At 50.8% G+C, this 55,432-nt stretch carries 66 protein-coding genes and 2 pseudogenes (1 of these 68 cut by a window edge); 1 reads left to right on the top strand and 67 read right to left on the bottom strand.

The annotated features are described in order from the left end of the window. The 44 genes and pseudogenes from FGQ85_RS05890 to FGQ85_RS05680 all read right to left on the bottom strand — a co-directional run. A protein-coding gene (locus tag FGQ85_RS05890) for a hypothetical protein (RefSeq protein WP_138372909.1) crosses the window boundary here: on the bottom strand, positions 1–137 show its 5' end (the start). Its footprint begins 514 nt before the window's first position; 137 of the gene's 651 nt are visible here — the first part of the coding sequence; it begins with the start codon at positions 135–137; the stop codon falls past the left edge of the window. Continuing rightward, the gene (locus FGQ85_RS05885) at positions 134–3,124 is read right to left on the bottom strand and encodes a phage tail tape measure protein (RefSeq protein ID WP_138372908.1); all 2,991 of its coding nucleotides are present in this window, start codon (positions 3,122–3,124) and stop codon (positions 134–136) included. Before FGQ85_RS05885 ends, FGQ85_RS05890 begins: the two co-directional genes overlap by 4 nt. 89 nt (positions 3,125–3,213) lie before the next feature. Beyond that, positions 3,214–3,378, bottom strand: a complete 165-nt coding sequence (locus FGQ85_RS18305; RefSeq protein ID WP_171027895.1) for a hypothetical protein — start codon at positions 3,376–3,378, stop codon at positions 3,214–3,216. Beyond that, positions 3,375–3,749, bottom strand: a complete 375-nt coding sequence (locus FGQ85_RS05880) for a hypothetical protein (protein ID WP_138372907.1) — start codon at positions 3,747–3,749, stop codon at positions 3,375–3,377. The genes FGQ85_RS18305 and FGQ85_RS05880 overlap by 4 nt, the downstream gene beginning before the upstream one ends. Further along, positions 3,746–4,354, bottom strand: a complete 609-nt coding sequence (locus FGQ85_RS05875) for a major tail protein (RefSeq protein ID WP_022335811.1) — start codon at positions 4,352–4,354, stop codon at positions 3,746–3,748. Before FGQ85_RS05875 ends, FGQ85_RS05880 begins: the two co-directional genes overlap by 4 nt. Positions 4,355–4,359: 5 nt before the next feature. After that, positions 4,360–4,677 carry a hypothetical protein gene (locus tag FGQ85_RS05870; protein ID WP_022335812.1) on the bottom strand — a complete coding sequence of 106 codons (318 nt, stop codon included), beginning with the start codon at positions 4,675–4,677 and terminating at the stop codon, positions 4,360–4,362. Further along, on the bottom strand, positions 4,670–5,053 hold the full coding sequence (locus tag FGQ85_RS05865; protein ID WP_138372906.1) for an HK97 gp10 family phage protein: 384 nt from the start codon (positions 5,051–5,053) through the stop codon (positions 4,670–4,672). Before FGQ85_RS05865 ends, FGQ85_RS05870 begins: the two co-directional genes overlap by 8 nt. 2 nt (positions 5,054–5,055) lie before the next feature. Continuing rightward, positions 5,056–5,388 carry a phage head closure protein gene (locus FGQ85_RS05860; RefSeq protein WP_138372905.1) on the bottom strand — a complete coding sequence of 111 codons (333 nt, stop codon included), beginning with the start codon at positions 5,386–5,388 and terminating at the stop codon, positions 5,056–5,058. After that, complete coding sequence (locus FGQ85_RS05855; RefSeq protein WP_330394118.1) at positions 5,388–5,666, bottom strand: head-tail connector protein; 279 nt, start codon at positions 5,664–5,666, stop codon at positions 5,388–5,390. Before FGQ85_RS05855 ends, FGQ85_RS05860 begins: the two co-directional genes overlap by 1 nt. Before the next feature lie 67 nt (positions 5,667–5,733). Next, positions 5,734–6,942 (bottom strand): phage major capsid protein, encoded by a 1,209-nt coding sequence (locus tag FGQ85_RS05850; protein WP_138372904.1) that lies wholly within the window; start codon positions 6,940–6,942, stop codon positions 5,734–5,736. A 13-nt stretch (positions 6,943–6,955) separates the two neighbouring features. Continuing rightward, positions 6,956–7,675 (bottom strand): head maturation protease, ClpP-related, encoded by a 720-nt coding sequence (locus FGQ85_RS05845; protein WP_138372903.1) that lies wholly within the window; start codon positions 7,673–7,675, stop codon positions 6,956–6,958. Beyond that, entirely contained in the window at positions 7,593–8,930 is a 1,338-nt protein-coding gene (locus FGQ85_RS05840; RefSeq protein ID WP_138372902.1) for a phage portal protein, read from the bottom strand. Before FGQ85_RS05840 ends, FGQ85_RS05845 begins: the two co-directional genes overlap by 83 nt. Positions 8,931–8,947: 17 nt before the next feature. Further along, positions 8,948–10,549 (bottom strand): terminase TerL endonuclease subunit, encoded by a 1,602-nt coding sequence (locus FGQ85_RS05835; protein WP_171027894.1) that lies wholly within the window; start codon positions 10,547–10,549, stop codon positions 8,948–8,950. Positions 10,550–10,655: 106 nt separating this feature from the next. Continuing rightward, complete coding sequence (locus FGQ85_RS05830) at positions 10,656–10,943, bottom strand: hypothetical protein (RefSeq protein WP_087314869.1); 288 nt, start codon at positions 10,941–10,943, stop codon at positions 10,656–10,658. Between the two features lie 30 nt (positions 10,944–10,973). Then, positions 10,974–11,165, bottom strand: coding sequence for a hypothetical protein (locus FGQ85_RS05825; RefSeq protein ID WP_087314867.1), 192 nt, complete (start codon positions 11,163–11,165; stop codon positions 10,974–10,976). Positions 11,166–11,288: 123 nt separating this feature from the next. After that, the gene (locus tag FGQ85_RS05820; RefSeq protein WP_087314865.1) at positions 11,289–11,489 is read right to left on the bottom strand and encodes a hypothetical protein; all 201 of its coding nucleotides are present in this window, start codon (positions 11,487–11,489) and stop codon (positions 11,289–11,291) included. After that, positions 11,479–11,949: a gamma-glutamylcyclotransferase family protein gene (locus FGQ85_RS05815; protein WP_087314863.1), complete on the bottom strand. Its 471-nt coding sequence runs from the start codon at positions 11,947–11,949 to the stop codon at positions 11,479–11,481. The genes FGQ85_RS05820 and FGQ85_RS05815 overlap by 11 nt, the downstream gene beginning before the upstream one ends. A 3-nt stretch (positions 11,950–11,952) precedes the next feature. Further along, on the bottom strand, positions 11,953–12,141 hold the full coding sequence (locus tag FGQ85_RS05810; protein WP_087314861.1) for a hypothetical protein: 189 nt from the start codon (positions 12,139–12,141) through the stop codon (positions 11,953–11,955). A gap of 98 nt (positions 12,142–12,239) precedes the next feature. After that, entirely contained in the window at positions 12,240–13,190 is a 951-nt protein-coding gene (locus tag FGQ85_RS05805) for an amidoligase family protein (protein WP_087314859.1), read from the bottom strand. Between the two features lie 139 nt (positions 13,191–13,329). Continuing rightward, entirely contained in the window at positions 13,330–13,611 is a 282-nt protein-coding gene (locus FGQ85_RS05800; protein ID WP_087314857.1) for a DUF6809 family protein, read from the bottom strand. A gap of 180 nt (positions 13,612–13,791) precedes the next feature. Then, a pseudogene (locus FGQ85_RS19125) lies at positions 13,792–14,007 on the bottom strand (DUF4314 domain-containing protein); the annotation flags it as partial. After that, positions 13,991–14,713: a virulence protein gene (locus tag FGQ85_RS05790; RefSeq protein ID WP_138372901.1), complete on the bottom strand. Its 723-nt coding sequence runs from the start codon at positions 14,711–14,713 to the stop codon at positions 13,991–13,993. The pseudogene FGQ85_RS19125 and the gene FGQ85_RS05790, both read right to left, overlap by 17 nt. An 81-nt stretch (positions 14,714–14,794) precedes the next feature. Further along, the gene (gene dcm / locus FGQ85_RS05785; protein WP_138372900.1) at positions 14,795–16,738 is read right to left on the bottom strand and encodes a DNA (cytosine-5-)-methyltransferase; all 1,944 of its coding nucleotides are present in this window, start codon (positions 16,736–16,738) and stop codon (positions 14,795–14,797) included. Further along, entirely contained in the window at positions 16,728–17,345 is a 618-nt protein-coding gene (locus FGQ85_RS05780; protein ID WP_087314849.1) for an HNH endonuclease, read from the bottom strand. Before FGQ85_RS05780 ends, dcm begins: the two co-directional genes overlap by 11 nt. After that, positions 17,338–18,612 (bottom strand): DNA methyltransferase, encoded by a 1,275-nt coding sequence (locus FGQ85_RS05775; protein ID WP_087314847.1) that lies wholly within the window; start codon positions 18,610–18,612, stop codon positions 17,338–17,340. Before FGQ85_RS05775 ends, FGQ85_RS05780 begins: the two co-directional genes overlap by 8 nt. Continuing rightward, entirely contained in the window at positions 18,602–19,216 is a 615-nt protein-coding gene (locus FGQ85_RS05770) for an HNH endonuclease (protein ID WP_087314845.1), read from the bottom strand. The genes FGQ85_RS05775 and FGQ85_RS05770 overlap by 11 nt, the downstream gene beginning before the upstream one ends. Beyond that, positions 19,213–19,998, bottom strand: a complete 786-nt coding sequence (locus FGQ85_RS05765; protein WP_087314843.1) for an S-adenosylmethionine synthetase N-terminal domain-containing protein — start codon at positions 19,996–19,998, stop codon at positions 19,213–19,215. Before FGQ85_RS05765 ends, FGQ85_RS05770 begins: the two co-directional genes overlap by 4 nt. A gap of 5 nt (positions 19,999–20,003) precedes the next feature. Then, a complete protein-coding gene (locus tag FGQ85_RS05760) occupies positions 20,004–20,552 on the bottom strand; it encodes a P27 family phage terminase small subunit (RefSeq protein ID WP_009269271.1) in 549 nt (182 codons plus the stop codon). A gap of 144 nt (positions 20,553–20,696) precedes the next feature. Then, positions 20,697–21,056, bottom strand: a complete 360-nt coding sequence (locus FGQ85_RS05755; protein WP_138372899.1) for an HNH endonuclease — start codon at positions 21,054–21,056, stop codon at positions 20,697–20,699. 144 nt (positions 21,057–21,200) lie between these two features. After that, positions 21,201–21,611 (bottom strand): sigma factor-like helix-turn-helix DNA-binding protein, encoded by a 411-nt coding sequence (locus FGQ85_RS05750; protein WP_138372898.1) that lies wholly within the window; start codon positions 21,609–21,611, stop codon positions 21,201–21,203. Next, positions 21,608–22,051 (bottom strand): hypothetical protein, encoded by a 444-nt coding sequence (locus FGQ85_RS18560; RefSeq protein WP_177675111.1) that lies wholly within the window; start codon positions 22,049–22,051, stop codon positions 21,608–21,610. Before FGQ85_RS18560 ends, FGQ85_RS05750 begins: the two co-directional genes overlap by 4 nt. Positions 22,052–22,113: 62 nt before the next feature. Then, on the bottom strand, positions 22,114–23,478 hold the full coding sequence (locus tag FGQ85_RS05740) for a DEAD/DEAH box helicase (RefSeq protein ID WP_138372897.1): 1,365 nt from the start codon (positions 23,476–23,478) through the stop codon (positions 22,114–22,116). Beyond that, positions 23,459–23,740, bottom strand: coding sequence for a VRR-NUC domain-containing protein (locus FGQ85_RS05735; RefSeq protein WP_138372896.1), 282 nt, complete (start codon positions 23,738–23,740; stop codon positions 23,459–23,461). The genes FGQ85_RS05740 and FGQ85_RS05735 overlap by 20 nt, the downstream gene beginning before the upstream one ends. Continuing rightward, positions 23,721–24,239, bottom strand: coding sequence for a YozE family protein (locus tag FGQ85_RS05730; RefSeq protein WP_138372895.1), 519 nt, complete (start codon positions 24,237–24,239; stop codon positions 23,721–23,723). The genes FGQ85_RS05735 and FGQ85_RS05730 overlap by 20 nt, the downstream gene beginning before the upstream one ends. 296 nt (positions 24,240–24,535) lie before the next feature. Continuing rightward, complete coding sequence (locus tag FGQ85_RS05725) at positions 24,536–26,878, bottom strand: virulence-associated E family protein (protein WP_138372894.1); 2,343 nt, start codon at positions 26,876–26,878, stop codon at positions 24,536–24,538. Then, positions 26,866–27,300: a DUF4406 domain-containing protein gene (locus FGQ85_RS05720; RefSeq protein WP_087314829.1), complete on the bottom strand. Its 435-nt coding sequence runs from the start codon at positions 27,298–27,300 to the stop codon at positions 26,866–26,868. The genes FGQ85_RS05725 and FGQ85_RS05720 overlap by 13 nt, the downstream gene beginning before the upstream one ends. A gap of 15 nt (positions 27,301–27,315) precedes the next feature. After that, on the bottom strand, positions 27,316–29,256 hold the full coding sequence (locus FGQ85_RS05715; RefSeq protein ID WP_347563058.1) for a DNA polymerase: 1,941 nt from the start codon (positions 29,254–29,256) through the stop codon (positions 27,316–27,318). Positions 29,257–29,331: 75 nt separating this feature from the next. Next, positions 29,332–29,895, bottom strand: a complete 564-nt coding sequence (locus FGQ85_RS05710) for a DUF2815 family protein (protein WP_171027893.1) — start codon at positions 29,893–29,895, stop codon at positions 29,332–29,334. Positions 29,896–29,908: 13 nt separating this feature from the next. Continuing rightward, entirely contained in the window at positions 29,909–31,027 is a 1,119-nt protein-coding gene (locus FGQ85_RS05705) for a DUF2800 domain-containing protein (RefSeq protein WP_138372891.1), read from the bottom strand. After that, positions 31,027–31,389, bottom strand: coding sequence for an rRNA biogenesis protein rrp5 (locus tag FGQ85_RS05700; protein ID WP_087314823.1), 363 nt, complete (start codon positions 31,387–31,389; stop codon positions 31,027–31,029). The genes FGQ85_RS05705 and FGQ85_RS05700 overlap by 1 nt, the downstream gene beginning before the upstream one ends. Next, complete coding sequence (locus FGQ85_RS05695; RefSeq protein ID WP_087371588.1) at positions 31,382–31,582, bottom strand: hypothetical protein; 201 nt, start codon at positions 31,580–31,582, stop codon at positions 31,382–31,384. Before FGQ85_RS05695 ends, FGQ85_RS05700 begins: the two co-directional genes overlap by 8 nt. Before the next feature lie 82 nt (positions 31,583–31,664). Then, positions 31,665–32,165, bottom strand: a complete 501-nt coding sequence (locus tag FGQ85_RS05690; protein WP_243128491.1) for a hypothetical protein — start codon at positions 32,163–32,165, stop codon at positions 31,665–31,667. 206 nt (positions 32,166–32,371) lie between these two features. After that, positions 32,372–32,575 carry a hypothetical protein gene (locus FGQ85_RS05685; protein WP_138372890.1) on the bottom strand — a complete coding sequence of 68 codons (204 nt, stop codon included), beginning with the start codon at positions 32,573–32,575 and terminating at the stop codon, positions 32,372–32,374. 73 nt (positions 32,576–32,648) lie between these two features. Further along, entirely contained in the window at positions 32,649–33,458 is an 810-nt protein-coding gene (locus FGQ85_RS05680) for a DUF3825 domain-containing protein (protein WP_087314817.1), read from the bottom strand. A gap of 426 nt (positions 33,459–33,884) precedes the next feature. On the opposite strand from FGQ85_RS05680, the gene FGQ85_RS05675 reads away from it, so the two are divergent. Beyond that, entirely contained in the window at positions 33,885–34,229 is a 345-nt protein-coding gene (locus FGQ85_RS05675; protein ID WP_005947561.1) for a helix-turn-helix transcriptional regulator, read from the top strand. A gap of 102 nt (positions 34,230–34,331) precedes the next feature. On the opposite strand, the gene FGQ85_RS05670 is transcribed toward FGQ85_RS05675, so the two are convergent. The 23 genes and pseudogenes from FGQ85_RS05670 to FGQ85_RS18755 all read right to left on the bottom strand — a co-directional run. Beyond that, positions 34,332–34,667, bottom strand: coding sequence for a hypothetical protein (locus FGQ85_RS05670; protein WP_087314815.1), 336 nt, complete (start codon positions 34,665–34,667; stop codon positions 34,332–34,334). Positions 34,668–34,790: 123 nt separating this feature from the next. Next, complete coding sequence (locus tag FGQ85_RS05665; RefSeq protein ID WP_237966220.1) at positions 34,791–35,219, bottom strand: winged helix-turn-helix domain-containing protein; 429 nt, start codon at positions 35,217–35,219, stop codon at positions 34,791–34,793. A 205-nt stretch (positions 35,220–35,424) separates the two neighbouring features. Continuing rightward, the gene (locus FGQ85_RS18760) at positions 35,425–35,511 is read right to left on the bottom strand and encodes a hypothetical protein (protein ID WP_242963639.1); all 87 of its coding nucleotides are present in this window, start codon (positions 35,509–35,511) and stop codon (positions 35,425–35,427) included. A 157-nt stretch (positions 35,512–35,668) separates the two neighbouring features. Further along, entirely contained in the window at positions 35,669–36,412 is a 744-nt protein-coding gene (locus tag FGQ85_RS05655; RefSeq protein WP_087314811.1) for an ABC transporter permease, read from the bottom strand. Continuing rightward, positions 36,405–37,133: an ABC transporter ATP-binding protein gene (locus FGQ85_RS05650; protein WP_087314809.1), complete on the bottom strand. Its 729-nt coding sequence runs from the start codon at positions 37,131–37,133 to the stop codon at positions 36,405–36,407. The genes FGQ85_RS05655 and FGQ85_RS05650 overlap by 8 nt, the downstream gene beginning before the upstream one ends. A 76-nt stretch (positions 37,134–37,209) precedes the next feature. Further along, a complete protein-coding gene (locus FGQ85_RS05645; protein WP_087314807.1) occupies positions 37,210–37,962 on the bottom strand; it encodes a MerR family transcriptional regulator in 753 nt (250 codons plus the stop codon). 108 nt (positions 37,963–38,070) lie between these two features. Next, positions 38,071–38,670, bottom strand: coding sequence for a hypothetical protein (locus FGQ85_RS19120; RefSeq protein ID WP_347563054.1), 600 nt, complete (start codon positions 38,668–38,670; stop codon positions 38,071–38,073). Between the two features lie 10 nt (positions 38,671–38,680). Then, positions 38,681–39,043, bottom strand: coding sequence for a serine hydrolase (locus FGQ85_RS19115; RefSeq protein ID WP_347563053.1), 363 nt, complete (start codon positions 39,041–39,043; stop codon positions 38,681–38,683). Between the two features lie 46 nt (positions 39,044–39,089). Continuing rightward, positions 39,090–39,920, bottom strand: coding sequence for a MerR family transcriptional regulator (locus tag FGQ85_RS05635; RefSeq protein WP_087314803.1), 831 nt, complete (start codon positions 39,918–39,920; stop codon positions 39,090–39,092). 339 nt (positions 39,921–40,259) lie between these two features. Further along, the gene (locus FGQ85_RS05630) at positions 40,260–41,945 is read right to left on the bottom strand and encodes a recombinase family protein (RefSeq protein ID WP_138372889.1); all 1,686 of its coding nucleotides are present in this window, start codon (positions 41,943–41,945) and stop codon (positions 40,260–40,262) included. Beyond that, on the bottom strand, positions 41,942–43,858 hold the full coding sequence (locus FGQ85_RS05625; protein ID WP_138372888.1) for a recombinase family protein: 1,917 nt from the start codon (positions 43,856–43,858) through the stop codon (positions 41,942–41,944). Before FGQ85_RS05625 ends, FGQ85_RS05630 begins: the two co-directional genes overlap by 4 nt. A 146-nt stretch (positions 43,859–44,004) precedes the next feature. Further along, positions 44,005–44,190, bottom strand: a complete 186-nt coding sequence (locus FGQ85_RS05620) for a hypothetical protein (RefSeq protein WP_138372887.1) — start codon at positions 44,188–44,190, stop codon at positions 44,005–44,007. A 163-nt stretch (positions 44,191–44,353) separates the two neighbouring features. Then, positions 44,354–45,325 (bottom strand): peptidoglycan recognition family protein, encoded by a 972-nt coding sequence (locus FGQ85_RS05615; RefSeq protein ID WP_138372886.1) that lies wholly within the window; start codon positions 45,323–45,325, stop codon positions 44,354–44,356. A 1-nt stretch (position 45,326) separates the two neighbouring features. Beyond that, positions 45,327–45,749: a phage holin family protein gene (locus tag FGQ85_RS05610; protein WP_138372953.1), complete on the bottom strand. Its 423-nt coding sequence runs from the start codon at positions 45,747–45,749 to the stop codon at positions 45,327–45,329. A 108-nt stretch (positions 45,750–45,857) separates the two neighbouring features. After that, positions 45,858–47,264: a hypothetical protein gene (locus FGQ85_RS05605; protein WP_138372885.1), complete on the bottom strand. Its 1,407-nt coding sequence runs from the start codon at positions 47,262–47,264 to the stop codon at positions 45,858–45,860. Between the two features lie 20 nt (positions 47,265–47,284). After that, positions 47,285–49,153 carry a hypothetical protein gene (locus FGQ85_RS05600; protein WP_138372884.1) on the bottom strand — a complete coding sequence of 623 codons (1,869 nt, stop codon included), beginning with the start codon at positions 49,151–49,153 and terminating at the stop codon, positions 47,285–47,287. A gap of 142 nt (positions 49,154–49,295) precedes the next feature. Further along, positions 49,296–50,114: an alpha/beta hydrolase gene (locus FGQ85_RS05595; protein WP_087169088.1), complete on the bottom strand. Its 819-nt coding sequence runs from the start codon at positions 50,112–50,114 to the stop codon at positions 49,296–49,298. 72 nt (positions 50,115–50,186) lie between these two features. Beyond that, a complete protein-coding gene (locus tag FGQ85_RS05590; protein WP_087169089.1) occupies positions 50,187–50,549 on the bottom strand; it encodes a hypothetical protein in 363 nt (120 codons plus the stop codon). 3 nt (positions 50,550–50,552) lie between these two features. Then, a complete protein-coding gene (locus tag FGQ85_RS05585) occupies positions 50,553–53,711 on the bottom strand; it encodes a phage tail tape measure protein (protein WP_138372883.1) in 3,159 nt (1,052 codons plus the stop codon). 106 nt (positions 53,712–53,817) lie between these two features. Further along, positions 53,818–54,600 (bottom strand): hypothetical protein, encoded by a 783-nt coding sequence (locus FGQ85_RS05580; RefSeq protein ID WP_138372882.1) that lies wholly within the window; start codon positions 54,598–54,600, stop codon positions 53,818–53,820. Between the two features lie 96 nt (positions 54,601–54,696). Then, positions 54,697–54,861: a hypothetical protein gene (locus tag FGQ85_RS18300; RefSeq protein ID WP_166430228.1), complete on the bottom strand. Its 165-nt coding sequence runs from the start codon at positions 54,859–54,861 to the stop codon at positions 54,697–54,699. Next, complete coding sequence (locus tag FGQ85_RS05575; RefSeq protein ID WP_138372881.1) at positions 54,858–55,235, bottom strand: hypothetical protein; 378 nt, start codon at positions 55,233–55,235, stop codon at positions 54,858–54,860. Before FGQ85_RS05575 ends, FGQ85_RS18300 begins: the two co-directional genes overlap by 4 nt. Next, positions 55,232–55,432: pseudogene (locus FGQ85_RS18755) on the bottom strand (hypothetical protein); the annotation flags it as partial. The pseudogene FGQ85_RS18755 and the gene FGQ85_RS05575, both read right to left, overlap by 4 nt.

Below are 55,432 nucleotides of genomic sequence, written 5' to 3'. Positions count from 1 at the left end.
GTAAAGCGGATCGGAGCATTGCGCCCCGGTACCACAACCGTGTTGGTCTGCGACTGCGGCGTGGGAAAGTCAATCTCCTCCCGGAGCCAGCCCATCGCATACATCCAACGGTCGTTGATTTTTACGTCTGCCCTCATAGGCTCAGCCTCCTTTGCAGTTTCTGTGTTTTCCCAAGGCCGCTGTCAATGGCGGGGAGCAGATGCCCCACCAGCGTCCCGTCATCCAGATACAGCCCCTTGCTGCTGTTCTCCGCAATGATCGCCAGATATTTCTCCAAAGCACTGGTATTCAGATAGCTGGAGATCATCTGATCCAGCTGCTGGTAAAAGCCTTTGAGCGGAAGAACCGCTTCCCGGCCAGCCTCACCACCCGCCATCAGGCTGCTGCCATTCATGCCAAAGATGGTCGGTTTCGTCATGATACCGCCTTCCTTATACCAGTCAATCGACAGGTGGGGAACACTCGGCGGAGCAAGAGATAACTTACCCGTGATCTTGAAATGCGGCAGTTTGATCTTCGGCAGCTCCAGCTTCATGCCGGAGAAGAAGCCGCTGATCTTATCCACGATCCCTTTGATCGTATTCTTTGCCGCTTCAATCGGCTTCGTGATGGCGGTCTTAATCCCATTCCACACTGTGGTGGCGGTACTTTTGATTCCGTTGAATACGGAAGTCACGGTACTCTTTACCGCATTAAACACACTGGAAACCTTGCTCTTAATTCCATCAACCACGGTTGAAATGACCGACTTGACGCCATTCCAAACCGAAGAAGCTACGGACTTAATGGCATTAAAGACAGAGGTCACTGTATTTTTGATGGCGTTCACCACTGCGGATACCTTGCTGCTGATGGCGTCCCAGATCGAACTGATGACGTTACGGATCGCTCCCATGATGCTGGAGATCACACCGGAGATGGCCGACAGCACGGAACTGACCGTATTTTTAATACTGTCCCATACAGAAACAACGATGTCTTTGCAGTTCTCCCAGATAAACCGGAAAGGCAGCGTGATGATGTCCACGGCTCCCTGAATGATGGAGCCAAGCAGCATCACTGCGGTCTGCACCACGTTGCAGATGCCGTTCCAGACATTCTGCAGGTGTGTCCAGAGGTTTGAAAACCACGTTTTCACACTCTCGATCATGGTGCCGATCCCTGTGCAGATGGTATTCCACAGGTTTCCAAACCACTCCGTGATGGCACCCCAGTTCTGGATGATGGCGATAATCCCGGCAATGGCTGCCGCTACCGCCGCAATCACGGCAATGATCGGTAGGAGGGAGATATTCAATGCACCTACCGACACCGCCAAGGCCGCAATCACCGGAGTCAATGCCGTAAAGGCTGCCAGCAAAGCGCCAAGAATGACGATAAAGTTCTGCACCGGCCCCGGCAGCTGCGCAAACCATCCGCTCGCCGTCTGGATCACACTGACCAGTGGCGGCAGGATCGTATTGGCGATCTCCGCCAGCTTTTCTCCCAGAGGGACAAGGGACTGCTGCAGCTTTCGGGTGTTGGACTCCATCTCCTGCATGGGCGTGGTCGTTGCATCAAACAGGCCCTGTGCGGAACCCTTCACGCTATCATAGGTACTTCCTACCGAGGTCAGGGACGTGATGAATTTCAGGTTCCCGTCCTCGGCCATCGTACCAAAGGCCAGCGCCGCAAGGTTTAAGGCTTCCTGCTGATTCGTACACCCGGCGATATCCGCCACAATGGAGTCAATGACCTGTTTCTGGGTAGCACCGCCATTTTGCCAAGAGGTAAACAGCTCCTGTGTTTTCGTGGAGAACATGCCGATGGACTCCCCAATGGTGCCGTCCACCAGACGGGTGGTGACCTCATTGATGGCATCGTTGACCTTGTCAAGGTTGTAAGCGCCGTTCTTCAGACCATTGTCCAGCAGCTGGAAATACTCCGAGGCAGAATACCCGGCCTGTGCGAATTTACCCGCATACTCGGAAAGGTTATCCCCCAGTTCATTGGTCTTATCCAGACCGTTCTGGGTACCCACCACGATGTAGTCCATCGCCTGCTGAGCGGTCAGACCGTACTGCTGCATGAGGGAATTGACGCCTCGAAGGGTCTCATTCATGTCAATGCCGTACAGTTCCTCTAAAGTGATCGCCTGCTGGGTCAGGTTGGTCAGATCGGTTTCACTCAAATCCCCAAGGTTCTTTTTGACCATCAGAACCGCATTGGCCACAGCGTCCATACTTTCGCCCACACCGGCAGAGTACACGTTTTTAATGACATTTGCGGACTGCTCCGCTGCCTGTCCCGTCTCTCCAAAGTAAGCATTCACCTTGGTCACGGCGTTCTCGGTATCGGTATAGGCATCCAGTGCCTTATCCCCGATTTCCTGTATCTTATCGCCCACGGCAGACAGCTGATCCGCTGCCTGCATCAGCGCAGCGCCTTTCGTGTTTTCAGCAATCTGGCCCACATCGTCCGCTGTATTTTCCGCAGCGTCTCCGGCCTCTCTTAACTGCTGGATCAGGTTTTGGATCGCCTGCCCGTCATCCACCGTGTCCAGAGCGTCCGTCAGCTGGCGGATATCGGCTTTCCCTCCTGTGGCAGACTTTCCGATCTTCTCAAGGGCCGTCCGCAGCTGGTCAGAATTCGCCGTACCATTTTTAATCGCAGAGGTCAGCCGACTGCCAAGGACATCCGCATAGTCATCGACTTCCGTTCCCGTAGCAGCAAACAGTTTTTCCAGCCGTGCGGTATTCTGGGAAAGGGCATCCTGCTCTGTCTGCAAATCGGAAAGGTCAGCCTTATATTTGTTCAGCTTTCCACGGGTTTCCTCAATCTCCCGCTGGAACGCCTGATACTTATCCGCCCCAATATCCCCACGGGCAAAGGCTGCGGCCACCTGCTCCTGTGCGGCTTCCAGAGCCGACAGTTTTTCTTCCGTCTGGCTTATCGCCTGAGCCAGCAGTTCCTGCTTCTGCGCCACCAGCACCGTATTGGAAGGATCGAGTTTTAGCAGACGGTTTACATCATTTAAGGCAGACTGTGTTTTCGTGATAGAAGAATTGACGCTCTTCAGCGCCTTATCAAGCCCTGTGGTATCGCCACCGATCTCAACTGTGATACCCTTAATCCGGTTCGCCACAACCCTCACCTCCTTAAAAATGGGCATGAAAAAAGCCCGGATTGCTCCGAGCATGAAAAAAGCACCGATTATTTCTAACCGATGCTGCCTCAGAACTTATCGAAGTCCTCCTGAGTGGCAAGCCGCTTATATTTCACGCCGTCATTGGATTTTTCCGTCCACATATCCAGAACCAGCCCAATCGTAAGCAAATCCAGATCCCGGATGGAAATCCCCAGTTCCACGCTTCGCAGAAGGAACAGCGGCGTGGTCATTTCCCGCTCACTTCTGCCAATCTTTTTTTTGACGTCACATCCGTCACAAGGTTCTCGCCCCACAGTTCCAGAATCTGCGGCAGCACCTCATAAATGGAGAACATATCGAACTGATCCAGCCAGTCCTCTATGTTCGCCGGTATGCTGTTGTCCGCATGGTAGGCCATCACATAGGCCACGTTCTCAAAAATCTCCAGGTCCTCGATCTGCAGCTCCTCACCGTTTTCCGTCTTTCCCCTATAGGATTTTTCCAGCTTGGACAGATCCTTGAAAATATCCCTCTTAAACTTCGCCCGATACAGGCGGGGGATCGTGGCAGAGGAACGGAACGGCACCTTCTTCCCGCTGATTTCTATCTCACGCTTGATCATACGCTACCTCCCTGACCAGTTGTTTCTTCCGGTTCATCTTCAGTCGGTGTGTACACTGCCTTATACCAATTCGCATAAGTACCGGCATCTGTTGTATCGCCGGTTCTGGCTTTGACCAGCCCATCGGAACGGGGATCGGCGGTAATGGACAGTGTCTCTGTACCCGGTTCAATCGTATCTTCCTTCGTTTCCGACTCGATAGACGGGCGGGAGGCAGAACAGTTATATAGCACATGGCGGATAGCGTTCACATCCCCGTCAAATTCAAAAAGCAGGGCAAATTTCACACTCTCGCCGACTCCACTGTTTTCGACCAGCACCCCTTTTGCATCCAGCTTCTCCTGAAGGATCTCCGTGCGGAACCACTCCGGGATCAGGGCAATCTCCAAATCGCCGCTGTAACCGTTATTGGTCACACTACGGAAGTAAACAATACCATCCGCATAGAATGGGCTGGTTTCACCCTCTGCATCCAAGCTGATACTCACTGCGCCGGGGATTGCCTTCGGCTCCGCATACGAAAAGGTGGTCGTGCCATCGGAATCCGTCTCGGTCAGCTTTGCAGCGTGGACATTTTTCAAGTTATACTTGACCTTGTTTCCCATAAAAATCAAACCTCCATTTCAAACGAGTAGAGGACTTCATAGAGTTTCTCGCTCTCGATCCAGACCTCTGTTTTGTCATAAAATATACCGTGCGTATCCAACACGGCTTCCAGTTTCTGTTCGACAGACAAATCTTTGCTGTCTGTGTACAGTTCGATATTCACACTGCTGACCTTCAGATAAACCTTCCCGTCTGCGGAAAAGTTATCGCTCTGGGGCAGAAGGTAGCAGATGAACGGAGGATCGGGGGATTCCCCTTCCGCAAAGTGGTCATAGGCAAAAGGGATGCCCGTTTCCTCCAAAAGTTTCACCAAATCATCCATTTGTCAGGCTCCTCTCAATCTCACGCTCCAGCTGCTCAATTCCAGCCTCTTCCGCAGCAGCAATGTGGGGCCTTGCAGCTACCCGGCCACCGCCACGCTTCGCATGGCCATACTCCAGCAGATGAGCAAGCTGATACCGGTTCCGTGAATGCACGGTTACCTGTAGGGCATTGGAACTTTCCTTTGTGGTTTTCACAGCCCAGCTTTTTGCGTAGTCCCCGGTATTCCTTGGTGCGCTGGCTTCAATATCCTTCCGGACAGCCGTACCTGCCTTTTTCACCGCGTCCTTCATATCCTCCGTGGCCAATTCTGCGTACTCGTTCAGCTGCTCCATTACAGCAGCGGAAAGCTGGCTGATAGAAATTTTCCTTCCCATCGCTACCGCCTCACTTTCTCACAGGACAGCTTGATACTCTTGCGCCTGTAGTTCATATGATCCACAGCGGCGATGTTGTAAAGCTCCCCATTGAATTCCACCCGGAAATGGGTACTATCAATTTCAGCCGCCTTTTTGCACCAGCGGATCGTAAAATCAATATTGGAGTCATCCACCACCATCCCTGCGTCAGTCTGTTCTTTCCCGGCCTCGCCGCTGACCGTCGCATAACAGGTATAGAAAGGCTGCCATTCATTCCGGCGGTTTCCGATGGCATCGGTGACCACCGTACTCTTTGATATGAAAATCCTGACATTCAGCAGTTCAATTTTCATCAGAAAGCCTCCTTCCTTGAGCCAAACAGAAGGGAGCGGATTGTCAGAGCCAAATCATGATGGTCCGCTTCCTCCCGGTGTTCATAGAAATATGCGGCTGCATACATGACAGCAATTTTTACGGTCCCATCCTTTTCCAAATCCGTTGTTTCATCAGCCCGGAGGACATCCCGGCAAAGCTGCTCCGCCGATGCTATAAAACCCGTAATCAACTGGTCATCATCTTCATAATCAACCCGAAGATACTGTTTCATCTCTTCCAGCGTTACCACCATCATCCTCACCTCCAACAGGGTGGAAGGGCATGGCCGCTATCCTCACGCCCTTCCATAGTTATCTGTATCCTTAACCCGCAGATCCGGCTTTCTGTACCAGCACCTTAACAGCCTCTGGAAGGATCATCTTGCCGTCCACTCTCTGGGAACCAAGGAAGCCCACCTGACCGTTTGCCGCATACAGTTCGTTCAGGCGTTTAAAGGAACGCCCCTGGCGGTCTGCGATCCAATAATAAGAGAAATCACCAAAAGCGATGGTCTTCGCCCCGGCCGCAATGGCAGGCATATAAGCGGAGGTTTTCACCGGCCGGCCAAGCATCGTATCCGGCGTACCGGCTACCAGGGACGGCTGCCACAGGTACTGGCCGTTGTTATCCTTCAGCTTGCGGATAGCCTTGATGGTGGAGTCGTTCAAAACCCATACCGCATTTTTACGGTACGGGGATTTCAGAGAGTAGAACAGATCTATCAGTTCATCCGCTGTCACCGCAGTAGCGGATGCCGCCGTCACACCGGTTTCCGCACCGCCAGAGGCAGCCAGGATTCCCAGAGGCTTTCCGATACCGTCCCCGGTAAAGAAGGCTTCCTCTTCTTTGGTTCCGATCCTTCTCGCAAACTCCCTGGCAATATAGGACTCCAGGTCAAATACACTGTCATTTAACAGTTCCTCGGAAACCTTGATCATCGTTCCCAGCTTGTAGGCTCCAATGGATACCTGCGCAAAGGAGTCATCGCTTTCCGTGTAGGCTCCCTCCTCATCGATCCAGGAGGCAGTTCCCTTGGATGCCACCACCGGGATCTTCCGGTCGCCGCTGGATGTCTGGATCACCTTTGCAAGCTGGCGGAAGATATTTTCTTCCTCCAGCGCCTCCACCAGAGTACGCTCATATTCATCCGGCACCAGATAGCCGCCTTCGGAATCCGTCCCGATCTGCAGCGCATTCACTACAGAAGGCATCGGTGCTTTGGAACGCATCATGTTCCAGAAGTTCTGGCGGTACTCATCCGCCGCACGGCCAGTTTTAGCCTTCTCCTTGCCGTTCATAGGCTTACCCGTCAAGGGCTTGTTCACCGGGCGGTTCAGTTCTGCATCCAGTGCCTCCTGGCGTTCCAGGCGGGCAATCTCCTTGCCCAGGTCGGTGATCTCCTGCTCCATGCGGGTGTAGGCGGCATCATCCTCGGCAGATAGGATGCCTTTATCGTTTCTATGGGAATCCAAAAATGCCTTTGCGGCTTCCCAGGCTTTGGCTCGCTTCTCGCGCAGTTCAAGAATCGTCATTGTGGTATCCTCCTTAATTTTTCAAAAGATTGAGCCGCTCGTAGAGACTGTCTACGGAGCGGCCCTTGGGTTTGGAATCTTCAATTTTCTTAGGGTTGGTCCTGCACTTGGCTGCAATCTTATCCATGAGGGAGTTAACCACAGCCGCTTTGGAATAGAGCATGGACACCGCAGGCGGCTCCATGTCCTCCGGTACATCGGAGCGTTTGAGAATATCATCGGCAAAGCCAAGCTCCACCGCCTTGTTCGCGTCCATCCAGGTCTCAGCGTCCATCAGATGGGACAACTTGGCGCGGGACAGCCCGGTCTTGATTTCATAGGCGTTGATGATGGAATCCTTCACGCTGCCAAGCATCTCGATGGCTTTCTGCATCTCTGCGGTATCACCCATGGCCACAGTCATGGGATTGTGGATCATCATCATGGACACCGGCGATACCAGCACCTTCGTGCCAGCCATCGCAATAACCGAGGCGGCGCTGGCTGCGATACCATCGATCTTCACAGTCACGTTGTGCGGATAGTCCATCAGCATGTTATAGATCTGGGCAGCCGCTACACAGTCCCCGCCTGGCGAGTTAATCCAGACTGTGATGTCTCCGCTTCCGCCCATCAGTTCCTCTTTAAAAAGCTGCGGCGTGACGTCATCGTCAAACCAGCTTTCCTCGGCGATGGTGCCGTTCAGGAACAGCGTCCGTTCCGCCTGGTTCTTCCACTTCCAGAACTTCTTCATCGGGGTTTTCCTCCTTTCCCGTTTGTGTATCTGCAAAAGCGCCCGCATTCCCCAGCGGGAGCATATTGCCATTGATCAGGTACAGGTCTCCGCCTTCCTCGGCAGGGATGCGGTCCATGTTCTCCAGTTCCCGGATATCGTTGGCGCTCATCCAGCCGTTCTGCCTTGCCGTAGCGTAGCCGGTCATCCTGCTGGCATAATCGCCCCGGAGCAGCCCCTCCACGTTGAACTTGGCAAAATAACTCTTCTTTTCCTCCGGGGAAAGCAGTATCCTCTGAATGGACTGCTCCCATCGCACCAGCCAGGGTTCCAGCGTGTATTTCACGAACTCCAGAGACTGCTGCTCAATATTAGAAAAGCTCGACTTCTCCAGGTCGCCCACCATGTGGGGCGGCACCCGGAAAATCCGGGCGATCTCATTGATCTGAAATTTTCTGGTTTCCAGAAACTGCGCCTGTTCCGGCGAGATGCCGATGGGCGTATATTTCATGCCTTCCTCTAAGACAGCGATCTTATTGGCATTGCCGCTGCCTCCAAAGGTGGACTGCCAGCTTTCCCGGACACGCTGCGGGTCTTTGATGGTACCCGGATGCTCCAGGACGCCGCCAGGGGCCGCACCGTTTGCAAAGAACTTCGCCCCGTATTCCTCACAGGCAATCGCCATGCCGATGGCGTTCTTTGCCATAGCGATAGGGGAATACCCCACCAGCCCGTCAAAGCCAAGCCCTGGGATATGCAGCACATCGGAGGGTTGCAGCCGGACAAGGCTGCCTTTAACTGTGGGCGCGTCATCCATGCTGACGGTGTATTCGTAATAAAGCTGTCCATTGCTGTCACGATTTACTGTCATCCGGTCCGGCATCAGCGGGTAGAGGGCAATCACCTCTCCTTTACCGTTACGGATGATCTGTGCGTAAGCATTGCCCCACAGCAAAAGGTGGGTCATGAGCGTTTCCCGGAACACGAAGGAACTCATCTCCGGGTTTGGCTCGTCATGCAAAAGCAAGTACAGCGGATGGTCGATGGCTTTCTCTTTACCGCCGTCCTCCTTGTATCGGTAGAGGTGCAGCGGCAGGCCTGCCACTGCCTCTGCCAGAATACGGACACAGGAATACACTGCCGTCATCTGCATGGCAGACCGTTCATTGACACGCTTGCCAGCAGAACTTCCTCCAAAGAAAAAGCTGTATGCACTGCCTGTAGTGCGGTTCTGGGGCTTATCCCTGGAACGGAAAAGCCCGGAAAAGATACCCATATCAAATCACCGTCCTTTCAGATAAACAAAAGGCCCCGGCTGTCATAAACCGAAGCTCCCGTATCATTCCCACAGCGGATCGCCCGGTCAAGCCCCATAATAGTGGCAATCGCACCGTCAATCTTCTCTGTGGATTTTTCCTTGTCCGCCTTGATGTTGCCGGCTGGGTCGGTACGGATGAAGATGTTGTCCATCATCCACCGCAGCACCGGGTGTCCGCCGTGGGCGATTTTCTCCTCCAGCACCAGCTTCATCAGTTCCTTGGTCGGCGGGGACATATCCTTAAAGCCCTGCCCGAAGGGGACTACCGTAAAGCCCATGCCCTCCAGGTTCTGCACCATCTGCACAGCGCCCCAGCGGTCAAAGGCAATTTCCCGGATATTGAACCGCTCGCCCAACTGTTCGATGAATTTCTCAATGTAACCGTAATGCACCACGTTCCCTTCTGTAGTCATCAGCGTCCCCTGGCGCTCCCACAGGTCGTAGGGAACATGATCTCTGCGGACACGGAGGTCAAGCGTTTCCTCCGGTATCCAGAAGTATGGCAGGATGTAGTATTTATCCTCCTCATCCAGCGGCGGGAACACCAGCACAAAAGCCGTGATGTCCGTAGTGGATGAAAGATCCAGACCGCCGTAGCAGATGCGCCCTTCCAGGTCATCCTCGGAAACCGGAAAGGCGCAGGCGTCCCACTTGTCCAGCGGCATCCAGCGGACGGACTGCTTCACCCACTGGTTGAGCCTTAACTGCCGGAAAGCGTTCTCCTCGCCGGGATTCTGCTGGGCGGATTCACAAGCGGCTTTCACCTTATCAATGCCCACCGTGATGCCAAGGGAAGGATTGGCCTTTTTCCACGCCTTGGGGTCTGTCCAATCCTCATCCTCTGCCGCTCCGTAAATGACAGAATAGAAAGTAGGATCGACCTTCCTGCCTTCCGCAATGTCGATGGCCTTTTGATGCACCTCATAGCAGATGGAGTTGGTGTCGTTTCCGGCAGTAGTGATCAGGAAATACAGCGGCTGCATCCTGGCGTCCCCGGAGCCTTGGAGCATGACGTCAAAGAGCTTTCGGTTGGGCTGGGTATGCAGCTCATCAAAAATCACACCGTGTGTATTGAAACCATGTTTGTTGGCTACATCTGCCGACAGCACCTGATAGGAGGAATTGGTGGGCAGATAGGTGATCTTCTTCTGGGATTCCAGGATCTTTACCCGCTTGGAAAGCGCTGGGCAGAACCGCACCATATCCACAGCCACATCAAACACAATCTTTGCCTGGTTACGGTCGGCGGCACACCCATACACCTCGGCCCGTTCCTCGCCGTCCCCACACAGGAGCAGGAGCGCCACAGCGGCGGCAAGTTCCGACTTGCCCTGTTTCTTGGGGATCTCGATATACGCTGTATTGAACTGACGGTAGCCATTAGGCTTTAACACGCCGAACAGGTCACGGATGATCTGTTCCTGCCAGTCGATCAGTTCAAAGGGCTTTCCCGCCCAGGTACCCTTTGTATGACAGAGAGACTCGATGAACATCACCGCATAATCGGCGGCGTCTTTATCGTAGTGCGAGGTCTTCGCCATGAACTTTGTGGGCTTGTATTTCTTCAGCTTTCGCATAGACACCACCTCCCGAATGGCATAAAAATAAGCCGCATTGCTGCGACTTTCAAAATGGTTCTGTACGAGAGAAAGAGCCATGCGGCTCGTTCTCTGTTGGTTTTCTTTACTGCTGCATCGCCCAGGCGATGGCGTGGCCGTCATCCTCGAACTCAACCCCGCTGGCTGCTCTCAGCCCGATCATCCCTTCGCAGGTGTGATCATCGGTAAGGAACTCGTATGCTGCGCCGAAGTAGCAGGGCTTGTTTCTCCCGTTGTAGTAGTATCCGGCAAGAAGAACCTTGTCTCCAAAATTCAGCGTTTTGCCGTCCATGCCTGAGAACCGCATCTCCAAATCCTCGGTTGTTGTGGGGTTCGGCAGTCTGTACTTTTTCATCGCTTCGTTGATCGTCATGATTTTACCCTCCGTGTCCTGCGCCGTTTTTTAAATGCCCTTGCCCCAAGAAAAGCCTTTTTCGGCTCTCTTGGAAATCATCATCTTCCGGAGCTCCATGAACTGCTCGTAGCTGATGCGGTAGGCGCTGTATGCGCGGCAAATGCTAATGTGGGCATCTTTGAGGTCCTTCTCAGTCTTGATGTTCTCAACCTGTGTTCTAAAGGCGTTGTAGGCTTTCATGTTGGCGTCCTCCGTTTTCTTTGTTTTCCCTTTCGGTGTGTACATATTCGCTCTAAAAGCACATATTATCAAGTCAATTCTGAGCATAATCTGCACAAAGATGGGAGGAACAAATTGTGTATATCACTCCTGTGTATGACGGTGGATCGTCTCGATGATCTGTTCCTGTTCAGATGGCTCCACACCGATGGACTGGAGCGCCTGCCGGGTGCCGCAGTCTGGGCAGATGAACGTTTTGTTGTCCTCCCGTGAAAGCGCCGGAACGCCATGGTAGGTTCTGCCACACAGTGGGCAAACCGCTATCCGGATCACATTATCCTTCATATCCGCATACCTCCCTGCATTTGTCGTAAGCGTCAACCAGAATGTTTTTGTCGAAGCAGAAGGTATCATACCCTTCCAAGCAAGTCCTCATGTAGAAATTACTCGGAATGCCAATCGGCCTGTCCTCATGCATGATGTAGGCAAAGGCCGTCACCGTCCTGCGCTTCCCCGTGCGGATGCCTTTGTACTGAAGTTTAATGTCCCGCTTGTAATAGAAATTGGGGAATCCCTCGTAGCGGTCGAGGGCGGCTTCATCGGTCGCCGTCACCTCCCAGATCACCACAGGGACCGTACCGCCTTCGCTTTTCTCGATGGTCAGGTAGGAGCCGGTCTTACTCCCCTTAAAAAGCAGTTCCCAGCCCTTAAGATTTGCCGTACCGAGGATTGTGGCGTGCGGGCAGCGCATCCGCATCTGACCAACATTGAGGTTACTTCCATAAGCAATGTAATATCTCTTCATCTTTCAAGCACCCCTTTCTGCCCAAGCCACCAGCCTTGAACCCTCTTCTTCCGCATTTGCGGTAAATCTGTCCATTTCTGCCTTGTCCATGAAATACTTTAGGAACGGGATGCCTTTCGCCGTTTCGTACATCGCCTTAACGGTATATCCCATTCTCCTCATTTTCGCAGTATCCTTAATTGTCAAATGCATATCCGCATCTCCTTTCCGAAGGGATCACCCTTCTACCACCTTAAGACCGCCGAGGCGGTCAAGGGTAAGGTGGCAGGAGGCTAACTCCTGCGTGTCCTTCAAGCGGCTGCTCTACCGTGCCGGAAGGCTGTGTCCCCAGAAAGATTGCGGGTCAGAAAATCTCTGGCCGTTGCGAACTCCTCGCCGATGAAGCCCAGGCGGAGGAGCCAGGTGCGCATGGCGTATTTGGGGTTCTCGTTCTGCTGGGGCTTAGGGCTTGCCGTCCGCACATCCTTTGCCATTTGGCTTAAGGCCAGGCAAAGCTGGATGTAGCTTTTAAGCTGCCCCGCGTGGATGCCGCCCCTGCGCTCGGCTGTCGGCTCATCAAACTGGAAGAGCCGGAACTCGACCGTGCCTTTGGTAAAGGTGGCGTGGAGGTTGAGCATATGGTAGCGGCTGTCGTTGTAATGGTGGTTTCTTCCGTAGCTTGCGCCGTTGCTGTTGTACCAGATGTCTGCAAGCTGTGACATTGTGCGGGGCTTCCTGCGATTGACCTGCTCCAAAAACTGTGGGTCTACCGTGCGGCAGTAACGGTTCATGCGGCCCCGGTCAAGTTTCAGTGCCTCGGCGATCAGGCTTTCATGGCTCGCCATAATATTGGCAAGGTTCCGAAGGCTCTGCGGCGTGTGCCCCTGCGCTCCGATGTGGATGTGAACTCCACAGCCACGGCTGGCGTCGCTTTTCGCTCCGGCATGTCTGAGCTGCCTGCAAAGCTCCTGCAGGGTTTCGATGTCGCCGTAGGTCAGGATCGGGGTGACCAGTTCGCATTCCTGTTCTTCCGGTCCTGCGATGGAAACGTCCTTCTGGAATTTCCACTCGCGTCCCTGACTGTCCCATGCGCTCCAAGTGCTGTACCCGTTGCGGCCGGCAGTGTTCTCATATCTGCCTGTGCCGAAGTAGGTGGCGGCAACCTTCGCAGCCTTCTGCCGGGTGATATTGTTCATTTCCACCTCAACCCCGATAGTCTGCGTTTTCATCTCTGCAATCTGCCTTGCTGTTTTCTCATTCATTCTGAAATCCTCCGTTTTTTCTGCCCTGCGGCTGTGTGTTTTCCCTTTCGGTGTACACATATTCGCTCTAAAAGAGGATAATAGCAAGTTAATTCCGCACTATATATTACACAATGATTCCGGGCAGAATTTGTGTGTTTTACAGCTTATTTTTATTTCCAAAACCTGCTGCCGTAAGCTGAACCCCCAGCCGGAACCCATCCTTAAAGCCCTCCAGGATCTGATGGCTTTCCAGTTCAGAACGGTTATCCATGAGCCGCTCAAGGATCTTTTTCCCGTCCTCATCCAGTAGCTGTGTCAAATGCTCTGTATCCCGATAAACCTGCTCACTGCATTGTTCCATCTCAGGAGTCTTATCATTCCGGTTCTCCCATGGCACAATCCTGCCAAAATAGAGCTGCTCCAAAATATCCTGTTCCATTGCTCATTCCTCCTCATCCGTACAGAATGCTTTCCCCAATTTCAATTCCGTATATATTTTCATGTACCGATTTTGCTCACTGCCTTCGGAGTTCATCATTGCGTGAAAGAAAAACTGCTCTGCCTCCGCACGGCTGTACCATTCTTTGGTTCTGCCATAACAAACTGTTTTGACCACAGGAATTTTCCGGACAATATCCTCCCCATAGACCACGTTCAGGCCACTGCCATTATCCCAGCGCATAAGGAGGAAACCGGTGTCATCCACACCTTTGACGGTGCCTTTTGTACCGGCAGGCGGAGCCTGCACATCATCCATCTGCACCAATTCCACACGGGTGCCGGCGGGATATTCCCGGCGGATGCTTTCCACAATCTCTCTACTTGGAAACTTCATGGTTCACACCCCCATCCTTGAAAGCCGAGGACCCGGTCAGATTCTTCAGCAGGATCTTGCGCTCCGCTTTATATTCGCTGCCGATAAATCCCAACCGCAGCAGAAAACAGCGGAATGCGTATTTCTCATTCTCCACCGGTTTCTCAGTCGCTGTTACCCGCTTGGCATTCCTGCTCATCTCGCAGAGTGCGGAAATGAAGTGGGTGTAGGCTTTAGCAGCATCGGAATCGGGCAGTTCCTCGAACCAAGGAAACGCCACCCGGTCCTCCATGATTTCAAAGGAAAGCTCGCTGATCCCCAAAGCTTTCCGTATCAGTTTGCCCTTGGCTTCCAGCAGCTTAGTAAGATTGCCCAACGATACCTTATCAAGCGGGATTTCCACCGTAAGCCCCACGTTTGCCTCCTGTGGCTCGGTTTTACTTGCCTTGGATAATTCCTCTGCCCTTGCGTTAAGCCATGCCTGTGCCATTTCTGCGGGTGCTGCAACGATCCCCCGGTCAGCAAGCTGCTCCAGCAGGTTTTCCACCTCCCCGCTGTCGGCCCGGTCATCAAATTCCAGCGTACCTTCTTTCGTTACTGTAAAGTAGCCGATTTCGTAAGCGGCGCTCGGCATTCCTTTGTACTGCGGCCTGACCTCCAGGATTTCCCCGATGGCTGTTACCAGCGCCTTCCTTTCCGCGCCTGTTCTGTGAAATTCAATTCGCATTCCCTGTACCTCCTTGTTTTTCGGTACTACATTAATCACTCTAAGCAGCGGAAATAGCAAGCGAATCCGGCACAAAATATGTCACAACAAAAAGTCCGGGAATTGTGAGTAGTACACAATGCCGGAAAGCACGAAATAGACGTTGGGGAGCGCCACGCCGTTGCCCCACATTTTATATTCTGCGCTGTCGGAGTGGGGATTTTTCAGCCACTTGATGATCTGGTTCCGGCTCTTGGGTCTGGAGGACTTCCCCATGACGGAGCGGTGTATCTCAAACACCTCTGTCCAGAACTCGATCTCCTCCTCAGACGGCTCATCGGTTTCAAGCCCGGTGCACCACCAGTCCGGGAACCCCTGCAGCCTTGCGCACTCGGTGGGCGTCAGCCTGCGTACAATGTATTCTGGCTCTGTCTCGTTCACTACAGGCGGGTCTTTATAGTCCCTTGCCATCAAGGTCGGGGACTGTTCCTTAAGCATCTGGGTGTAAGTGCCGGTGGTCATGCAGTAGGCTACGGCGTGACGATCAGCAGCATCCAGCGTAAAGGATACATCCTCATTCACGCCGCTGCCCTGGGGACCGTTCTTTTCCGCCCTGCCAATCATGGAACCCTGCAGGGCCACCACGGCCATGCCTCCCTGATTGCAGGTAGGATTTCCGCCGTTCGCATCCAGGCATCTGGAAGTTTCCGCTTCGTAGAAGCCGCTCTTGGGATTCTCGGATTTCATGGCGTTGCTGTCTTTAGAGCAGATGCCATATACTTTGACCGCCAGTTCATTACACCGGGTCTCGCCCACATCGCAGGTATTCAGTGTGTTCGCCACATCGGAGGCTTTCCACTGCGGTTCTTCATCGGGAGAGTGGGGCCGGGTACCTTTCACAAACGGCACGAATACCGTCTGGTCGTTGTTGCAGCCAAGCGTAGCGGATTTGTTATCCTGGATCAGTGCACCTTTGCCGCCGCCCTCACAGCCAGAGCGGATCTTCAGCGTCTTGGGTGTCTCCACCACAAAGGGCTGGTTGTTTCCGCCTGTGCCATAGGTAGACATGACCGTGGGGGCTGTCTCCAGCGGGCCGGTGTATCTGGTGTCCTGGCTATGGTTTTCATAAACCGCCGCCGGCACCGTACCGGTACGGAGAGTAGGCGAGGTCTCCTCCTCATACCCGATGCCCCTGGCCTGTGCGGAATGCTCGGTACAGAAACCGGCTGCCCCCATCACGCAGGGAGGATGCCCGTGGTTTTCTGCCCGGAGCGTTGCCGCAACGTCCTCCGTCACATCCATGCGGCTGCCGCCCTGGTCGTTTAAGCAGACGCAGCCTGACGCTCCAGCGCCTTCCGCAAAAGTTCCGGCAGTTCCTTGCCACGGGCGGAAGCCCTGCGGAGTATACCCAGACACGCCTTCGGACTCAAATAGTATTTTTCCGGCACTCCCGCCTGCAAAATCTGCGACAAGGTAGATACGTTTTCTGCGCTGGGGAACTCCCCAGTACTGCGCATCAAATACCCGCCATGCGAGACTGAAATCGTCTGCCACGATTTCCCCGGCGTTTGCCCATCTCTCAGGTCGAGGAGTATGAATTTCGTATCCTTTGACCGAGCAGATTTCTTCGAGGACGGACTGGAAGTCCGCGCCCTTGTTGGAACTGAACGCGCCAGGGACGTTCTCCCAGACGATATACCTCGGATATTTTCCATCGGTTGCACACCTCATTTCTTTTACAATCCGTATTGCCTCATAAAAGAGGTTACTCCGTGAGCCGCCAAGCCCGGCTCTTTTCCCGGCAATGCTCATATCCTGGCAGGGCGAGCCGAAGGTGATGATGTCCACCGGCTCTACCTCTGCGCCGTCCATCCGGGAGACATCGCCGTAATGCTTCATAAAAGGCAGCCGCTTTGTGGTCACCCGGATGGGGAACGGCTCAATCTCCGATGCCCAAACGGGGGTAATGCCGGAGAGCAAGCCGCCCAGGGGGAAGCCGCCGGAGCCGTCAAAGAGGCTGCCGAGGGTCAGTTTGTCATGGATCATTGACAACACCCCCATCCCAGAAATCAAAAAATGCGCTGTTCTGCGAGAGTTCCGCATAACGCGCACATTTTCCAGCGACTTTTCTTTCAATCCAATCCGGTGCTTTTCCAGTATCGTTATATCTCCCATACTGTCCAAACATACAAAGCATTCCAATATTCCGCGCTTTTACTGCATCTTCAAAGGTATCAAAATAGCCAAGGTGTATCTCTTGCTGGCAGATTTTTATTCTTGCCCGGAATTTGCGCCTTGGCGGATAATAACTCACGCCACTGACACCGGAAGTATTATTTTTCTGCAGCGGCTGGTTCATCTGGTTCTGCTGATGTGTACAATAACGGATATTGCACCTGCGATTGTCAAATGTGTCCAGATTTATATGGTCTATTTCATAGCCTGGCCTGTGTTCAAACAGATAATCATGGAGGGTTCGTCCCTTACAGTCAATCACATAATATTGGCTGCCATTTCCTTTGCTGCCCAGATAAAATTTAACTGTACGAATCTTTTCGACCATATCGGCATCTATCACAAAAATCTGACCGCTTGCCAGTTCCCCATAGGCTACAAGGCCGTCTTCAGAAAACCGATATTTTACATTACTCATCTGCAATTACCTCCGCCATATCAAGTGCCTGTTCGTAGGTATGTTCCTTTCCATCCCGGATCAACAGCACACCATCCGCACTGTTGCCATGCTGGTTCATGTAACGCATAACTGCCACATCTACAAACTTTGGTTCCAGTTCCACCCCATAACAGATCCGCCCGATCTGGTCACAGGCAATCAGCGTGGATGCTGAACCCAGAAACCCATCCAGTACGATTCCATTTACCTGTGTGCTTTGCTGTATCAGATACGCAATGAGAGGAACAGGTTTACTGGAAGGATGACCATGTCCGTCCTCTTTTGAATTCTTGATTCCATCAAATTCAAAGACGGCTTTCTGTTTCTGGTCTCCATACCACTTGTGCTTTCCATCCTTTCTCCAGCCAAAGATGATCGGTTCCATGTTGAACTTCCAGTCTGTCCGCATCAGCGGAGCCCTGGGCTTTTTCCAGATGAGTCCGGCGCCGACCTTGAACCCGGCATCCTCAAAGGCGTCATAAAACACACGCGCTTTCATAGTGGCGTAAAATTCATAGATAGAAGCGTCAATGGCCATGGCATCTTTGAAGTTCGTAAATGCTTTCATGAGGAACTCGTAGGCCTGGGCATCCTCCAGATCGTCGTTTGCGATCCGCCCGGACTGGCTCTCCAGTTTAACAAAATACGGGGCGTCCGTGCAGACCAGGTTGACCTTCGTGTCTCTAAGAAGCAAACGGAACGTCTCCGGGTCTGTGGAATCCCCGCAGATGACGGTATGTTTTCCAAGCCGCCAGATGTCACCTGCTTTGGAAAAGCAGGGCTTCTCCAGTTCCGCTTCCACATCGAAGTCATCTTCCTTCGCCTCATCATCTGTACCAAACAGGTCTGCCAGTTCCTTTTCATCAAAACCGGTCAGCAGGGGATCAAAGTCCATACCCTGCAAGGACTCAATCTCCACCCGCAGAAGTTCCTCATCCCATCCGGCATCCATCGCCATGCGGTTGTCCGCAATGATATAGGCTTTCTTCTGCGCTTCCGTCATTTCATCCACAAAAACGCACGGAACTTCTTTGTATCCTTCTGCCTTTGCGCCGATAAGACGTCCGTGTCCTGCCAGAACGTTGTAATCTCTATCAACAATAATCGGATTTACAAATCCAAACTCCCGTAAAGAAGCCCGAAGCTTGTTTATCTGCTCCGGGCTGTGTGTCCTTGCATTATTGATATATGGGACAAGCCGATTAATATCAACCAACTGGAATTCTGTAATTGTTTTATGTTCCATGCTGCACCTCCTTCGGCAGAATTGTACGGATTCTTTGGACGATTTTTGAAATAGTCGAATGTGAAACATTATTTATCCGCCCTAATTCGCACATAGACATTCCGAAATGCTCATACAGAATATATAATGTGAGCCAGTCTGCTAACGGTATGGCTAATTCATGTTTGGCGGCATGCGGATCAAACAATCCCGTACTAATCGCATGAGCATTATTTTCAGCAACTGTACACCATTCGAGATTTGAGAGGGCATTATTCTGTTTGTTGCCATCTTTATGGTTTACTACAAGATTTTGCCTTTCTCCAATCCACGCATTTAGCATCATTCTATGTGCCTTAAGATGTTTTTTGATTCCATCTATCGTGATGCGATACGTAACATAGCCATACTTATCGATTGATCCGTTTAGTTTCATTATCCTGTATTTTTCAACTAAATTTCCTGCCTTGGAATACTGTCTGTGACAAATTGAATAGAAGTTCCCGTAGCGATCACAAACATAACAATCGTTCTCTGGGCAAAAATGATAATCATCCACACCGAGAGTCTTCATCTGTTCATCAACCCAAATTAATGCTCCTTCCGAATGAGATGTAGTTTTCATCGCACCAGCCCCCATTCCGCAAATTTCTCAAAACCGCCAAGGATCTGGATGTATCTCCGGGCCGTCTCCACGATCTCAGCGTAGGGAACACCGTCCACTGTATCATCCCCGATGGCGCAGCACAGTTCCACTGGCTTTCCGGTTTCCTGCGCTTTGAGCCAAGCGTAGATGTTCACAGACACATCCGCTTTGGAGAGGTCTTTCCCATGAAGCCCGCCGCCCGTCACCGAATCGGCCATGTCGCTACCCAGTTTCCGATTGGTGGCGCCTGCGTCCACATCCGTGCCGCCTGTCCAGTCGCCCAGGGGATTGACCTCGGCGCCCGGATACCGCTTCTGCAGCTTGGCGGCAGGGGCATGGCTCTGGCAGAGGGTCAGCCTTGCTTCATCAATGATGTACTTCCCATCTGTGGGGTAAGTGTGATACACACTTTTTGCAATCTCACAGAGAACTTTCTGCTCCTCCGTGACCGGCATCCCCTTAAAGATACCGTTGTCGCCGCAGCGGATTCCTTCCGCCTGGTTATCGGCGAGGCGTCCGTCCTGCGGGACTTCCACATAATCTGTGTGCAGATTCCCGCCGATACGCTTCACAATGGCATCCACCTCATCCAGCGGGATGTGTACGGAACTCTCCGCAATGATGTGGCAGACGCCGTGGCCGATGAGGACTTCCACGGCGATCCTGGGATTTTCCTCTTTCCTATACGCCGCATCCACCAGAGCGCCGGCGATACGGTCCGCCACCTTATCCGGGTGGCACGGATTTACTTTTTCAAACATAGGTTTCACCCCTTCCTTGCGCGGAGCAGGCGCTCCATCAGATCGTCCTGGGGAGAAACCTCCCCGTAATCGGTGCTGCAGTTTTCTTTCACGATTTGGAAAATCTCGTTCCAGAGCCGCACCGCCTGGTTCATATAGTTGATGCCGATATTGATGAACGGAGACGGGATTGGCTTCTGGGTGGTCGGGTGCTTGGATAGGAAGCCCATACGGTTAGTCATCTCCTCGCACTGAATCCACCGGGCGGAGCACATAGCATACCGTTCTAATAGCTGGGGAGACACTTTCGCCGCACAGCCCACCTTTTTCAGCCACTCCCAGGTTTCCGTGTATATCTCCTCCGCCTGGAGCGTACTCCCGTCACGCTGCTCGGCAGAAAGGAATTCATGGGGCTTTGGCATATCGACACCCTCGACTTCGGGAATATCCAGCACTTCCAGCCTGCGTCCGCCCGGATTGCCATTCTCGGCTTTTTCCTTGACCGCAGACTTTTTTCTTCCCGCACCGGGTCTTGCACCGCCGCGCCCGCCTGTGTTGTTGGATTTTGTCGGCATTTTCTCACCCCTTTCCTCGAAAAGTAAAGCAGCCGCAGCCGGCCACCCTTTATTACCCTTTTGATTTCGCCTTTTTCGCACGCGAGCCCCCGCGCCCGTTCCCACGGGGCAGAGCCGTAGAGATTTTGACCGCCCCTGGGGCCTTTAGTGATTGTGCCAGCGGTCCCCACGTTCTGCATGGATTTTCGCATGGCAAGATGAACATAAGGACATCAGATTCGTTTCGCTGTGATCACCGCCCTCTGCCAGAGGCTTGATGTGATGCACCTGCTCCGCTTTTACGAGCCTGCCTTCCCGTTGGCATCGCTCACAAAGTGGGTGTGCATTCATGTACCGGTCGCGGATGCGTTTCCATGCCCGTCCATACCTGCGCTTGGCTGCCGGGTCCCGGTCATACTTTTCGTACCGCTGGTTCTCTTTTCTTTGATGTTCCTCACAGAACCTGCCATCCGTCAGCTTAGGACAGCCGGGGTAGGAACACGGCCGCTTTGGTTTCCTTGGCATCGGCTCACCTCCTCCAGGCATAAAGAAAGCCCCCGCAGGAAAATCTCCCACGAAGGCTTTTGGCTGTATACATTTTCGCTGATTCTATCATACTCCACCACCCTATGTGCCACAAGGGAAGCGGTGTGTCAAAGTGTGCCAATGTCAGATAAAATCCGGAAAGTGTTGGAGAGCCGACCCATGTATGCGGTGGACTGTCCTCAAAGAAACATCCAGCAGCTCTGCTATTTTCTGCCATGTCCTCCCATCAATATACCGGTAGCGCAGCAGCAGCTTTTCCTGATTATTCTCAACACAGTCAATGGCTTGACTCACCGATTTTTGCAAATCCACATATTCATCCACCATATGGCTGATGTCCCGCTCCAGTTCATCAATCTTGCAGATACATCTGGCAAAAGGAGCATCCGACGGACGGTTAGGATTATGCTGTTCCTCAAAATGGCTGCCGGATATCCTCCTTGACAGATCCCTCCAATAATCCAATTCCCTCAGTTTGGAATGGATCAGGGCATCTATTTCCCTGGCCTGGTTCAAGTATTCCTTGGCCGTCATTCCGATACCTCCCCATCCTGTTTTTTCAGTTCCTCCAACTCTGTTTTTAATGTTTCAAGCTGGATTCTCGCCATATCCATCAGCCCCGACGCCAGTCTTGGCGGAAAGATATAGTTCAGCGGTTTTCGTTTTTTCCCGCCTTTATCGTGGAGGAAAGCAACAGCCACCTTAATCGTACAGCAGTTGCAAGGGCTGAGGATATCCTTATATATTTCCAATGTATTTTCAAGCTCTCGGATTTTTATATTCCGCATCAGCCATTCTCCATCAACCGCTCCCCTGGTCAGGGTGTCGTACCAGTCAGACCGGAAGAATCTTTCACACTCCAGCATTGTGTCTTCCGGGCTTTTCCCATCAATACTGCAGCCCATGAATGCCGCAGCATAATCCTCCGCTGCCTGCCGGACGATTGCGTTTTTTAAGTTATCAAATGCATCCATACCGCACCTCCAAAAAAATTTATTAAATTCCCTCGGATTGGCTATAGTTGTCTTAGATTTGCTCAGATTTTCAAATCAGCTTTTACGGCTTCGATCAACGCAGCCTGTGTGGTGTCCTTTTCCGACAGGGCTTTCATGATCCGCTCGTCAATCGTACCTTTCGTGATGATATGCAGCACCACCACGGTATCGGACTGCTGGCCCTGCCGCCAGAGGCGGGCGTTGGTCTGCTGGTAAAGTTCCAGGGACCAGGTCAGTCCAAACCATACAAGGGTGGAACCTCCGCTTTGAAGGTTCAGCCCGTGTCCCGCCGATGCCGGGTGAATCAGTGCCACTGGAAGTTCCCCTGCATTCCATCTGCGGATGCTTTCCGAAGAATCCAGCCTGGAAAACGGGATTTTCAGCTTATGGAGCCGCTTCGTGATCCGTTCCAGGTCGTGCCGGAACCAGTAAGCCACCAGGAGCGGTTTCCCTCCCATACTCTCGATGATGTCCTCCAGGGCATCCAGTTTCCGGTCATGGATGTCGATGGACTCTCCGTCATCCGTGTAAACTGCGCCGTTTGCCATCTGGGAGAGCTTCCCCGATAGGGCCGCAGCATTGGCGGCAGTTATTTCCCCGTCCGGGAGCTGTAGCAGCAGATCCCGCTTGAAGGAAACATACCGTTGCGTTTCCTCCTCAGAGAGATACACCTCATAGCCGGAAGAAACGAACTGTGGCATCCGCAGATAGTCGGTGGATTTCATCGAAATCGTGATGTCGGAAATCAGCCGGAAGATCTGTTCCTCCGCTCCTGGAAGAGGCTTGTAGGAAAACACCACCTGCCCATTACGTTTGTCCGGCAGGAAGAACCGGGTGCGGTACTGGCCAATGAACCTCCCAAGCCGCTGCCCCATATCCAGCAGCTTGAACTCAGCCCACAGGTCCATCAGCCCATTGCTGCTTGGCGTCCCAGTCAGGCCCACGATCCGTCCCACCTTCGGCCGCACCTTCATCATGGCACGGAACCGCTTGGACTGGTGGTTTTTGAAAGAAGATAACTCATCGACCACCACCATGTCGTAATCAAAGGGGATACCGCTTACCTCTACCAGCCACTGCACGTTCTCCCGGTTGATGATGTAAATGTCGGCCTGCCGTCTCAGCGCCGCCAGCCGCTCCGCTTCTGTTCCCACAGCCACGGAATAGATCAGGCTGCCCAGGTGGTCCCACTTTTCAATCTCTGCCGGCCAGGTATCCCGTGCCACACGGAGTGGCGCAATGACGATGGCTTTGTGGATCTCAAAGCGGTCGAACAGCAGGTCGTTCAAAGCGGTCAGGGTAATGCTCGTTTTTCCAAGTCCCATCGATAAAAGCACTGCCGCAACAGGGTGTGTCTCGATATACTCCGTGGCATATTTCTGATACTCATGGGGCCTGTATCTCATCTATGATCCCTCCGATCTGTTTCTCATCATCCAGCACATACACCTGGAAACCTAACCGCCGAAGGAGCCTGTGCCTGGAAAGCTGCAGGGGCCTCGGTTTTTCTCCCGGTGCTTTTACCTCCACAAAGCCGATGTGTCCGCCCGGCATCAGCACTAAGCGGTCGGGCATCCCGGCAAATCCGGGAGAGGTAAATTTCGGTGCGATGCCGCCTGCCTCTTTCACGGCTTTTGCCAGGTTCTGCTCAATCTGCCGCTCCCGCATATTCCCTCCATAACACCTCAAATGCTTCCACTGCTCCGCTGCAGGCGCCGATACGGCCAAGATACCGTGCAATGACATCGTGTTCCGCCAGGACCGGGAATTCAAAGTCGCGGAGCATATCCCGGACAAAATCCCCGCATGGCGTGGCGTCCGCCTCGAAGTTCCTCGCCCAGCGGAAGAACGGGCTGGGATTGTCATTGATCTCTCGTGTCAGCTCAATGCGGTACTTCCAGTTCAGGCTGTCCGGATTCACGGGCCGGTATCCGGCAAGCAGCATGGCGTCCTTGAACTCGTTGTTGGTAAGGTAAACGCCCGTATCATGTTCCAGCAGGTGCTTCATCCCGTAGCTCGTATGCCCCTGCAGGACCTTTTTCCCGGCGCGGATATTCTTTCTGATCCACCCGTCAACCGCGGTAACCACAGCATCCTCACGGCCGGTGATCAGCGCCCCATCGGTAAATCCGTTCTCATTCGTATAAGGCCTTCCATTTTTGATCATTTCCGATTTCTCCTTTCAGAAGTTGTCCCGTCCAGCCCTTGTCCACAGGGCCTGTCCACAGCAAAAACCCTTGAAATCACTGCGTTTTTGCCGCTTCTGCGGACAAGTGGACGAAAAAATCCCTTACGCGCGAAATACGCGCATTCGCCCGTGTGCAGGACGGGTTCTATCATATAAAACTCCATGTTTTTGTCTTTTATAGTTTTTTCTGTCCAGTTGTCCACAAAATTGCAGAAAGCCCTTGTGCTGACTGCGTTTTCCGGCCATGGACAACTCCCGGACAGATGATGGACGGGTCAGGTTGTCCTCGTATATACACGCTGCCGGCCATAGATGGGGAGCATCTGCCGCACCCCGCATTTCTCCCAGCCCTCGATCCGCACCATAATGGCGGATATGGCATAGGAGTCCGAGGGGCGCATCTCCTCCTTGCTTTTGCCGAAGCATTCGCACCAGATCTCGATATTGCTCACGGTCTGGCGCTTCACAGTGCCTTCAACCCGGGTCGGATCGTCAATATCACGGATATACTCCCTGCGCCGGTAATAATCCATGCTGTCCCAATCATCGGGGAGGAGCATATCCAGATAATTCCGCACGATGCCCTCACGGTCGTCCTGCTCCATCGCTTCCCGCTGTTCCTGCCTGGCGTAAGCCTCAAGGTCAGCATCAAGATACAGCTTTTCTCCCGACCTGGCGATCTCGGCGACCTCCGCCCATATCTGCTGAACCACCTCGGCGGTCATCTCCCAAGGCTTGCACTTTCCCTGGCCGGTAACCTTGACGTTCCAGAACCTGCGGTTGCCGGTAATGTCGCGGAGATACCCGTTCTCGCTGTTGGTCGTGCCGAAGAACACGCATTGCCTTGGGTGCGGAGTCACCCTCCGCCCAAAACTGGCACGGTATTTGTCGTCCTGCCTGGAAATAAAGGCTTTGACCTTGTCGATGTCCGCCTTTCTCATGCCCGCAAGCTCGCCGATCTCCAGAATCCAGTACCCCTGCAGTTTCTCAGCGGCTGTTTTGTCGTTCATGTCAGAAAGGGCAAGGCTGTCCGAGAACCATTCCCCGCCCAGAGAGGAAATCAGGGTGCTTTTGCCAATGCCCTGAGCCCCATTTAAAACAATCATGTTGTCAAACTTGATGCCGGGATAATGTACCCTCATATACGCCGCACACAGCGACTTCCTGGTGACCGCCCTGACATAGCGGTTGTCCTCCGCACCGAGATAATCGATCAGCACGGTCTCTGCCCGCCTGACCTTATCCCATGGCGGAAGGGACTCGAACATTTCCCGGATAGGGTGATAGGAACGGTCGTCCGTCACTTTAGTAACCGCAATGCGGTAGTTACGTTCTGAAAACGAGCCATAATGGGAATCCACGAAACTGATGAGCTGCGCATCATCCGCATCGCGCCAGAACCTTGCCGGATGTTTCCATGGCACCTCGCCCTTGATCTCCAAGCCGTCTGCCAGCTGATTGAACACAATGCCCTTGAGGTTGGGGTCATTCTCCATGATCAGGGTGATGTTGTGGAGGTTGTTTTTTAGCACCATAGAACGAGGCTCATACTCCAGCTTTTTCTTCCAGGTATCGTCCCCGTCCGTGAAACAGAAGTCCGTTTCTGCCGCCTGCTGCTTTTTCTCAAGGAGCAGCATTTTGACCGTCTCGTCCCTGCTGGCAAAATCCGCCATCGCACGGAACGTCTTCTTCTCGTCCTCATCGCCAAAGAGATGGATGCGAACAATGTCAAAGGCGCTGCACAGCTTCAGATATGCCGGGTCTTTGGCGTGGTGGCTGTATACAAATTTGCCGCCCTCCTTGATCTCCACACCCGGCTGGCTGCTCGACTCCTTAAAGCGGTAGCGTGTCCCATCCGCTGAAAGCTCATAAATGTCACTCAGGAATTTTTCCATGGCGAGGTTTATAGGAAAGTAGGCGTTATTGAAAACTCCAACAATACCTTCCTTTTCCAGCGGATCTGCCTGTTTCTTATCCCCGATCCCCTTCGCCCGGCTCTCCCTGGAGGAGGTAGGCAGCCTGGTAGGGTCTGTCCATTCTGGATGCGCCGACAGGATTTCGTCCGGGTCAAGCCACGGCCCGTCCGTCTCCTTATAGACAAACTCCCCGTTGGCCGGTGTGCTGGGCCAGTACATGAGCTGGTTGGGCAGGTAGGAGCATTCATCAAAATAGTCCATGCCCAGGGACTGGGCCAGGTATCTTGCCACCGCCACATACTCCTCCGGCGTTACATCCCTCGTCAGGGGAACCAGTATCCGCACCCGCGGCGTCTCCGGCGTGTGGCTGTGGGTGCTGTAGAGGATGGAGGTGTAGGGAACCCAGCGTTCATAGTCCTCCAGGAATTCCGCCTCGATCCGGTCCCCGTCCAGCGTTACCATGGACCGGGAGACCACCGTGTCGATCTTGCGCCTCCCGTCCTTTAGCACGCCAGCTACAATGCCGCCGTGGTCCTTCGCGGCGTCCCGTTTCGACCTGGGGAGCCGGGCGTATTCCTCTGCGGACTCCGTTGTGCGGATTGTCACTTTCAGCCGTTCCTTCAAAGCGGAGAGTTCGATCTTCTTGTTCGTCAACTGTTTCGTGCTGCGGCTGTTGGCGCAGGCAATGTTTAATTCGCGCATGGCATCTCCTCCAATTCCTCCGTAAAATACCGCACCGGTATGTTCTTCTTTTCCGCTTTCGCAATCTCTGCCCGCATCCCCGATGATATGACGCTGCCGAACACCCACACCTGCTCACATTTTGTGAGCAGCACCATTCCCATGAACAGGGCAAGTTCCCGCTCTGCTGGGACGGCGTCATCCATGAACTGCGGATAGAGCAGGTGAGGGGTAATGGGAATACAGGTATTCCGTACCGCAAAGCGGCTGTATGCCCTTGCCATGTTCACGTTCCGTTCCACATCACCAGCGTAGGGAGAGCATATATAGACCAGAGGCCGGTATACACGCCTTGCCGATTTTTCCGCTTTCTCAATATTGACAAGGGCTTCATAGACCGTTGGGTCATAGTAGCCCTCGCTGTTATATTTGTTAATACCCATAGGCTGCACCTCCTTCTAATCCTTCTGATAAAACTCGCATTCGTATCCGTCCGCCCGGAGCTTCAGCCCTTTCGCCCAGGGCGGCGTCCTTCCCATCTGTTCGCACACCGCTGCAACCGACATCCGTCGGTCGGCCTCGATGATAATCTCGTCATGCACATGGGCGACAATGGAGCAGTTTTTTAAGGTCTGCATGGCATAGCAAAGAATATCGCGGGCGGTACCCTGGACGATGTTCTCTACAAACTTGGGGCCATAGCTTTCCAGCCGTTCCCATTTCTTCGTACCGCCCACACCCATGTAAGTCACCGACTCCCCGCCAAACTGGTTCTCTCCGATCCTCGGTTTCACATAGGCAAGCCGCCGGCCGGAAGGAAGCGTGATAAAGAGCATAGCACTCCGGTAATCAAAATGGAGCCCGTGTGTCTCCGTGGGGACTCTCTGCCTGATACAGTCCTTCACTGCCCGGTCTACATCCCACCAGAAACGGACGATATTGGGATTTGCCTCTCTCCAGCTGTCCACCAGGGGCTGCAGTTCCTCCTCCGTCATTCCTGCCTCCAATGCACCCATTGCTTTCAGCGCACCGACGCTTCCGCCGTACCCGCAGGATAAAGTGGCTTGTTTCCCCTTTTGACGCAACTCTGCGTTCTCCCCATGCTTTTCCACCCTGCAGTGGAACATACGGGCAGCAGTCTCACAGTAAATGTCTCCGCCTTTTTCAAAGACCTCCAATACCCATTTCTCTCCAGCGAACCAGGCCAGTACCCTTGCTTCGATGGCGGAGAAATCCGCTACGATGAGTTTCCTGCCATCCTGCGGCACAAATGCCGTGCGGATCAACTGTGATAGGGTATCTGGGATATCTTCGTAGAGCAAGGAAAGGGCTTCGTAATTACCACTCCGCACCAGAGCCCGTGCCTGTGCCAGATCTGGCATGGTATTCTTATACAGATTTTGCAACTGGATCAGCCGCCCGGAGAACCGGCCGGTGCGGTTGGCCCCGTAAAACTGGAACATTCCATGGGCCCGGCTGTCGGCGCAGACCGCGTTCTCCATTGCCGTGTATTTCTTCACGCTGCTCTTAGCGAGCTGCTGCCGGAGGGAGAGAACCTCCCGGAGCGGCCCCGGCGCGGTCTTAAGCAATTCCGCCACTGCCTTTTTCCCCAGGGTGTCCGTTTCCAGCCCGTGGTCTGCCAGCCACTGTTTCATCTGCTGTACGGAATTCGGGTTTTCCAGTTCCGTCAGTTCCCGCATAGCGGCGGTCAGCCGTTCACGGGAACGGGCATCCATGGCGATGGCCTGCCGGACCAGTTCCATATCCACGCCGATTCCCCGGTCATTGATCTCCTGGTCGAGATGGTATTCTTCCCAGATGGTATCCGGTACCGGAAAATTGGAGAGCCTTTTCTGTATCTGCATTTCCGTCTCCACATCCCGGAGGTTATATGCCTTGAACCGTTCCCATTTCTCCGGGTCATGCTCCGGCAAGTTCCGCATCCTGCCTCCGTTTGCTTTGGTCGGTCTGCAGGGGACACAGAAATAGCGGATCAGGTCTTTGCCCTCCGTCAACTTCTGCTTCTCCAGCCCCAGCACTACGCCCACGCTTTCCAGGGAACGGGGAAGGCCCAGTGTTGAGGCCCACACCATAGAGCAGCGCCAGGATTCCGGAGCAAGATAGTCACCGGCCGGATAGCCGAGGAGCCGTGAGAGACAAATCCGTTCAAATTGCGAGTTGTATGACCACTTCTCTACAGTTTCATCTTCCAGCGCATCCAGAATCTCTTGCGGGAGTTTCTCCCCACAGGCAAGGTCGGTCACCTGTACCGCCCCGCCATCGATGGAATATGCGGCAAGCAGGATTTCAAAATCTTCGCTCTCGCAGTATCGGTACACCCCACATTTCGTAAGATCCACACTGCTGTACGTTTCCAAATCCCATGATATAGATTTCAAGTTTATCATCTCCCTTCACCGCCTTAAGGGCGGCAGGGGTATTCCCCCGCCACCCGATATCGGCAGTTTCATGCGTCAGGAGAGGAAATCCTCATCCTCCTCTGCAAAATCATCCTCCGGACGGGACTTTCCGCCTAACGGTTCTCCGTCCCGGATCTTCTGCAGGTTATTCAGCCCACAGGCAATCCCTTTATTTCCATTGGAATTGAAGGCATAGAAGTTGATGCTCGCCCTGCCGTACACACCGCTGTAAACCTCGGAAGTATCCAGGATCGGCTGGCGGTCCGCATCCACAATGCCCGGAGCCGTGGCGCTGTTAGCATTGACGAAATAGGCGTTTGCGTAGGCTTCATCGTCCGGGCGTTCCGCATCCCCGTCACGGAGCGGCGTCTTTAGGACGGAAAGTGCCGGGACACTCCTGCCATTGCCCTTCAACTTTGCCTCGCCTTCTTTGTAGGCGGCTTCGATGGCTGCCTTAATCTTATTGATGGTCACTGTATCCGACTTAGGGATGATCAGGCTGACACTGTATTTTGGAGTGCCACCGTTGATAGACTTGGGCTGCCATACGTTGCAGTAGCTCCATCTGGTATTGGGGCCGGTAATCACTTTCATCGGGTTCTTGACTTTATTTGACATTCTGATTTCCTCCTCAATCTTTAAAATCATTCTGTGCTGTATTCATAGGCTGCCGTTTATCGGACAATGGCACAAGGACGGGCTTGCCCTGGGGCTTTTCAATCAGTCCTCCCAGCAGCTCGTCAAATTTCTTTTTGCCTAAGAGCTTCTGCATCTCCGTAAGGCCAAGTATCTTTTTGGCGTAGGGGTCGTATCCTGCCTGAGAAACGGCGTCGGCCACCGCCTCCTCGCTGGTGTACCGGCGGTTGGAGCGTCCCTCCACCACTTTATAGCCGGGATACTCCGTCCCGCTGAGTGCCTGCCGGAGCGCGTATTCCTTCACATCCGCAGCCCAGACAGCCAGTTCATCCGCCTTGTCCAGGATGGCGGCAATCTCCGCGTCCTCCAATGTGTCTGGCATCTCAAAATCGTATTTCGCCAGTTCCAGGTTGTACTCCGCCCGTTTCCGGCAGACCGCCTTTGCCTTGCAAAACCGGCACCAGTCCCCGCAGGCAAACTCCCCGCCGCCCTCATAGGCCAGCTTCGCCTTATAAGTCAGGTCGTTGCAGGCCCACTGCAAAAGGTCATCTTTCGCCATGATGCTGACACTCACGTTATCCCGGCGCGGCTGGAAGATGGTCATGCGGACGGTATCAATGTCATAGATGCCGTCAAACAGTTCCAGAGCGCCCAGGGCATACAGCATCATCTGGGGATTCTCTACCGCGGATACCTCCACGCCTTTCCCGTGCTTATAATCCACGATGTCCAGGGTGCCGTCTGCAATGATGACGCAGTCGCCGGTTCCGAAGCCGTCTTTGACGAAACGGGAAAAGTCCAGCCGCTGCTCAATCAGCACCACCGGGTCTTTGCAGGATTTCTTTGCGCCTTCCACCAGTTCCAGCACATAGGCCGCATAGTCCAAAGCGCACTGCTCCATTTCCTCGTTGTAGAAGGAAAGGTTCTCCGTTGGGTCTGCGGCATCCATGCCCAGCGCCTGTTTTAGCCTGTATTCGCACAGGCTGTGGGCGTCCGTCCCTTCCTGGGCGTATTCGCTGCCTGTGTCCTCATACTTCTCGCAAAGCCTCGCGGAGGGTGGGCAGTTCAGCCACCGGTGGCTGGAGGAAGCGGAAAGCAATGCGTGTTTTCCCATCACAGCACCTCCGCTTCCGCAAGGAGCGCCGGGTACTCCGCCGGGTCAATGTCCGACAGCTTATCGGCACCATGCTTGATCAGGAGCGCCTTTACTTCCGATGTGTGTCCGGCACGGGACTTCTCTGCCAGAGCCGCCCGCACCTGTTCCAGCGTCAGCGGCTTTGGCTCTGGCTTCTCCACTGGTGGCTCCACTTGCTTTGCAGCATTTTTCTTTTCTGGTTTCTGAGCCGGCTTTTCCTCCGTGGTTTGGTCCGGCTGCTCCTGTCCGCCCTGTGCGACAGCGTCCGCCACCGCCTGCAAACTGTCTGCCAGGGAACGGAGATCGGATACCACGTCCAGAAGAAGTTTCATCTTACTCATGCGCCAGCCCTCCTTCCGCAACCTCCCGGATGGACAGTTCTTCCACCGTACTGCCCGGAACGATGACCGTCAGCCTGACCTTGTCGCCCAGCAGAAAACGCATGAACCGCTCCCGCACAGACACATTCCGCACACTGACCGCACCACTGTTCACAGGCTTTTTTGAAACACGGATCTGCAATGTGTGTTTCATCTCATCACCTCTGCTTTCTGAAGGACGGTATCGGGATGTCCTTCAACATACGGAGATTGGAAGGCTGTTTTGAGGGGGTATCTCAGAAATATTTCAAAAACTTTTTTCTGGCCCCTTCGATGGATTCCCGGATGGACTTGATATCCTTGCCCTCCCTGCGGGCGATCTCCCGGAGGGATACCCCTTCGGCCAGCATCAGCAGCCTGCGCCGCTGTACTTCTGAGAGCTGCTCGAACGCCTTTTTGATCCGCTGGTTTTCAACCTGCAGAAAAAGTTCTGTCTCCGGAGTACTGCCGTCCGCATAATCCTCGCCTTCATATTCCGCCGCATCCAGGGAATAGCAATGGTACCGCTCCTTCCGGTCCTGATTGCTTTCCTCCCGTCTGGAATCCAGAATCAAGTTTCCGATTTCTTCTCTGACCTCTACGTCAGAAGTCTCACCATTTGCAAATGTGTAATTGATTTTCAATTTGCCGTTCTCCTTTCGGAGCCCGGCAGGCGGCACCTGAGCCGCTAAAATAAAAAAGAGCCTGACAAGCAGCACAAAAGTGCCGCTTGCCAGGCTCAATGTCGTCTCCATCATCTTTCAGATGGTATCATGAGGGTTTAACCGATAACTAAGGAATGAAATTTCCCCCTCGTGCATCATGCTCAAACAAACGAATGATCCTTGTCCCGATTTAGCTATCCGTTTCCCTATCCCATATACATTCCTTATGGGACTTGCCGTATTACCGTAGCGCCTCGGTCAGCTCCCTGCGTAAACATTTGGAGCGAATCAGATTTCCTCTATTCAGTTTTAATTACCCCGATTTCTGAACTGCAATGCCTGCACTTTATCACGAAATCGGGATTACAGTTCCTTGTCGGGGTAACCAACTGTGCTTTTGTATTTACAGATGCATCCAATAGCCTGTGTCCGCATTTTGGACATAGAATGGATCTCCTTTTCTTCTCTAGTCCATTGGCCTGTACCTCCTTCTTTCTTTGCATATCACATACACTCCTTTCTTGGCTGCTATCCGGCATTCAGGGGTAGGGAGTATATGAATCATCTTGATTCCTTTTATTTTACAAGTTCTGTCAGCCAGGGAGCTATCGGCCTTGATATTACTCTGGCATTCAAATAAGCCATTTCCAGTGTCAGGCATGTATTACCCAAATAATATCCTTCCATAACTGTCAGTGTCAGGGCAAGATCAGGCTTTTTCTCATTCGTCAGATATATCGGGAGAAGATACTGCATCTTTCCCTGATACCCTTGCGGCACTATAAGCCCCGGCTCAACTACTGTCTTTCTCCTGCCAAGTTCCACTGCCGTTTCAAATAAAAGTGGCAGATTCCTGGCTTTACGGATTTTCGCTGGAATACGCTCCAGATTTTCTGTGTCTCCCAATATGTGTTCCACGTTGACCCTGATAGGCCAGTCTGGTTGAAAACCTGCGCCGTTCTGCGCCATATAGTAGGAGGGCATCTGCGGCAATGGCTGCACATATTTCAGAAACGGTGACAGTTCATCGCAGAATCCCCTGAAGTACCAATCTTTCATCGAAGTCTTTTTATGGTTCCGATCAAAGCAGGCATAAATCCCTTTGTATCGGGATGTGTATAATCCTGTATGAAAACAGGCACACTCATTTTCCACATGAAAATAACCTGCCGCTTTCCTGGCATCCCTTTCTGAATTAAAATCAATGCTCTGCTTTCGGAAAACAATATGTATGTACCGCTCCAGTATGGGGGTATCCTCATTTTTCGTCTTATAAATTGGCTTCTTGAACCGCCATGGCTCCGGCAGAGCCAGTTTCGACAACTCATCCAATTGTCCGTACCAGTCCGGCACATAAGCAAAATCAAATAAATCCGTTTCTATCATTCTTATGTTCCTTTCATAACAATCTGTATTTTCCACCGTCCAATCTCTTCCAATGGCACTCTATCTCATGTATTCATATAACTGACTATTATTTCTATGGTCCCATTTCTTCCTCACTCCTTTCCCGTGTCCCATACTCCCTGAAATACAAAATAGGGAAAAGGCGTTCCTGCAGACACCACTGCATTCACGCCTTTTCCCTATGTGAGATAATAATTTTGTGGAAGTATGGCTCTTCCATACTATTGATGGTGCAGTTCTCTACGGATACTGCCTGAATTTTTTTAACCGTAAAACCACTCCTCTATCCATCAAAAACATCTCCATTCTTCCAGCAAGTATGGTTGTACCATTCTCAAAAAGTCTTGTATCGCCATTTTTACTTTTCAAAGGTATGGCACTAACATACTTACAGGAGGTGATATCATGGCTATTCATCCAAGACAGTTCGGCATCGTGCTGAAAAATGCACGAATGGATAAAAAACTCACACAAGCAGAATTAGCTGAAATACTGGATATTTCTTTACCATATCTCAAAGACCTGGAGCGCTTCCGGAACAATCCGAGCTACGATGTCTTCGAAAAAGTAATCCGCTACTTCAACCTGTCAGCAGATACTGTTATCTATCCAAACGAGAATCTGACCAATACTACATATCAGCAGATTGAGCGTCTACTTACACGCTGTGATGAAGGGCAACTCCGTGTCATCCTTGCCACCACAGAAGCGTTGCTGTCCGAGAGTGAAATGCCTTCAGATTCAGAGTAACAGATAAAGGCGGTATTCAGGCGGTGTTTACATCACATTTTTCCTGTAATTTTCAAGGCTCATCCCTGCACCGGAATCCTCCTGCAAAAATGAGCCTTTTCGTCACTGTATCTGTTTAATCAATTCCTCTGGAGATATCTCCTGCCGGAAAAGTCCCAGACCGCTTAATAGAAGGATGCAGTCTACATATCCTTGACAGTATGCCTTCTGCCCCTCCATAGAATTCATATCTTCCAGCTTTGCCATCCACTCCAACAGCGTTTGCCACTGATCTTCAGGAAGACTACGAACTATCTCCTCACACGTTTCACGCATCTCCTCTAATTCCTGCTGTGTATCTCTATATCCCGGCACCTCAACTGCGGTGTCCCTCGTCACATTTTCACAACGAAGCTTATTCAAAAAACATCCAACCTGTTCCCATACTTTGTTCTGCATATTCCATTCCTCCAGTCTGCTAATTATTATTAATATATCCGCAGATATTACACCATACCAAACCCTACTCGTTCCTAAAAAAGGAATAGGCAGCATTCCAAGCGTTACGCTTCAGAACACTGCCTATTCCTTTTTTACCATATTCATTCGATAACCAACCCCTCGTACAGTCTGGATATACTCAGGCCGGCTAGGGTCATCTTCAATTTTCTTTCGAAGGCGGCGGATATGGGAAGTGATGTTGCTGTCATCCCGGAGATACTCCCCATTCCAGACGAAGTTATAAATTTGTTCTTTAGAAAGAATGCTACCTTGATGAAGAGCCAGTACATATAGAATTCGGAACTCAATATTTGTCAGTCTCACTTCCTGATCTCGTTTCAAAACTTTATGCTGCTCCGACTGAATATATAATTCGCCGATTCGCATTGGTTCCTGCTCTTTTAATAATGTTTTATCCACACAAATATCTGATTCTCCTACGATTTTCATTATTTTGTCATATATAATTTTTTCTGATTCATCCAACGAAAGTACAATCAGCTTTCCCACATACTCACCTCGCTGTGCCGCTAAAATCATAAGAACAAAATTGCAGTTTCTATTTTATCTTCTCTTTTTGCTCTATAGCCTGGAGTTCAAAATAATTTTTAAACCTTTGTTGTCCAAATACTTTGTCTATATTTCCTTAATCAAATTCAGACTCAGGTCCATACTTTTCAATGCCTGTATCTTCCCCGCAATTAGCGGCAGCCCTTCACTGTAATATCTGTAACCCTATAAGCTCATCTACCTGCTCCGGAATCAACAGACCAATTTCATTATAATGCCTCAACATGTAGATACTGATTTGAAATAGGACTGAAAATTGTCCTATTTTAACAAAGAAACCACCTGCTCTTCATTATAAAACTTCACATTATACGAGAGTCAAACGACTCTCGTACTTTGGTAGGTGGCAATTTAAATTGTCATTAGAAAGTTAAATACAAATTCCGTATCTATTCCCATTTGAAAAAACGTATGGCAATACCTCCACAGACCACTGTGACCACCGCCATGATTGCAATTGGAAACCAGACTGATTCTAACGGTAGGCCCAACGAAGTTGCTTTCAGCAACTTAATTCCCTGTGTCAAAGGCAAAACATCTGCAATTTTCTGCAATGCAGACGGCATCACTTCATAAGGTAAGGTTGCCCCTGAAAAAATGAGCATCGGAAAATACAGGAGGCTGGCAGCCACACTGGCTGTTTTCGTATCAGGCGCAACACCTCCTACCATAAGTCCGATGCTGAACATCGAAAACATCACCAGAAGATACATGAACAAGAAAATTCCTATCGATCCGTTGAACCTGCATCCAAAAAAGATGGACAAAACTCCAAAAACAAGGCACAAGGACAGCAACGAGTAGATTGCATAAATCGTCACCCACACTGCGAGCAGAAATGCCGGACTTGTAGGCGTAACTTTATATCTTTTTAATATCTTTTTCTGACGATAATCGGAAATCAACAGCGGAAGCCCCATCACACCACCTGCACAAATCGCAATGGTCGATAATGCCCCGAAGGACTGTTCCAAAAAGGTATATTTTACTTCGGGAGCCGCTGTTTTTGCTCCATAAATGACTCCCAAAATTACAGCAACCACTACCGGCATACAGAGAGCAAAAATAACCATGTCCATTCCCCGGAAGGATAACTTCAGTTCTGTTTTCAACATTGTAAAAAATTTATTCATTGTCTTCTTCCTCCTCTCCAGTAAACCACAAATACGCATCTTCCAATTTCTCATAGGGACTTAATGCCACCGCTTCTTCCACAGTCCCTTCAAAGGCGAATCCGCCATCCTTCAGGATACCAATCCGGTCACAGAGAATTTCCACCTCGTCCATGAAATGAGAAGACAGAAATATTGTCAGGCCATGTTTCTTTAACTCCTGCAGGCTTTTCCAAACACCTCTTCTCGCTTTTGTATCAAGCCCTGTGGTAAGCTCATCCAAAAAGACCACCCTAGGATTAGGGATAAGAGACAACACAATGAATAATCTTTGCTTCTGACCTCCAGATAACTCGTTTACAAAAGCGTTTTCCTTATCTGCCAGACCAAATTTGTGCAGCAACTCTTTATATGCCAGTGGATACCTATAAAGGCAGATCGTTTCCTCACACAATTCTTTTACCTTGATCTTGTCTGGATAATTTGCTTCCTGGAACTGTACCCCAACCTGCTTAAAAAGTTGCTTTCGCTCCGTCCACGGGTCTAGCCCCAAAATGCGAACCGTTCCCGAATCCGCTTTCTTTGTCCCAAGGATACATTCTATTGTAGTACTCTTGCCTACGCCATTTGCTCCAAGCAGACCGTACACTTCACCCGCAGCAACTGAGAAGCTGAGATTCTCAATCACTTTCTTTCCATCATAAGATTTACTCAGCCCGGAAATTTGGATTGTTTTTTCCATTTCGTATGCCTCCTTATTTTAATTCTGAAATAAAGATTAGCATCCAATCCAACTATGGTGGGTAACTGTAGGGTTTTTATTCTGATATTTTTTTCATCTTCTCAATCTGACAAGTTACATAAAAAGCATTGTTTTTTGCCTCATTCAATGAAGTCAATAGCTTATCGCAAGCCCTTATGATATCATCATCTTCCTTTGGTGTATTAATAGCTATTCGGATATTAGTTTGCGGATCATCCGATAAGGCCTGAAGCATTCTTAAAATAGCAGAGAGAGAATAGTTTGCACAACGAAGAGAGCGTATAATTTTCAAGCGAAGCATATCTTCTTCTGTGTACACTCGGTATCTGTTTTCAGTTCGCTTGATGGTAAACAGACCATTCAGCTCCCAATTTCTTAATGTATCGATCGTTACCCCTAATATATCTGCTGCTTCCTTTCTTCTATATGTCCTCTGCACTCCAACATTGCTTTCACTCATACCCGATAAAATACTATGGGTAATCCGTATCGCTTCTTCTGCATTGGCTTTTTCGATGTCTATCTGAGCAATGTATCGCCTGGTCAATTCCATAGCTTTCTCATAATTCCTCAAAGCAGAAACCTTAATAATGTCAACCGCTTGTTTACGAAGTCCATTTTGAAGAACTTCCACCTGGAGAGCCGCCCGCGCTAATTTAAATTGTTCGATATGCAGGTCAGTAAATACCCGGTAACCATTCTCTAACCGCTCTGGTTTTGGAATTAAACCGCACTTTTCATATAAACGTACCGTATTTACATGTATGCCGATTATCCTTGCTATGTCTATTGTCTTATATGTATTCATTCAACGCACCTCCATCCCTCATTATGTCATATTTTATAAGTCTGGTGTTATAATGTAGGGTTTTTTAGTTTACCGTAGAATGCCCTGAATAGCAAGTTTATTCTCAGTCTATCTAAATATTGGTTCAATATATGTTTTGATTAAGTCTATCCTATCCCTTATCTTTGGCACAAAAAGCGCAGAAGATGACACAACTATTTTATCTTTTGTATTCACATAAATTATATTTCCTCCATCCCCCATCGCTGCATAACCATCTTCATTTACCCACCATAAATATCCATACGATAAATCATGTTTCTTCCATCGGCTATGCTCTCTCGTACTTTCTTCCACCCATTTTTCTGATACAATTCGTTTTCCGTTCCATATGCCTTTATTCAAATATAACTGACCAATTTTTGCCATATCCATAGGGGAAAGTGTAAGTCCCCAACCCGCTGTATGAATCCCTAATGAGTCCCGTACCCATCCGCTGGTATCTATAGATTCATTAAATGCCAGTTGTTCCTCCTTGCTTTTAAACATCAAATCTCCATCTACATGAATTTCTAATGGTGAAAATAAATTTTCATCTGCAAACTCAAATACTGACTGCCCTGTTGCTTTTACTAATATTCCTGAAAAAATATCCGGACCAATCAGAGGTGCATATCGGAATGTTCCGATCTTCCCCCGGCCCCCTAGCTGGTCTAAAGAAAATTTCACCCAATCCTCACTAGTAAAATATTTCACATATGGAGCAAAAAAAACGATACTTATAAGGTGCTGTCATTGTCAGCATATCCTTGACTGTGATATTTTGGATGGTGTTTTCTCTCTTTCTTACTATGTATCCAGGGAAAAAATCCAGCACTTTCTGATCAACACTTTGGATATATCCTCTATCTACTGCAATCCCAATCAGTATTGAAATAATACTTTTTGTTACAGAATAAACATGAACCTGGCTTTCTCTTGTACATCCCTTGAAATATTTTTCATATACCAATTTTCCTTCTTTTAATACCGCCACACCTGTGGTATTCCCATAATCAGTGCTGATTTTTTGTTCGAGTTCTCTAATTCTTTTCTGATCCATGATATCTCCTTTCCTTTAACCTATTTGTAAACGCATTTTTTCTGCTTTATTTTTTTAATATCTTTTTTACTGGATAATAGACCTCTGTAATGAAATCGCTCTCCTGCAAAACCTCCGAAGGACTTGTTACATAAACTTCATAAAGTGCATTACAATTTTCGTACCCTTCTTTTTCTGCCCATTCAATTTGCTTCGCATAAACAGAAGAGAGCTGAGAGTAGGAACCATGCACAACAGTTTTCAAACAAAGTCCAGGATAAAAATCCCTTGTTCCCGTTGCATACTCGTTGATTGGGACAGCAAATTCTGTATCCAGTCCAAATGGACTATATTCATCACTATGGAATAAAACCATTGGTGGAGCGGATGCTGTCAGGTTCTTTTCCTTCATTTTCTTAAACAGCTTTTCAAAGCAATACCCATACTCATCAGGAAAATCCTGTTCCTGAATCATCTTTCGTATGGACAGAAGATACATCTTTGGCACCTCCACCAGTTCTATACCAATATCTTCCATATATGACATAATCGACTTGCCCTTTCTTATGGCAGACATATCAGCATCTATCTGCTCCAACATATTTTTATACATCATCATTTGCATTGAAATCTCTTTTTTCTTTTTACTAAGGGCCGCATATAGTTTGTCATCCATTGCCTCCTCTGACTCAAGAATTGCCTTAATCTCTTCCAACGAAAAATGATACGCTTTCAGCCGATTAATAAACAGCATCGTCTCCAACTGATTAATAGAATAATAACGATACCCATTTTCTGGATTGATTTCTTCTGGAAGTATCAATCCTATTTCTGCATAATACCGAAGTGTTTTTGTGGATACTCGGCATATACTCGAAAATTCTCCAATCGTCAACATATAATAGGCCTCCTTTCCAGTACCAGTATAAACTTTGCCCCAAGGGAAAAGTCAACGGCACTTTTCATACGCATTTTCAAGGTAGTCGCATATTAATCGAATATAAAAAGAATTGCAAGTTTTATCTGATTTAACAATCCTGTCAACTCGACACCTCTTTTATCCAACCTGTCAACTCAACACCCCCAATATCAAAATCAACCACTCAACTCTCCGCCATTTTTCACAGTAGACCAGTTCCCACTTACCCATAAAACGAAAAAATCCGGGAGCCAAAACCTGTCCTCTGACAAGCCCCGACTCCCGGAAATCCCTTGTTTTCTACACTTTTTCGCTATCTTATTCTTTGACTTTTGACATCAAGACAACTGTCTCGACTGTGTTTTCTTTGGGCATACGAATTCGGTCGCCTTCCTGTCCATCGTAGTATACTGGAAACGTCAGATCAATATGCTTGATAATGCGTCCCATATCTTTTTCATCCGGATCCAGTTCAATGGATTCAATAAATGTCCTCATGAACTCCTTTTTTTCCAGATCCGTCATTTTACCATATAATATATCAAAATCCAGAAGGAATTGGTATATCTTTTTCCCTGTGACTTGTTTTCCATATGAAGCCCCGATCTTTGTCTCCACATCAGTAATTGCTTCTTCCAGTTCTGCAATTCGGTCATAAAGATTATCCATCCGCTCCTGCATATCCTGGTACTTCCTGTCATAATGCTTATCGCCCGGATCCAGACGTTCCAGCATCTGTACCAGTTTCTTTCTGGATCCCTGAGCCTGTTGGAGCTGACCGGCAAGCTGCTTTTTTTCTTCCTCCAAAGAAGAAACATCCACCTTTTCTTCCAGTTTTTCCATCAGGAATTCCTTGAACTTCTCCCCTCCCGCCATATACCGGATAAATTCCTCAATCTCTGCATTGAAGACTTTCTGATTAAGCATAGGCTTATAATCACAGATATGCCCGTCAACTCGTTTCCGGTGATGGCAGCGGTAGTAAAATGTATCTTTATATTCCCCAGTCTTTTTATTTTTCCTTCTCTGCACGGTACCGCTCATGCCACCCCCGCAGAGCGGACATTTAATCAGCCCCGATAAGATATGCTCATGATCCAGGCTGTGAGTCTTAACCCATCTGACACCCGTCCGCTTCCGTTTCTCTTTGGCGGCTTCCCAAGTTTCCTCATCGATGATCGCATCGTGCAATCCATCCGCCAAAAGATACTCATCCTGCTTCACCCGGCAATATTGATCCCTTGTTCCCTTCACCTTTTCCGTCTTATTTTTCCCGTAAGCAATCTTCCCTACATAAACCGGATTATCCAGTATCTTCAGAATCGTGCTTCTGGAAAAGTAACTGACCTCCTGATCCCGGAGCCGCTTCTTTGTATATCCATGCTGGTTCAGATATTTACAGATGGAATCAGCTCCGGCCTCCGTCCGGGTAAACTGGTCAAAGATGATCCGGACAATCTCCGCTTCCTCCGGGTTCACAATCAACGTACTGTTTTTTGAATCCAGTTCATATCCAAAAGGCGCCTGCCCGCCATTCCACTTTCCCTCCCTGGCCTTCTGTTTCCGGCCTTCCATAGTCTGAACCAGGATATTCTCTCTTTCAATCTCCGCCACCGCTGACAGGACTGTAATGGTCAGCTTGCCGGAATCTTTGGAAGAGTCAATGCCATCCTCCACGCAGATCAGATTCACTCCGTAATCCTGGATATATTGGAGTGAGTTGAGCACATCCGCCGCATTGCGCCCAAACCGTGAGAGTTTAAAGACCAGAATATAGGAAACGCCGTCCTTCTCCTCCGCCACATCCTGGAGCATCCGGGAAAATTCCGGCCTGCCGGTGATATTCTTTCCAGATTTTCCGGCGTCACAGTATTCCCGGACAATCTCCATATCCTGGAACTGGGCAAATTTCGTCAGCCGGTCTTTCTGTGCCTCAAGGCTATAACCCTCTACCTGCATGGCCGTGGACACCCTCATATAAATATAACATTTCTGTTTTCTCACTCTGCCGCCTCCTCAAAATATTCTGTTGATTCCGGTATCATCCGGTAAGTTTTCAATGCGTCCAGGATTGCCAGTTCTTTTTCCTTCGGACATCTCGGGATATGATTCTTATTTTTCTCCGGCTTATTGTAAGCTGTCCCCATCTCGATGCCATATTTCCGCTTTACCTGGGCAATATACAAACTGGAAACCTTTAATCCATGTATCCTCAGAACGTGGGCTTTTATCTCCGCATAAGTGGCTTTGGACTCTGCCGCCGTTACCGGAAGACGGGAACAGTCCAGCGTAAAGACTACCATCTCATCCGGGGTATCCTCATCATCCTCTTCCTGATTCCCGCCCAGATCAAAATAAACGGGGAAACGGAAAGTAATACTTTTCAGGATCCTCTTGTCATCCCCTTTTTCCGGAAATACTTCAATCCTCTGGATAAACTGCCGGCACAGCGTCCGGCGCTCTTCATAGTTCATTTTTTCATACAGTCTGTCAAAATGATTCAGGATCAGGCAGATATTATCAGAGGAATGGATGCCCTGCTTCATCCTCAGCAGTTTATGCTTTAGCTTCTCTATCTTATCCTCGATCCGACCGATCCTGTCATATGCCGCGTCCACCTCTGCCTGTAATTTTTCATATTGCTGATCATAACTTTCTGCCAGCACGTCCAGATGGTCCAGCTCCATCCCCAATTTATATTTCACATGCTCCTGGTGATGCATCTCTTTCCGGAGCATCTTCAGCTGTGTTTCCACCGCTTCCTCAGACATCTGATTCCCGACTGTCCTGGCAAAAGCCGTCCGGAATTCTTCCGTCCCGGTAACCTTCTGGATAACTTCCATCACGGCCGCATCCAGCCTTTCCTGGTTATAGGTATGGCAAAAGCTGCACACACGCCCTTCCGATGTCCTGTAATTTCTGCACCCATAGGAATAAACGGTTTTATAATATCCCCCATAGTTATGGTTCAAACTTTTATTCTTCTTACTGATAAGCCCGCCCCCGCAGACTGGACATTTTACCAATCCTGACAGCAAGCTAATCCGATCCTCTTCATCCCGTTTCCCTTTTACCCTGGCCAACTGTCCCCGTTTTTCCTGAGCCTGTTCCCAAATCTTCTCTGTCACAATAGCCTCATGTTTCCCCTGGACCACAATCTCCTGCTTTGGATCCGAGCTTCCCTTATTCGCTCTGCGGTAATAAACGATCTTCCCGCAATAAAAAGGATTGTTCAAGATACGGGATACAAAATCACTATTGAAGGGACGGATAGTTTCCTGGGAAATACGCTGGTATCCATGGCTATTCAGCCAGCGGACAACACCGTTCAGCTTCATCGGCGGTTCCAGATACTTTTCATAGATCAGACGGATGACCTCTGCTTCTGAAGGCTCTATCACCAATTCTCCCTCCCTGCTCCGGTATCCATACGGAATCGGCCCGCCTGCCCATCCGCCCTGCAGCACCTTCTGCATCTTCCCGGACATGAACTGGATCCGGATATTCTCTCGTTCAATCTCCGCCACAGCTGAAAGGATCGCCAAGGTCAGCCTGCCACCCTGGGTGGAACTGTCAATGCTGTCCTCCACACAGATCAGGTCGATATCATAATCCATCAGCGTCTGCATTGATTTCAGCACATCCGCCGCATTGCGCCCAAACCTGGAAAGTTTAAATACCAGGACAAAGGAAATATCATCCTTGCCACTGGTAATATCATCCATCATCTCCATAAATGCAGGCCTGCCCTTGATGCTGTGTCCAGATTTTCCAGCGTCACAATACTCTCCGGCAATTTCCAGCCCTTTATATTCAGCAAAATCTTTCAGCCGCTTCTGCTGGGCGTCCAGGCTGTACCCTTCTGTCTGGGCGGCAGTGGAAACACGGGTGTAAATATAACATTTTTTTTGCTTCAAATTCTCTCCCCCTTTTCGTATTCCCGTTGTCACACGGCTGCCTGTACCTATAATGTATCGTGTTCCTTCATTTCTGTCAGCGCACAGAATTCATAGGGATCCGCCCTCTTTTTTATGCGGGACTCCCAAAAAAAGAGCCGGCATCCCTAATAGGTGCCGGCATCTCCGTCATGTCCCCTGTTTTCCTGCCCTTTTACGGCTCCCAGTTCCGCCAGGATCGCATCCCCATATTTCTGGATCATCCGCGCCAGAAATTCCGCGCATTTTTCCATATTCATCCTCGCCTCTTTCTCCGTCAGGCGGCCCGTATCCACCACTTCTACTTTTTTCAAAGACAGACACCTCCTTCTTCTGCTCAAAGGAGTTTTCCTGCCCGATTTTTTGATTTCCGAAAAAAGAAAAGGCCTGCCGCCATCTGCGTATACTTCAACAGATAACGACAGGCCATATTCTAACCTTTCCTCTTCACTTGTCAGCAAGCTATCAGAGAAGATGTTAAATCCTGCGGGTGTAATCCAGTGAGATCCACCCCGCGCTGGATTTCAGCTTGCCCCAGCGGGACGCTCCCTTACCGTCCGCTTCCTCCACAATGGTAAAGACACCTTTCCCGGTATACTTCCCGGTCTTCCCGTAATTCGTCCCCGGTCCTTTCCGAATATTCAGATCCGTAATGGACACCTGCACCAGATACGGGGAAAATCCGCCTCCGGATCCCTTGCCGCCATAGACTGCCTTCCCAGACTCATCGTATACCGAATACCCCGGATTCTCATCCGCGCACTTCCTGGCGTTGGCAAGCACTTTGAACGCCCCTTTCTGGGACTTTGCGTCTGTCCAGGACTTCCTGACCCGGTACCATCCGCCGTTCTCCGGCTCCGTTGTCCCGGCCCCTCCCATAGCCGCCTTCACATCCTTCCGGAACCCGTCCATGGTATAGCCCAGGCCAAGCCCCTTCCACAGATGCTCCGGATCCCCATGGTTGGAAGCGATCCCCCGGCTGTGCCCTTCCCGATGACTGATGACAACGCCATCCGCGGCCGGGTTCAGATTGTACTGTTTACACAGGTAAGCAAATAATTCCACTGCTGCCTCGTAAGTACGCTTCGCCACTGCCCTTGCCGCCGACAGGTCGGAACAGGTAAAATTCGACCCGGACGTATACCGGATACAGGCAGGCTCACACATCTCTACCCCGATATGGGTATTGTTCCCGCTCCCTTTGCTGCCGGAGCCGCAGTGCCAGCCCCTGTGGTTCCAGGGCAGGGTCTGGTACACCGTCCCGTCATTCCCGTCAATAAACCCATGCACACAGGCATTACCATAAGACGGGCTGTTCCAGGAACTGATAAACACAGACGCCTTGGGCTGGGGACAGCCCACCGAATGGAGCATCAGCCCTTTCACCGTGATCTTCCTCCCCGCCGTATAGCAGGGATTCTTCGTTAAAATACTCTGTACTAACTTCATCTCATTTCTCCTCCGTTTCTGTTTTCTCTGCCCGGTCATGGAGCTGCTCCAGCACCGCCTTGATCTTCTCCGGCACCGGAAGCCCCAGGTGCGCCGCGTTCTCTAAAAGGCTCACGCCCTCATTGGAGATATAGAAAAAGATCACCGCCGTCCGCAGCACCGAACCGGTGCCGATGACATGGACATCCAGGATGTTGGCGATCCCCACCAGAAGGAAGATCAGCACCTTCCTGCAGATGCCTTTGAAACCCACATTGCTGGACAGCTTCCGGTCGCTGACCGCGCACATCACGCCGGTCAGATAATCCGCCGCCGCGAAAGCCACCAAAGCCAGCAGCAGGCCGTCACAGCCGCCCAGGTAATACCCCAGCCAGCCGCCCACCGCGGCAAATACCATCTGGATCATGTTCCAAAATTCTTTCATTGCTTTTATTCCTCGCTTTCCCATAAGAAAAGACGCCTCAAAAGAGCGCCTGCCAGTCAGTTTCTCTATATAAAGTGCCGCCTGCCCTTTTCAGGACAGTTCGTTCCCTTACGGCACAGGATCGGGTTGTTCCGTCAGCGTGTAAGTGATCTTCATGGTCTTATCCACAGTCTTCACCACCGCTGAGGGAAGGTTGTTGATGGACGCCAGGTACGGCGTCAAGAGATAAGCAGTCCGATACTCATTTCCGTAGCTGCCGCCCCATCCGATCAGGAAATTCTTGTACTGGAACAAGGGCGTTGCGGCGTTGTTGAGCCTTACGCTTCCCTGAGTCTGGATCACTGTGTCCTCCGCCGTGATCTGGAAATCCCCGCCGATGATCAGATCCCCGATGAGCGTCAGGTAAAGCTCACAGGAGCCGGTCTCGCACAAAGACTTCCACTTGGACGTAAAGCCGAACTCGATCAGCGTCACATCCGTGGAGTTGGAAAGGCTGATCTTATAGATCCCCTTCTTGTCATAGGCAGGCACATACAAATACCCGCCCCGGATACAGCATTTCACGCTCCGCTCCGCGAAGGAGTCAAAAGCCCGGGTACCCACATCCATCAGTTTTGCGTTGGACAGCGTCCACTGCCCTTCCGTAAAGGAATAGTCTGTCTTGGAGATTTTGATCCAGAGCATCAGGGCGTCCCCGGAAGAATTCCCCTCATTGGAAAACCCGTACCAGTACCCGTCCTGCCCGTCCAGGAACTCCCCGTACTTCGTATAGCTTCCCAGGAACTCAAAAGTCTCCGGCGTCAGCACCTCATCCTCCAGCACCGTATAGGTGGAATCATCCAGCTTCTCATTTAAGCCAATGGAAAACACCGGGATCCGAAGTTTCCGGATCCGGACGCCCGCGTTCTCAAAAGTGATGGAATACAAAAGGCTGTCCTCAAAATCCAGCTCCACTGCCTCAAACAGCACCATCTTGTTGGCATCCGGGATTGCCCCGATATCTGCCGCCTTCAGCTGCAGGAAGGCGCTGGCGTCCCCGGTCAGGCTGCCGAAGCCGTTCTCCCCGCCGAAGGAACTGGTCAGCGCCACCGCCGCGATGGTGCCGTTCCCCTGGTTCGGGGTAAATTCCCAGACAAACTTATATCCATTGGAAATCGCCATGCTCTCCGTCAGGTTCAGGCTTCCTCTGGCCAGGTTGGCCGTGGAATTCACATCATTGGAGGCATAGGCCACCGGTAGGTTGTCGGAGCTCTCATACAGCAGTCCCTCATCTTCCGCCAGAGTTTCGGAAAAAAGCAGGATTCCCCCGATCATGTTGGGACAGATGGGAAGAAGGTTCCCGTTCCAAAGCAGGGCATCATCATACTCCCCGGTGGCGGCGTAAAAGATCCCCATGGGATTTAAGCCCAGGATGTTGTTCACCGCCTCGGTGATCATGTTCTCCTCCGTGACGGTCTCCACCGCCCCGGTATTCTCATCTGTCAGTTCGATCGTCATAACGCCTTTCAAAACCATAATCTCAATCCTCCCGTTGCTTAAGTGAGTGTGACCGGTCGGCAGAATGCGCCGATCCCAGTCCTTCCCGTCATAGTATCCGCATAGCTTTTCTGTACCAGTTCCATCGTCCCCACATCGACTGCCCCCGTAAAGCCCCTTGCCTGAAGACCGCTGTTAATGGAGAATAATGCCGCCGATTCCTCAATGTCGATCCTGCCGTCCCAGGCCGCCGCGGCTGCCATGGCCTGGCCGCTGATGGAAGCGATGCAGTCCCCGATCCCCACACTGCCGGAACCGTCCTCTATCCGCAGGTACACGTTGAAAGTATTGGTAATATTCGGCACGATATTTTCAATCGGGTAATACAAAGACAGGATGTGTTTCCCGCTGTGCCAGGTCTCCACCGGATGATGGAGCAGGATCTCCACGTTGTTCAGTTCAAAGGTCACATAGCAGACCGCCTTCCCGTCCTCCGTCCAGGTCACCGGCAGGCTCACATCCACGGAAATATCCGTGGTCTCTTCCCCGGCAGCGCCATCCTCAGAACCATTTTCTGTATCCGCCGCCCCGCCGCTGTCTCCTACATTTCCGGAGGGGAACGGAATCACGATAGTACCGCTGGCCTGGGTGGATTTCTCCACCGCCTGCGCTTCCACGTCCACCACTACCTGCCCGAAGAACTGGGCGTGGTTTTCCTCTTTGGAAGCGAACTCAATACTGATGATCCGAACATCCGTCTCGCCGATGGAATACTCAGAGGCATTTGTAAATGTGTGGATACCGATCTTCCCAGCTTCAATTTGGTTCAGCAGGCCGGAAATATTTTTATCGTTCTTGGACTTTGCCTGGGAAAGCCGGGGATTCTTCCCCACGCATTTCAGGCTCTGCCTGCCGCCGATCTTGACCGTAAAGGATGTCACGCAAGTAATCTGCTGGGCGTCCGCCTGCCCGCCGGAGAAGGTCAGCACATCCCCCAGGTCCAGCGCCGGATTCCCGATGGTATCCGAATCAAAGGGCACGTAATTGACTGCGGACAGAGCTGTCAAAATATTCCCGCACAGCTCCGCCCTTGTTTCTTCCAGTCCGAACTGCAGGAGGGGATTGACACCCAGGTTCATAGTCAGTCCGTCATCTTCTTCCAACGCGTAATACTCGGAAGTCTGCGTCCGCAGGTTGGTGGAACTGACCGCCGTGTACCGCGTCACAAAATCAGAAAAGCTGCTGGAAAACCGGTGCTTCTGCAGGATCTCCATCACCGGAGTTTCCCCGTACTGCCGAAACTCCAGCTTCCCTTCCCGGTTGATGCAGAAGAATCCGCCCAGCACCTGCGCTGTAAAATACAGCACATCCCGGTAGGTCTCAATGTCATTCTCCGGGTAAATGGAAAGCAGTTCCGATCCGTTGGGAAGCGCTTCGATCTCCGTCTGGCTCTGCGCCAGTTCCACCCCGCAGGCGGTACTGCACAGCTCCATCATCCCGTAAGCAGTACCGATGGTCTCAAAACCATTGAAAGCCCGGTCAAAGCGGAGCATCCTGTCATAAGCCTTCAATTCCAGCACATGGACGGTCCGATTGGCCTCGCTCACTTCAAAGATCCCCATAGGAACAGCTTCGTAAGTCCCGTCCGCCAGCCGCAGGTGGTAGGACAGTTCCACTTCCGCGTCCTCCAAAGTGTACCGGTCGATATCCAGGAACAGGCTGATCCCCATCTCCGCCGCGTACACGGCTCCCAGTTCAATCTCCGAATTGCCGCAGCACTGGGCTGTGATATAGCCGCTGCCTTTTACGATATCCTCCTGATCAAAGGAATGCACCACACCTCCTGCCGTGGTAATTTTCCCCGACCAGTAATACTTCCGGGTGTTCCCCTGCACCGCCTGCAGGAACGCCTCGCTCACCGGGTACATCGGACACCCCTCCTTCCGTTTCCAGGCATCAAAAAAGCACCAACCATTTCTGACTGATGCTCTTGACAAAATAAACTATTAAAAACTAATACTGATTATACTGAATTTGTCTGTCTAGCAAACCGAATTTATTCTATATATTTCATCTTATTGTATTTATCAATTTCACAATTAATGAATTCACTTCTTCCGGTGCATCGGTATTTGAATTATGCCCTGCATTCTTTATCCACGCTATTGGAATGCCAGTATTTTTGTGCCATGCTTTATTATATCGAATGCAGGAACCCGCATGGTCTTTTTCTCCGCATATCAGCTGCGCCGGACACTGTACTTTGTATAGAAGATCGGCCTCCATTGCTTCCGCTAATATTCTGAAACCATGACCGGATATTTGGGCATATCTTTTTTGGTCGCCATCGTAGGCCATCATAATGTCATGCATCAATTTTCTTCCATACGCAGATACAGCAACTCCCTTTGTTCCGATGTTCAATAATGACTTCCAGGGATAATATCGATATACTGGTTCCATTCTTTTCAGAAGCCACAATTCAATTCCCGTCACATATTTTCTTTGCAGAGGTGCCGAATCTATAGAAACGAATCCTTTCAATTTGTTCGGAAATAACTCCGAATATGCCTGGCCAACATAGCCGCCCATGGATTGCCCTATGATAACCGGAGCCTGAATATTTTCTAATCCGAAAATATCATCAAGCCATTTTGCTTTATCCATCAATGAAAAATCAAATTTAAATGGCCATGATTTCCCATGCCCCGGTGCATCCCACACAAATACATTATATTTTCCCTGGAAAAATTCAATTTGCTTCTCAAACAATCGATGATCTGCAGTTAAACCCGGCAGAAAAATCAATGTAATATTTCCAGAACCCTGCTCCATATTTATCCAATAATGGATCTCTCCGCATGGGGTCTTAAATATTTTTTCATTCATTACAATCACTCCGTGAAATTCCGATTTATTTTCTCAAATATACCATAGTTTTCCCCGAAAAAGAATACACTTTCAGAACTCCCTCAGCGTAAAACTCACCGTCCACAATCCCTTCCGGGACGTATCCTTCACAAGAGAAGCCTTGTACCCCTCCACATACATCTCCGCTGTCTTCACCGTCAGCGTCTCTGTATTAAAATATCCCACCGTGATCTTTTCCTGCTGCTTAAACTCTGTCAGTGTCTTCAGCCATTTTGCCGACACTGAAAACGTCACCGGGATGCTCACTACGCCTGCGCGCACTACATCCCGCTGTACCGTCCCTGCCTCCGTCTCCCCGCCGGAATCCGCCTCCACATCATCCATCTGTACTTCATAAGAATCCGGCAGGGGGAGGGCTGTGCCGTCAAAGGTCAGATACTGTATAAATGCCATCGCTTACCTCCCTCCTGACCGCAGGTTTTGTCTTGCCTGCGCCGTCACTACCAGTTCATCCAGTAAAGTGCCTCCCACATACACCGGGATCACGATGTTCCCCTGCGGGCCGGAAAAGCCTGCCAGGGCTTCCGATACCGCGGAAGAGATCCCGGAGATCAGGTCAGACATGCTCCCGCCGGAGAAAGCACCATCGGCATAGCCATATTCCATCCCGTTCACTTTTGGCGAAACCACCATATCCGAAGCCACATCCCTCACAGCCTTTTCCACCAGGTTCCGGTTCTTCTCAATACCGCCCGCCAGCCCCTTCATGAAGTCCGGCATCCAGGTCTCGTAATCCGCCAGCGGCCCCTCATCCGGAGCCGAGAAGTGCAGGAAGGAACGGATCCGGTCGGCCAGCCCGGAAACTGTGTTGATCACGCTCTGGATCATACTGGAAATCCCGTTGATCAGTCCCTGGATAAAATCTTTGCCCCACTGAAACGCCTGCCCCGGCAGCCCGGTAATAAACCGAATGGCGGAAGAAAATCCATTGCTCACAACCGAATACAGCCCGGAAAGGGCAGAGCCGATCCCGGAAACCATCCGCTGGAAAGCGGAAACCGCCGCTTCACGCAGCGCGGATGCGATATTTACCACCGTAGTCTTGATGCCGTTCCAGACAGAAGACGCCGTCTGCTTCATCGCCGACCAGATCTGAGAGGCGAACTGAGACAGGGCCGAAAGCACCATTTCCACGCCCTGCTTCAGTCCTGAAGCCGCAGAAGTCACCACCTGCCGGATTCCCGACCAGATCTGGGAAGCGGCATTTTTGATATTGTTCCAGATATTCGCCGCATCAGACGCAAGCTGTGAGAAATTTCCCGTCACCAGGTCGATCAGCAGAAGCACCGGAGCAAGGATCACATTTTTCAGCAATTCAAAGGCACCGGAGGCAATCTGGCAGATCCCCGACCAGATCCCCTGCAAGGTATTTTTCGTATTTTCCCACAGAGATGTGATGGTTGTTACCACCAGCTGTACGATGGGATTCTGCAGGATCGCATTCCAGGTATTCGTGAAAAACGCGGATACCTGGGACCACAGGCCGCTCCACCAGTCCGGGATGGCAGAAAAAAAGCCGATGAAAGTCTGGAACGCCGCCGGGATGGTCTCCGTAAAAAAGACCACCACTCCATTCCATAATTCCATCAGCTTCTGGGATACCGCCTGCCACAAATTCCCGAACCACTCCGTGATCGCTCCCCAGTTTTTCACAATGGCAATGATCCCGGAAATGGCCGCTGCCACCCCGGCGATAATCCCTATCACTGGGAGCAGGGAAATGTTCAGCGCCCCAAAGGAGACCGCCAAGGCCGCGATCACTGGTGTCAGCGCGGTAAATGCCACTAACAATGCGCCAAGGATGATGACAAAGTTCTGCACCGGCTCCGGCAGCATGCCGAACACTTCGCTCACTGCCGTGATAATGGCCACCAGGGGCGGCAGCACCACATTGGCCAGCTCCACGATCTTTTCCCCCAGGGGAACCAGCGCCTGCTGCAGCTTCCTTGTATTAGCTTCCATCTCCTGCATAGGCGTCTGTGTCTGGCTGAATAGGTTCTGGGCCGATCCGGCCACGCTGTCATAAGTCTCTCCCACAGAAGTCAGAGAAGTAATAAATTTCAGATTCCCATCCTCGGCCATGGTGCCAAAGGCCTGGGCCGCCATGTTCAGGGCTTCCTGCTGGCTGGTACAGCTGCCGATATCTGCCACAATGGAATCGATTACCTGCTTCTGGGTGGCTTCCCCGTTCTGCCATGCCAGGAACAGGGACTGGGTCTTCTGGGAATACAGGTCAATGGAATCCCCGATGGTTCCATCCGCCAGACGGGTGGTTACCTCATTGATGGCGTCATTGACCTTGTCCAGGTTGTAAGCGCCTCCCTGCAGGCCGTTCTGCAGAAGCTGGAAATACTCGGAAGCGGAATACCCTGCCTGTTCAAATTTTCCGGCGTACTCGGACAGATTGTCTCCTAACTCATTGGTCTTATCCAGGCCGTTCTGAGTACCCCGGACGATATAGTCCATGGCCTCCTGGGCGGTCAGCCCGTACTGCTTCATCAAAGAATTGACGCCCCGGAGGGTCTCATTCATGTCAATCCCGTATAATTCTTCCAGCGTCAGCGCCTGCTTCGTCAGGTTGGTCAGATCCGTATCCTCCAGATCACCCAGGTTTTTCTTAACCATGATGACCGCTTCCGCCACGGCGTCCATTCTCTGGCCCACACCGGAACCGTACACATTTTTCACAATCTCTGCGCTGGCTTCCGCCGCCTCCCCGGTCTCCCCGAAGTAGGCGTTCACCTTGGAAACCGCTGCCTCTGTCTCCGCATAAGCGGATACCGCTTTATCGCCCACATCCTGGATCTTATCCCCAACCACGGATAGTTGGTCGGCAGCTTCCATCAGGGCGGCGCCTTTGGTCGCCTGGGCAATCTCCCCAATGTCATCCGCGGCGTCCCGGGCGGCATCTCCCACGCCATTCAGGTCTTCAATCAGGTTCTGAACAGCCTGCCCGTCATCCACCGTGTCCAGGGCGGCGGTCAGCTGTTTGATATCCGCCTTTCCACCGGTGACCGCTTTCCCGATCTTCTCCACAGCGGTTTTCAGCTGATCAGAAGAAGCTGTCCCGTTCCGGATCGCCGTCACCAGACGGCTCCCCAGCACATCGGCATAATCGTCCACACTGGATCCCGTAGCCGCAACCAATTTATTCAGCCGCTCCGTATTGGCAGAAAGCCGTTCCTGCTCCGACTGCAGGCCGGAAAGATCCGCCTTATACCGGTTCAGAGTACCTCTGGTTTCCTCTACTTCCCGCTGGAATGCCATGTACTGGTCTTTCCCCAGATCGCCCCGTTCAAAGGCTTTCGCCACATCTTCCTGGGCCTGCTCCAGGGCTTCCAGTTTCTTTTCCGTATCCCCGATGGCCGACTGCAGAAGCTCCTGCTTCTGCGCCAGAAGAATGGTATTCGATGGATCCAGTTTCAAAAGGTTATTCACATCCCGAAGCTGGCTCTGGGTCTTCTTTATGGAATTGTTCACCGCGCTCAGCGACTTTTCCAGACCGCTGGTATCGCCGCCGATCTCTACCGTAATACCCTTGATCCGCCCCGCCATGTGTCACCACCTCCTGAAAATAAACATAGAAAAAGCCCGGATTTCTCCGAGCTTTTTACAAAGGATTCCTCACAATTATGCAAATATTAAATGATTTTTAAACGTATTACTCTAGTTGAATTTTTTTGATTTCATCAAGAATACTTATGTAATTGACTATCCCAATATCATTATTTTTATAATCTATCGGCATAATCAAAGAAATCAAGTCATTAAAATATTCTTCAAATTTTTCGTGATACGATAATAATAACTCCTGAATATAATTAGGATCATATGTTTCTCTTTTAAGAGGCATTTCAATATTGGGATCAAAAAGAAACTTTGATATATCTTCTTTAGAGAAACCTTTAAAATACATCATACCACGATGTTTTATGCTATTATATATGCTTCTAATGTCTCTGACTGTCTTTTCATCTCCAAAGCATATTATCAAGTCCTTTATTCTTTTTGCTTTATCTACATTTTGTGCTATTGCACAATTTAATTGTGAATGTACATTGTCTTCTGTACATAACTTTTCCATTTCCTTATATTTCTTTTGAACCAAATAAGCAAAAGAACTTGGCTGAATATAAGCCCATACCACTTGCCAACTCAAATCAAGACATATTGCATATTCCATAAGAGCATCTTTTAAAAATTTCGTCTTTATGTATAATCTACTGATCTCATTATCGGCACACAAATCTCCATAATTTTTGTAATTGGCTTGTAGTAATGAAGCTCTTGCATCACAAAATGTATGGTATACATCATTGATTTTATGCCCTGCAGCCAATACAGAAGGATCCGTTTTAATATATCTCACATATTGAGCATCCATCGGTTCGTATTCATGCCAGTTTTCAAATTTTTTATCATCTCTCAACTCTTGAATATCCATCATATTTTCTCCCCATCTCAATTTGCTCTACTCTACATTAAAAATAGGGGATATTTCTCCCTACTTAATTATAGCAAGGATGAGAACTATAAACAATCAGAACCTATCAAAATCCTCCTGCGTGGCCACTACCGCATACTTATGCTCATCGTTCCGGCTCTCCACATACATATCATTCACCATCCCGATGGTCAAAAGATCCAGATCCCGGATAGACAGCCCCAGCTGCACACACCGCAGGAGGAACAGCGGCGTTGTCATTTCCCGGTCAGTCGGACGAAGTTTTTTTTAGCCTGCACATCCGTCTGGGTGTTCAGTCCCCACAGTTCAATGATCTGGGGCAGCACCTGATAGATGGAAAAGGTGTTGAACCCGTCCAACCATTCCTCCGGCGTATCCGGGATGGACGGGTCGGCGTGCTTCGCCATCACATAGGCGATGTTCTCAAACATCTCCAAAGAGAACAGGTCCAGGTTGGAATTCTCCGGGTCGTTCTTATCGATCCCCTTTTCCAGATCCCGCAGGTCTTTATAAATATCCCGGTGAAACCGCATCCGGTAGATCCGGGGGATAGCGGCGGAGGCCTTAAAAGGAACCTCCTGCCCGTCAATCATGATATTCCGTTTCATGCTCATAAGGTCTCCCCTCCTGTCTCATCATCTGTCCCCTGCTGGCTGGACTGCTGTGTCCCGGAGGTATCCGGCGTCACCTCCGGCAGATACACCGCTGTATACCAGCCCGTATAAACGGTATCCGTGGTGCTGTCCCCGGTACGGGCCTTCACATACCCATTAGCCAGGGGCGCCGCCGTGATGGCCAGCGTTTCCGTCTG

It is taken from the genome of Pseudoflavonifractor sp. BSD2780061688st1 E11, from assembly GCF_005844125.1.
In the GTDB taxonomy this organism is placed as follows: domain Bacteria; phylum Bacillota; class Clostridia; order Lachnospirales; family Lachnospiraceae; genus Sellimonas; species Sellimonas catena.
This window is presented reverse-complemented; position numbering and strand designations above follow the sequence as displayed.

What these genes read in the sequence shown, in the direction of transcription:
- FGQ85_RS05870 (WP_022335812.1), bottom strand. Translation starts at nt 4,677, where the DNA reads ATGGATGATTTGGTGAAACTTTTGGAGGAAACGGGCATCCCTTTTGCC.
- FGQ85_RS05770 (WP_087314845.1), bottom strand. Translation starts at nt 19,216, where the DNA reads ATGAAAACTACATCTCATTCGGAAGGAGCATTAATTTGGGTTGATGAA.
- FGQ85_RS05845 (WP_138372903.1), bottom strand. Translation starts at nt 7,675, where the DNA reads ATGAAGAAGTTCTGGAAGTGGAAGAACCAGGCGGAACGGACGCTGTTC.
- FGQ85_RS05720 (WP_087314829.1), bottom strand. Translation starts at nt 27,300, where the DNA reads ATGGGTATTAACAAATATAACAGCGAGGGCTACTATGACCCAACGGTC.
- FGQ85_RS05585 (WP_138372883.1), bottom strand. Translation starts at nt 53,711, where the DNA reads ATGGCGGGGCGGATCAAGGGTATTACGGTAGAGATCGGCGGCGATACC.
- FGQ85_RS05675 (WP_005947561.1), top strand. Translation starts at nt 33,885, where the DNA reads ATGGCTATTCATCCAAGACAGTTCGGCATCGTGCTGAAAAATGCACGA.
- FGQ85_RS05790 (WP_138372901.1), bottom strand. Translation starts at nt 14,713, where the DNA reads ATGCGAATTGAATTTCACAGAACAGGCGCGGAAAGGAAGGCGCTGGTA.
- FGQ85_RS05710 (WP_171027893.1), bottom strand. Translation starts at nt 29,895, where the DNA reads ATGTCAAATAAAGTCAAGAACCCGATGAAAGTGATTACCGGCCCCAAT.
- FGQ85_RS05855 (WP_330394118.1), bottom strand. Translation starts at nt 5,666, where the DNA reads ATGATGGTGGTAACGCTGGAAGAGATGAAACAGTATCTTCGGGTTGAT.
- FGQ85_RS05690 (WP_243128491.1), bottom strand. Translation starts at nt 32,165, where the DNA reads ATGATGGAGACGACATTGAGCCTGGCAAGCGGCACTTTTGTGCTGCTT.
- FGQ85_RS05610 (WP_138372953.1), bottom strand. Translation starts at nt 45,749, where the DNA reads ATGAAAGAATTTTGGAACATGATCCAGATGGTATTTGCCGCGGTGGGC.
- FGQ85_RS05580 (WP_138372882.1), bottom strand. Translation starts at nt 54,600, where the DNA reads ATGGATATTCAAGAGTTGAGAGATGATAAAAAATTTGAAAACTGGCAT.
- FGQ85_RS05755 (WP_138372899.1), bottom strand. Translation starts at nt 21,056, where the DNA reads ATGCCAAGGAAACCAAAGCGGCCGTGTTCCTACCCCGGCTGTCCTAAG.
- FGQ85_RS05810 (WP_087314861.1), bottom strand. Translation starts at nt 12,141, where the DNA reads ATGCATTTGACAATTAAGGATACTGCGAAAATGAGGAGAATGGGATAT.
- FGQ85_RS05850 (WP_138372904.1), bottom strand. Translation starts at nt 6,942, where the DNA reads ATGACGATTCTTGAACTGCGCGAGAAGCGAGCCAAAGCCTGGGAAGCC.
- FGQ85_RS05645 (WP_087314807.1), bottom strand. Translation starts at nt 37,962, where the DNA reads ATGAATACATATAAGACAATAGACATAGCAAGGATAATCGGCATACAT.
- FGQ85_RS05835 (WP_171027894.1), bottom strand. Translation starts at nt 10,549, where the DNA reads ATGCGAAAGCTGAAGAAATACAAGCCCACAAAGTTCATGGCGAAGACC.
- FGQ85_RS05605 (WP_138372885.1), bottom strand. Translation starts at nt 47,264, where the DNA reads ATGGTTTTGAAAGGCGTTATGACGATCGAACTGACAGATGAGAATACC.
- FGQ85_RS05705 (WP_138372891.1), bottom strand. Translation starts at nt 31,027, where the DNA reads ATGGGAAAACACGCATTGCTTTCCGCTTCCTCCAGCCACCGGTGGCTG.
- FGQ85_RS05655 (WP_087314811.1), bottom strand. Translation starts at nt 36,412, where the DNA reads ATGAATAAATTTTTTACAATGTTGAAAACAGAACTGAAGTTATCCTTC.
- FGQ85_RS05685 (WP_138372890.1), bottom strand. Translation starts at nt 32,575, where the DNA reads ATGCAAAGAAAGAAGGAGGTACAGGCCAATGGACTAGAGAAGAAAAGG.
- FGQ85_RS05880 (WP_138372907.1), bottom strand. Translation starts at nt 3,749, where the DNA reads ATGATCAAGCGTGAGATAGAAATCAGCGGGAAGAAGGTGCCGTTCCGT.
- FGQ85_RS05600 (WP_138372884.1), bottom strand. Translation starts at nt 49,153, where the DNA reads ATGTACCCGGTGAGCGAGGCGTTCCTGCAGGCGGTGCAGGGGAACACC.
- FGQ85_RS18305 (WP_171027895.1), bottom strand. Translation starts at nt 3,378, where the DNA reads ATGACCACGCCGCTGTTCCTTCTGCGAAGCGTGGAACTGGGGATTTCC.
- FGQ85_RS05800 (WP_087314857.1), bottom strand. Translation starts at nt 13,611, where the DNA reads ATGGAACAGGATATTTTGGAGCAGCTCTATTTTGGCAGGATTGTGCCA.
- FGQ85_RS05780 (WP_087314849.1), bottom strand. Translation starts at nt 17,345, where the DNA reads ATGAGTAATGTAAAATATCGGTTTTCTGAAGACGGCCTTGTAGCCTAT.
- FGQ85_RS18300 (WP_166430228.1), bottom strand. Translation starts at nt 54,861, where the DNA reads ATGACAACGCCGCTGTTCCTCCTGCGGTGTGTGCAGCTGGGGCTGTCT.
- FGQ85_RS05735 (WP_138372896.1), bottom strand. Translation starts at nt 23,740, where the DNA reads ATGCGGGAGCGGCAGATTGAGCAGAACCTGGCAAAAGCCGTGAAAGAG.
- FGQ85_RS05750 (WP_138372898.1), bottom strand. Translation starts at nt 21,611, where the DNA reads ATGACGGCCAAGGAATACTTGAACCAGGCCAGGGAAATAGATGCCCTG.
- FGQ85_RS18560 (WP_177675111.1), bottom strand. Translation starts at nt 22,051, where the DNA reads ATGGATGCATTTGATAACTTAAAAAACGCAATCGTCCGGCAGGCAGCG.
- FGQ85_RS05775 (WP_087314847.1), bottom strand. Translation starts at nt 18,612, where the DNA reads ATGGAACATAAAACAATTACAGAATTCCAGTTGGTTGATATTAATCGG.
- FGQ85_RS05865 (WP_138372906.1), bottom strand. Translation starts at nt 5,053, where the DNA reads ATGGGAAGGAAAATTTCTATCAGCCAGCTTTCCGCTGCTGTAATGGAG.
- FGQ85_RS05650 (WP_087314809.1), bottom strand. Translation starts at nt 37,133, where the DNA reads ATGGAAAAAACAATCCAAATTTCCGGGCTGAGTAAATCTTATGATGGA.
- FGQ85_RS05875 (WP_022335811.1), bottom strand. Translation starts at nt 4,354, where the DNA reads ATGGGAAACAAGGTCAAGTATAACTTGAAAAATGTCCACGCTGCAAAG.
- dcm (WP_138372900.1), bottom strand. Translation starts at nt 16,738, where the DNA reads ATGATCCATGACAAACTGACCCTCGGCAGCCTCTTTGACGGCTCCGGC.
- FGQ85_RS05820 (WP_087314865.1), bottom strand. Translation starts at nt 11,489, where the DNA reads ATGAAGGATAATGTGATCCGGATAGCGGTTTGCCCACTGTGTGGCAGA.
- FGQ85_RS05840 (WP_138372902.1), bottom strand. Translation starts at nt 8,930, where the DNA reads ATGGGTATCTTTTCCGGGCTTTTCCGTTCCAGGGATAAGCCCCAGAAC.
- FGQ85_RS05725 (WP_138372894.1), bottom strand. Translation starts at nt 26,878, where the DNA reads ATGCGCGAATTAAACATTGCCTGCGCCAACAGCCGCAGCACGAAACAG.
- FGQ85_RS05680 (WP_087314817.1), bottom strand. Translation starts at nt 33,458, where the DNA reads ATGATAGAAACGGATTTATTTGATTTTGCTTATGTGCCGGACTGGTAC.
- FGQ85_RS05595 (WP_087169088.1), bottom strand. Translation starts at nt 50,114, where the DNA reads ATGAATGAAAAAATATTTAAGACCCCATGCGGAGAGATCCATTATTGG.
- FGQ85_RS05815 (WP_087314863.1), bottom strand. Translation starts at nt 11,949, where the DNA reads ATGAAGAGATATTACATTGCTTATGGAAGTAACCTCAATGTTGGTCAG.
- FGQ85_RS05730 (WP_138372895.1), bottom strand. Translation starts at nt 24,239, where the DNA reads ATGATCAAAAATGGAAGGCCTTATACGAATGAGAACGGATTTACCGAT.
- FGQ85_RS05760 (WP_009269271.1), bottom strand. Translation starts at nt 20,552, where the DNA reads ATGCCGACAAAATCCAACAACACAGGCGGGCGCGGCGGTGCAAGACCC.
- FGQ85_RS05575 (WP_138372881.1), bottom strand. Translation starts at nt 55,235, where the DNA reads ATGAGCATGAAACGGAATATCATGATTGACGGGCAGGAGGTTCCTTTT.
- FGQ85_RS05805 (WP_087314859.1), bottom strand. Translation starts at nt 13,190, where the DNA reads ATGAATGAGAAAACAGCAAGGCAGATTGCAGAGATGAAAACGCAGACT.
- FGQ85_RS05590 (WP_087169089.1), bottom strand. Translation starts at nt 50,549, where the DNA reads ATGGCATTTATACAGTATCTGACCTTTGACGGCACAGCCCTCCCCCTG.
- FGQ85_RS05700 (WP_087314823.1), bottom strand. Translation starts at nt 31,389, where the DNA reads ATGAGTAAGATGAAACTTCTTCTGGACGTGGTATCCGATCTCCGTTCC.
- FGQ85_RS05830 (WP_087314869.1), bottom strand. Translation starts at nt 10,943, where the DNA reads ATGACGATCAACGAAGCGATGAAAAAGTACAGACTGCCGAACCCCACA.
- FGQ85_RS05635 (WP_087314803.1), bottom strand. Translation starts at nt 39,920, where the DNA reads ATGTTGACGATTGGAGAATTTTCGAGTATATGCCGAGTATCCACAAAA.
- FGQ85_RS05695 (WP_087371588.1), bottom strand. Translation starts at nt 31,582, where the DNA reads ATGAAACACACATTGCAGATCCGTGTTTCAAAAAAGCCTGTGAACAGT.
- FGQ85_RS05740 (WP_138372897.1), bottom strand. Translation starts at nt 23,478, where the DNA reads ATGAGATACAGGCCCCATGAGTATCAGAAATATGCCACGGAGTATATC.
- FGQ85_RS05670 (WP_087314815.1), bottom strand. Translation starts at nt 34,667, where the DNA reads ATGCAGAACAAAGTATGGGAACAGGTTGGATGTTTTTTGAATAAGCTT.
- FGQ85_RS19115 (WP_347563053.1), bottom strand. Translation starts at nt 39,043, where the DNA reads ATGGATCAGAAAAGAATTAGAGAACTCGAACAAAAAATCAGCACTGAT.
- FGQ85_RS05765 (WP_087314843.1), bottom strand. Translation starts at nt 19,998, where the DNA reads ATGTTTGAAAAAGTAAATCCGTGCCACCCGGATAAGGTGGCGGACCGT.
- FGQ85_RS05825 (WP_087314867.1), bottom strand. Translation starts at nt 11,165, where the DNA reads ATGAAAGCCTACAACGCCTTTAGAACACAGGTTGAGAACATCAAGACT.
- FGQ85_RS05615 (WP_138372886.1), bottom strand. Translation starts at nt 45,325, where the DNA reads ATGAAGTTAGTACAGAGTATTTTAACGAAGAATCCCTGCTATACGGCG.
- FGQ85_RS05860 (WP_138372905.1), bottom strand. Translation starts at nt 5,388, where the DNA reads ATGAAAATTGAACTGCTGAATGTCAGGATTTTCATATCAAAGAGTACG.